We start from the raw sequence: 57,671 nt of genomic DNA on the forward strand, positions 1-57,671 counted from the left end.
AGACACTTTCAGCAGCAAAAATACGATGAAACTGTCTTCATCCCAATGATGAAGACAATCTCAAGCGGAAAATCCCATCCAAACTGTCTTCATTGCAACGATGAAGACAATCTCACCATAAAATCTCACTCGAAACTGTCTTCATCCCACCCAATCCACCCCAGACCTCCTCACCCGCGCCTCCGCCTCCAAGAACCCCCTCCTCCTTTCGACAAAATACTCAAAAAAATGACACACATCCATTGTTAAATTTCACCTTTATTTAGTAAAATGTGATAGAATATACAATTAGGACTAAAGATAGTGTTCAAAATTAGCAATAGCAACCAAACAAACAAAGAACATTCAGATAAAAGTCGCCAGCAACAGCAAAATAGCCAAAAAAGCATAAACGCAAGGAGGAAAACAGTAAGATGTTTGCAAGAGATATCGGAATTGACCTGGGTACAGCGAACGTACTCATCCACGTAAAAGGAAAAGGGATCGTCCTGAACGAACCGTCCGTAGTAGCACTTGATACCAACACAGGAAAAGTATTGGCAGTAGGGGAAGAGGCCCGCAAGATGGTCGGCCGTACACCTGGAAACATCGTCGCAATGCGTCCGCTAAAAGACGGCGTTATCGCAGACTTTGAAGTAACAGAAGCAATGCTTAAACACTTCATCAAAAAACTGAACGTAAAAGGATTCCTATCCAAACCACGTATCCTCATCTGCTGCCCGACAAACATCACGTCCGTTGAGCAAAAAGCAATCAGAGAAGCGGCAGAAAAGAGCGGCGGCAAAAAAGTTTACCTAGAAGAAGAGCCAAAAGTAGCAGCAATCGGTGCTGGCATGGATATCTTCCAACCGAGCGGGAACATGGTAGTCGATATCGGCGGCGGAACAACAGACGTTGCAGTCCTTTCCATGGGTGACATCGTAACCGCTTCCTCCATTAAAATGGCCGGAGACAAATTCGATGCTGAAATTCTTCAATACATCAAAAAGAAGTACAAGCTTCTAATCGGTGAGCGCACAGCCGAAAACATCAAGATCGAAATCGCAACCGTATTCCCTGGTGGCCGCAGCGAATCCATCGACATCCGCGGACGCGACATGGTAAGCGGACTGCCACAAACCATCACCGTAAAATCTGAAGAGATCGAAGAAGCACTACGCGAATCCGTTCAAGTGATCGTGCAAGCAGCAAAAAGCGTCCTAGAACGCACACCACCTGAACTATCCGCCGACATCATCGACCGCGGCGTCATCCTTACAGGCGGAGGAGCACTCCTTCACGGAATGGACCAACTACTGGCAGAAGAACTAAAAGTCCCAGTCCTAGTAGCAGAACAACCAATGGACTGCGTAGCAATCGGCACAGGCATCATGCTCGACCACATCGACAGCCTACCAAGAAAAAGTTTCGCCTAACCAAACCAAAGGAGCACCCGCCAAGGCTGCTCCTTTTCTTTATTAAAAAACCAAAATAAAGAGCAACATCTAAAGGGGGTCTGTCCCCCTTAAAAAATACCAAAAGATAATTAAATCCCCCTCGCGGGGGTCTGACTCCCTCCTTAGCCCCAAAAACCTAGTCCTATAACCTCAAATGCACCTCCATACCCCTAAAAAGTTATAAATGCTCTACGAAGGGTATAAATATTACACAACCACACCCAAAAACGGAGGTGTCCCAAATTGATCCAAAACCTTATCATAAAGTGGCACACAATCAGAGCAAACTACCACGAGATCCTCATTCAAGACTGTTTAGACGAAACGGTCAAACAATCACTAATCAAAAAACTAAATTACCATAACCAACAACTCCATAAATACCACCAAATAAGCGCCTAATCGCAGGCGCTTATTAACATTCTCCAAAACATTCACAAAATTACATATATCGACAATTTGAAATTTATACTATAATAGAAAGTAGACAATTATGTACGTTAACAAAACTAAGAGGTGAACCTTATCATGTTACGTGGATTCCACACAGCAACAGCAGGTATGATCTCCCAGCAGCGGAGAATGGAAATGCTATCAAATAACCTTTCCAACGCCAATACACCAGGCTACAAAGCGGACCAATCGTCCCTAAGAGCCTTTCCAGAACTACTCCTAAAAAAAATGGAGCGAGCCAATATCCCAACAACCAAACCCATTTCCTTCTCCCAGAACCAGCCAATCGGAGGACTACATACAGGCGTCTATCTACAAGAAACAGCACCAAAACACATCCAAGGCGACATGCGTCCAACAGGCAACCAAACAGACCTTGCTATCTTAAATCAAACTCTCCCTGAAGGAGCATCTATCTTCTTCACGGTAGAAAACCAAGACGGCACACCAAGATACACGAGAAACGGAAACTTCGCCATTGACCAACAAGGCTTTCTGACCTCTAACAATGGTTTGTACGTCTTAGATGAAAACAACAATAGAATTCAACTACAATCCGACAATTTCGAGCTACAACAAGATGGCACCATTCTAGAAAATGGAACTTTCAACACACGAATTGGCATAGCCCTTGCACCAGATGCTAATGCTCTCACACGAGATAATATCGGCATGTACCGCCTAAATAATGGCGAAGCACTGCCAACTGCCATCAATACACCTGGAACAGCCTTCCAGGTCCTACAAGGCCATATAGAACGCTCTAATGTTGACGCAGGTCAAACAATGGCAGATATGACAGCAGCTTACAGAGCTTTCGAAGCCAACCAAAAAGTCATTCAAGCATATGACATGAGCATGCAAAAAGCAGCCAATGAGATTGGACGCATCAACTAAAACTAGTACTAAAGAAAGGGGGCACCAACTAAAATGAGCAGAATCATGCTAAACGCAACCAACACAATGAATCAACTGCAAAAGCAACTTGACACCATCGGCCATAATATCGCCAATGTAGATACCGTCGGCTATAAAAATCGCCAATCGTCATTCCAAGAACTCTTAGTCCAGCAAAGCAATAACCAAACCCTCAATCAGTACGAAAACATAAGAAATACACCTTTAGGAATCCGCATGTCATCTGGTGCAGGTCTTGCCCAGACAAAGCTCAACCTAACACAAGGTACTTTAAAAAACACCGATCGTATGCTAGACTTTGCACTAGCGAAAGAAGAACAGTTCTTCACAGTTCAAGTGACCGAAAACGGGGAGACAAGTACACAATTCACGCGAAATGGTGTATTCTATTTATCACCGATTAACAACACAGAAGTGATGCTTGTAACAGGAGAAGGGCATCCGGTACTTGATAGCAACGAGCAACCAATTGTCCTACCCGAAAATGTAAAAGGAATTAAGCTACAACCTGAAGGAATCATCCTAGCAGAACTAACGAACGGACAAGCAGTAGCCAGAGAACTTGGAATGGCTCAAGTCATCCGCCCGCAAATGTTGCAAGCAAGACCAGGCTCTTTGTTTGCTCTACCGCCAGTTGATGTTGCCAACCCACAAGACGTGGTGCAGTATATCCAAGGAGCAGCACGGAACGACATAAATATTAAACAAGGAATGCTCGAGCAGTCCAATGTAGACCTGGCATCAGAAATGACCGAAATGACGCTTATGCAGCGTTCGTATCAATTTAATGCTCGATCCATTTCGTTTGCCGATCAAATGATGGGGCTTGTGAACGGATTGAAATCGTAATGAATATAGTCATAGAGGAGGTTGCGCAATGGAACAAAAAGAACCAAAAAAGAGCTTAACAAGGGAAGAATTGCGCAAAGCTCAGAAAAATAAAGTAAAGCAAAACGAAGAAATAGCAGCATCAGAAGAACAGGAGCGTCCAGAAAAATTAAAATGGCGCATTCGCCTTATACCAATTTGGTTGCGTATCCTAATACTCTTAGCGGCGATGGCTATAGCTGTCGTGGCAGGGGCAATGGTTGGCTACGGAGTCCTTGGAGGAGGAAATCCAATGGAAGTCCTCGAAAAAGAAACATGGCAACATATAATAGATCTTGTTAACAAAGACTAAGGAAGCCTTACAAAGGACTTCCTATTTTTTATGCCTTCCTTTATAATTGTAAGTAACTATTAGTAGGAGGTCACAAATTCATGCTTGATATTAACGAAATTAAAGCAATCATTCCACATAGATATCCATTCCTTCTCATCGACAGAATTGTCGAATTGGAAGAAGGCCAGCGCGCAATCGGCATCAAGAATGTTACAGCCAACGAAGAATTCTTTAACGGTCACTTCCCGGAATTCCCAGTCATGCCAGGAGTGCTTATTGTAGAAGCATTAGCACAAGTTGGAGCGGTAGCTATGCTAAAAAAAGAAGAAAACAAAGGGCGCCTTGCGTTCTTTACCGGAATTGATAACTGCCGATTCAAGAAGCAAGTAGTGCCTGGGGACCAGCTTCGTCTGGAAGTGGAAATGACAAGAGTACGCGGCAGCATTGGTAAAGGCAAGGGCGTTGCAACAGTTGATGGACAACTTGTCTGTGAGCTGGAAATGATGTTTGCGCTAGGACCAAAGCAGTAATTTGAAGAAATTTGCAATAATCATGCAAGCTTTCTCAAAAAATGGGGAATATAAAAAGGGACCAAGCAACGTGAGCTAACAAGGTCTTGAAATTCCATTTACGAAAGGAGAAGGTTTATATGAACAGCAAATGGTTATTAAAATTAACTGGTACTGCTTTAGCAGCGATGCTAATTACAGGATGTGCAGCAAACAATCAGGATGTTCCTCCGCCAGAAGAAGAGCCACCAATGGAAGAACCTGCAGATCCTGAAATGGAAGATGAGAACAACATGGAAGAAGATATGGAGCAAGACGAAGAGAACATGGAAGAAGATATGGAAATGGAAGAGGAAGAAGACCAGCAGTAATCTCTTTCATAAAACGGGGGACAGTGCTGCATGCTGTCCCTTTTCAGTATTCAATTAGCCTCTCTACTTCTTATAGTCCCACAATATCCTCCACTCCCCGTCTTCCTGAACAACATACACAAATTGCACAAAGATAAAGTGCCCATACTTTCCGTGATACTCTTGTTTCACTTCAAGTTTATAAACAGTTTCAAACGCTTCTCCGTCCTTCTCCATCTTCCATTTCTGTATCTTCTTTGTATCCCCTATATCAAAAGAAAATGTGTCGGCTCCAAAGTGTCCATTAAATACATGGGCACGATCCTGCACGTAACTCCCTCTATCAAATCGTGCTCTCATCTTTGTATGTAGCAACTCCCAGGAATGGCTGTACTGTGAGGCACTTTCATATTCATAAAACTCATAAACCACTCTTTTAACCTTTCTCTCAGCACTCATTAAAAAAGTAGAAAGAATATAAACTAATAAAATACTCATACCTGCAGCAATAAGTAAAACGACAACTGGATTTCTCCTTCTCCGCATAAAAATCTCCCCTAAGTTCGTCCATTTAGATACAACTATTTATATGCGGAACTCCTCAATATATTATAGGTTCGACAAACTTCATCAATCATTCGACAAAAAGCGAGTTAATTGTAAAAAATTACTCGAAACCAAATAACGCTTTCAAGGAATTTCCTCTTTTATTACATAGAAATTACAATTATTATGTAGATATGTAAGGTAATCTAACTTATAATAGTTTCTGTGTAGAATTATTTGAAAATATATGTAGAAAAGTAAATTAACCATAAAATTATCGGAGGCTCTCATGGAAGAAACTATTAGTCTAAAAGAACTATTTCAAACCATAAAAAAACGACTATGGCTCATCGTACTCTTAACCGTCTTAGCAACAACAGCCAGTGGAGTAGTGAGCTATTTCTTATTAACGCCAATCTATCAATCTTCTACGCAACTTCTAGTAAATCAATCTAATCAACAGGGTATGGTAGATGCAAACCAGATTCGAACCAATGTAGAAATAATTGAAACATACAAATTCATTATAAAGAGCGACGTAATACTAAAAGAAGTAAGTCAAGAATTAGATGGAAAAGAAACAGTCACTTCACTGGGTTCTAAAATTTCTGTCGGTCCTGAAGGAAACTCTCAAGTATTAAAGATTACAGTAGAACACGAAGATCCTGTAATGGCAGCCAACATTTCCAATACAACAGCAGAAGTATTCAAAAATGTAGCAACAGGCCTGATGGATATGAACATCAATAGTGTACAGGTTATTACACCTGCTGAAATAAATTCCTCCCCAATTAAACCACAACCTGTGCTTAACATGGCAATTGCCTTCGTGGTAGGCCTAATGGCAGGCGTTGGACTAGCATTTCTATTAGAGTTCTTAGACAACACAGTAAGAAACGAACAAGACGTGGAAAAGCTACTTGGCTTACCTGTACTCGGATCGATCACAATTATTGAAGATAAAGATGTTCAAGAAGCAATAAGACAACAGCGACAAGCGAAAACGAGAACAAGGGGTGAGACAGTTGGCTCTTAAAAAGAACAAACTGATGACAAAGGCAAAAGCAACGACAAGTCGCCACCTGATTTCCGATAAACTACCGAAGTCTCCTATTTCAGAGCAATACAGAACCATCCGAACTAATATTCAATTTTCATCTGTAGATGAGCAGTTGCGTTCGATTATGGTGACATCTTCAGGACCGTCTGAAGGAAAATCCACCACGGCTAGTAACCTAGCAGTGGTAAATGCACAGCAAGGGAAAAAGGTGTTGTTTGTGGATGCAGATTTAAGAAAGCCAACTGCACATTACACATTCCAGCAAGACAACTTCAGGGGCTTGACGACTGTACTCACTAGGCAAACTACTCTAAGTGAGACCATCCAGCCAACGCGCATTCAAAACCTAGATATCATGACAAGTGGACCAATCCCTCCGAACCCGGCAGAGTTATTGAGTTCCAGAGCGATGGAAGACCTTCTTGCTGCTGCATACCATAGTTACGATATGGTGATTTTTGATACCCCTCCTGTCCTTGCTGTTACAGACGCACAGATCCTGGCAAATCAATGTGACGGGACAGTTTTGGTTATCGCAAGCGGCTCTACAGACAAGGATAGTGCCATGAAAGCGAAAGAATTACTGAATTCCGCAAAAGCTAAGCTGCTTGGTGTTGTATTAAACATGAAAAAACAAAAAGATAGTTCGTATTACTACTACTACGGTGGAAAATAAGAGGATGTTTCATCCTCCTCTTTTTCGGCCTGAAAACATGACTATAATACTATAATATTTACATAAAATTCAAAAGAAAAGGAGGGTACCACCGTGACCTATAAAAAACGACTTTCGTTACTGATTTTTGTCGACTCGCTAATTGTTTTGACAAGCATCTATTTTAGCTTTTGGCTCATCATGCCCAATGAGAGTCCGCTTAACTCTGAAACTTTATTCTACAGTTCGTTAACGTTAATTATTTGGCACCATTTATTTGCCTATTCCTACAAGCTCTACAATAAAGCATGGGAATATGCCAGTATCGGTGAATTGATGGGGATCTCCAAGGCAGTAACCTACTCCGTCACTGTGGCAGGTTTTGTCCAGCTTATAGTTGACGGTGACATATACTTACGCGTTTTAATTATCACTTGGATGTTACATATGATTTTTATAGGTGGTTCCCGCTTTTCTTGGCGAGTTTACCGCGATTTCTATTACAAGAAAGCTATGAACAAAAAACGCACCCTCATTGTGGGAGCTGGTGCAGCAGGAACAATGGTAGCGCGACAACTGCTTCAAAATAGGGAAGCAGACTTAATCCCTGTAGCTTTCGTGGATGACGACCCGAAAAAACAAAAGCTTCAAATTCTAGGTGTACCCGTAAACGGTGGAGTTCGTGACATTGAAACTATTGTAGAAAAGATGGAAATTGACAACATCATTATTTCAATCCCCTCACTTGGTAAAAAAGAAATCAACACCATCTACCAAGAATGCGTTAAGACAGATGCAAAAACGAAGATTATCCCCATGCTTGAAGATCTCATGTCAGGAAAAGTTTCCGTTAACGAGTTCCGTGATGTAGAGGTAGAAGACTTACTAGGTAGGGATCCTGTAAAACTAGATATGGCCAGTATCTCGGAATCTATCACAGGAAAAACAGTTCTCGTAACAGGAGCGGGCGGTTCCATCGGCTCGGAAATCTGTCGTCAGATATCAAACTTTACTCCTGAAAACCTGATATTGCTCGGTCACGGAGAGAATAGCATTTACTCCATCGAGTTGGAGCTTCGTGCCAAATACGATACTACCATCAACATCCATACTGAAATTGCAGACATACAAGATAGAAGCAAAATCTTCACCATCATGGAAAAGTACAAGCCAGACGTAGTCTACCATGCAGCTGCACATAAGCATGTACCTTTGATGGAGCGTAACCCGGAAGAAGCGGTGAAGAACAATATCTTTGGATCCAAAAATGTCGCAGAAGCGGCGGATACATTCGGAGTTGATACGTTTGTACTCGTTTCCTCTGACAAAGCAGTAAACCCGACCAACATCATGGGTTCCACTAAGCGTTTTGCAGAAATGGTCGTTCAGCAATTGGCACAGGAAAGCGAGACGAAGTTTGTTGCTGTTCGTTTTGGGAATGTGCTTGGGAGTAGGGGGAGTGTTATTCCTCTATTTAAAAAGCAAATTCAAGCTGGCGGTCCAGTAACGGTAACACATCCAGATATGACTCGTTATTTCATGACCATTCCGGAAGCTTCAAGACTAGTAATTCAGGCAGGTACGCTAGCACGCGGTGGAGAGGTTTTCGTCTTAGACATGGGGGAACCGGTTAAAATTGTCGATCTAGCGAAAAACCTAATCACCCTTTCCGGTTACTCCATTGATGAGATTGGTATCCGCTATTCTGGTATCAGACCTGGTGAAAAAATGTACGAAGAACTTTTAAACGAAAATGAAATCCATAAAGCGGATATCTTCCCGAAAATTCATATTGGGAAAGCGCCTTTAAAGGATGAAATGATTTTAAGTTACTTTTTAAATAATTTCGAACAGATGAGCGAAGCAGAATTGAGAAGCTATCTTCTATCGGTCGCGAATAACAAAGAAGATGAGCTAAAGCATGTATATGCACAAAAAGTTTCTGTTTAAAAGGAGGAATACAACATGCAAAAAGTTAGAAAAGCCATCATTCCAGCAGCAGGCTTAGGAACACGGTTCCTTCCTGCAACAAAAGCTCAACCAAAGGAAATGTTACCTATCGTGGATAAACCAACTATCCAATTTATTATTGAAGAGGCAGTTGCTTCTGGAATTGAAGACATCATTATTGTCAGTGGCCGTGGGAAACGTGCGATTGAGGATCATTTTGATAAGTCTTATGAGTTAGAAGAGACGTTGGCGAAGAAAGGAAAGTTTGATCAGTTAGAAGAGATTCAAGAAATCTCCAAACTAGCAAACATCCATTACATCCGTCAAAAAGAACCTCTTGGTCTTGGACATGCAATCGGATGTGCGAAGCGCTTTATTGGCGATGAGCCGTTTGCTGTACTACTGGGGGATGATATTGTTTACTCTCCTGAGAAGCCGTGCTTGAAACAACTCATCGAAGTATATGATCGATTTAACTCTTCCGTTCTGGGTGTCCAGCAAGTACCGATGGAGGACGTATCCAAGTATGGTGTCATCTCCAAGAAAAACGGAGAAATCGATGAGCATTGCTTCCATATTGATAGCTTAGTAGAAAAACCAAAAATGGAAGAAGCGCCATCTAACCATGCCATTATGGGAAGGTATATCCTTCGTCCTGAGATTTTCGACATCCTAGAAACACAAGCGCCTGGTGCAGGTGGGGAAATACAATTGACGGACGCTATTAAAGAATTAAATGAAAAACAGATGGTTGTTGCTTATGAGTTCAGTGGAGTACGACATGATGTTGGGGATAAGTTTGGATTTATTAAGGCGCAGTTGGATTTTGCATTAGAACGAGACGACTTGCGGGAGCAGATTGTAGATTATATGGAACAGTTGGTAGAAAAATCGAAGACTACCATTTAAATAAATGAAGCAATAAAAGGTGATGTCTCCTTACCTTTATCAAAGGGGGCACTCGGTTGCACTGTGGGTGGGGAGCGATCTCCACCTTAAATACGGAGGAGTTATCAGAGGTGTGGTGTGAGGTGGGGTTAAATGCCCCTTTATTTTTTTGTGTATAAATACATCGGAAGGCTGGTGTAGATATATGTTAAGGAGCTTTGTAAAAAAAATGAGGGTCTAACTTTAGTTGAGATATTAGCTGTTGTGGTGGTTTTAGGGATATTGGCTGTTGTTGCGGTACCTTCAGTACTTGGTCATATTAAGAAGACTGAGGTTAAGGTTTGTGACATTAATGCTTCTGAGTTAGGAAAGAAATATCATCATGAATTAGTGTTGGAAGATAAGGATCATAGTCATGTTGTATTCAGTCCGTTTTTACTTGATCATGAGGATTACGTTTGTCCAGTTGATGGAACGTATCATTATGTTGAGGGAGAAGTGGAATGCACTGTGCATGATGAGGAAAGAGAAGATGGTGGAGACGTTCCGTTTTTGTAGAAGAGTTGGAGAGAGTATAGAAAAGGCTTCATTGAGAATTGGGAGATGTGCTCTTTTGATAGGATGGTAATGAGGAAGTCAGAATGGTTAAGAGATAACCACAACATATTGTGTTGAAATCAGCGAAAAATCATAAAATTGTACAATATATAGGATTTATCTATATAACATAGTACCATTTTGTTAGTATATAAAGATAAAATGGCTAAAATCGAGTGTTTTGAGTTTGGAAAACGTTGATTTGACGGGCTTTTTGGTAACCATAGAATATGGAAAAATATTGAATGGAATTAAGGAACTGACTATCGTAATCAGATAAGATGCTGGAAACCTTGCGGAATAAGGGTTTGAGGCGTTTTTAGTGAGAATTATAGATTGATTGAATGGTATATATAATAGGAAGAAACTCGGTTTGAAGTGCTAAAATCGTAAATATCTATTTCGTATTTGCTTGGTAGATTGAATAGATAATACGAGGTGGCTATTAGTAGTAGATAATGATTTTAGTGGTTTAGTAGTTGGTTAGACGTAGATCTTCTAATTAAGTCCTAATCTACTAAAGAACAAATTAAAGGAGTGCAGCTAGATGTATATGAAGGTTAAAAGATTGATAGATATCATCCTTTCTTTAATTGGACTTATAGTTTTATCACCGATTTATTTAATTTTAATTATTTCTATTAAGATTGACTCAAGAGGTCCAGTTCTGTTTAAGCAAAAGCGTGTAGGAATTAATAAGACAAATTTCAACATACTGAAATTCCGTACCATGAGAATAGATACGCCGAAGGACACTCCAACTCACTTATTAGATAACCCAGAACAGTATATCACAAAGATGGGTAAATTACTGAGAAAAACATCGCTTGATGAGCTTCCACAGATTTGGAACATTTTTGTAGGACAGATGAGTATAATTGGGCCTAGACCAGCACTATGGAATCAGTATGATCTGATCGCGGAAAGAGATAAGTATGGTGCTAATGATGTACCGCCTGGATTGACAGGTTGGGCACAGATTAATGGGAGGGATGAGCTTCCTATCGAAATTAAGGCTAAGTTAGATGGAGAGTATGTTGAGAAGATAAGTCTTTGGATGGATGTTAAGTGCTTCTTTGGAACCATTGTTAGTGTTGTTAAGCGTGACGGGGTTGTTGAAGGTGGAACTGGATCTAAAAAGGAAGTTGCAAGTACTAAGATGACAGGCTCTTCGGGAAAGTAAAAAGGTAGAGGTGGAGAAACCAATGTTATTAGTTACAGGGATTACAGGACATAGTGGCAGGTATTTCTTGCAAGAGCTTATTAGAAATAAATATGAAGGTCCAATTCGTTGCATTGTCAGAGAAAATTCTGATACAACTTTGATAGATAATTCTGGATTAAATATAGAAAAGGTAGTTGGAGATTTAGAAAATCAAGAGTTTTTGAATGAAGTAATGAGCGGTGTTACCACAGTTATGCATATAGCTTCTATCTTTTATTCTGTTACTTTAATGAGGGCAGCTATTAAGAATGATGTCAAGAGAGCTATACTTGTTCATACCACCGGCATTTATTCAAAGTATAAGAGTGCTTCGGAAGAATATCAGACTATTGAAGAAAATGTTGGTAGGCTTATTAAAGAGAATAATTCAAAGGTAGGTCTAATTTATTTAAGACCTACTATGATTTATGGATACATCAATGATAGAAATATGGTTGTTTTTATAAAAATGGTAGATAAATTAAGGTTATTTCCTATTATTAATCAAGGTAGGAATATGCTACAGCCTGTTAATGGAAGAGATTTAGGGAAAGCATATTATCAAGTTTTAATGAATTCTAATATTATGAGCGGTGATTATATTTTATCTGGTGAAAAACCTATCTCAATGAAAGATTTGTTTAGGATGATTAGTCAGATTCTAGATAAAAAGACAACCTTTATTAGTGTACCTTTATCATTAGGAGTAATTATAGCTAAATTCCTCAGTGTCTTTACGCTTGGGAAAGTTGACTATATTGAGAAGGTTCAGAGGATGGGGGAAGATAGAAGTTTTTCACATGAAAGTGCTGTGAAAGACTTTGGTTATCAACCTATGTCGCTATCTGAGGGATTAGAAATTGAAATTAAAGAGTATTTAAAAAAGGTTCAATAGATTTGGAGGCTTATGGTTAATGAAAATCTTAGTTGTCTGCCAATATTACTATCCGGAACCTTTTCGTATTTCAGATATATGTGAATCATTAGTGGAAATGGGACACAGTGTAACAGTACTTACAGGCCTCCCAAATTACCCAGAGGGACAAGTACTCGATGGATTCCGGAATGGTAAGAAGAGGAATGAAGTGTTAAACGGTGTAAAAGTTATACGAAGTTTTGAAATAGGTCGAGGAAATAATAAGTTAAGACTTTTCTTGAACTATCTCAGCTTTGCCTTATCAGGATCGTTGAAGGCATTTTTTATGAAGGAAAAGTTTGATGTAGTTTATGTAAATCAACTATCGCCGGTAATGATGGGTATACCAGCTATTGTTTATAAGAGAAGGCATAAGAAAAAGCTTTTGCTTTACTGTCTCGACCTATGGCCTGATAGTTTAGCAGCTGGTGGAATCAAAGAAAGTTCAACAATTTATAAATTTTTCATGAAGATATCTCAATGGATTTATAACTCCGCAGATTGCATAGCGGTTACTTCTAGTATGTTTGAGGAATATTTCATCTCTACTCTTGGAGTGTACAATAAAAAGATACATCATATACCGCAATATGCTGAAGATTTGTTTACTGAAAGCATAGAAGTTGCTAAAGGTGATAAATATAATTTTGTTTTTGCTGGAAATATTGGTGATATGCAAAGTGTAGAAACAATAGTTAAGGCAGCTAATGTATTGCGTGAGCATTCTAATATCATATTTCATATAGTCGGAGATGGATCTAAATTAGAAGAATGTAAGTTATTAAGCAAAAAAATGGGGTTAGAAAACGTCATATATTACGGAAGAAGACCAGTAAGTGAAATGCCACATTATTATGGATCAGCTGATGCAATGTTAATTACCTTAAAAAATAATAAGGCTATTTCATACACGCTTCCAGGTAAAGTGCAATCATATATGGCAGCAGGCAAACCTATAATTGGAGCAATCAATGGTGAGACAAATCGAGTGATTAAAGATGCTGAGTGTGGGTTGTGTTGCACTGCTGAAAATTATAGCGAATTGGCGAATTTAATAATACAGTTTTGTAATAGTAATGAAAAAGAAAAAATGGCTCAAAACTCATATGAGTATTACATTAATAATTACAGCAAAGAAAGATTTATGTTGGTGTTAGAAGACACCTTAACTAATTTGGAGGGATAAATGATGTTTAAAGATAAAACTTTATTAATTACTGGTGGCACAGGTTCTTTTGGAAATGCAGTTATGAAGAGGTTTTTAAATACAGATATAAAAGAAGTGAGGATTTTCTCTCGTGATGAAAAGAAACAAGATGATATGCGTAAACTTTACAAAAATGAAAAGCTCAAATTTTACCTTGGAGATGTAAGAGATTTAGCGAGCGTTAAAAATGCTATGCATGGCGTGGATTATATTTTTCATGCAGCGGCTCTAAAACAAGTACCATCTTGTGAGTTTTTTCCTTTAGAAGCTGTGAAAACGAATATATTGGGTACAGATAATGTATTAACGGCTGCTATTGAATATGGAGTAAGGAAGGCAATTTGCCTTTCAACCGATAAAGCTGCATATCCAATTAATGCTATGGGTATCTCAAAGGCGATGATGGAAAAAGTATTTGTTGCTAAGTCCAAAACTGTTAATCCAGATAGGACATTAATTTGTGGAACTAGATACGGTAATGTAATGGCCTCACGTGGGTCGGTTATACCATTGTTTATCGAACAAATTAAAAGCGGTCAGCCTTTAACTGTAACAGATCCTAATATGACAAGATTTCTTATGAGTTTAGAAGAAGCGGTAGAGTTAGTAGTATTTGCATTCCAAAATGCCGAGGCAGGAGATATTATGGTACAAAAATCGCCGGCTAGTACTATTGGAGACCTTGCTCAAGCTCTAAAAGAATTATTTAATGTGGATAATGAAATAAAAATTATTGGAACCCGTCATGGGGAGAAACGTTACGAAACACTTCTTACGAAAGAGGAATATGTAAAGTCTGAAGATTTACCTGGTTTCTATAGAGTTCGTGCTGATCAAAGAGATCTTAACTATGATAAGTATTTTGCTGAAGGGGATCAAAAGCTAACCACTGTAGATGAATATAATTCTGATAATACGCAACTTCTTAACGTTGAAGAAATTAAAGGGAAATTGCTTGAATTAGACTATGTGCAAAGAGAGCTTAAGGCGTGGAATAAAAAGGCTTATGTAATGAACTAAAGGTGGTGTTTATTTATGAAAATTCTTGTAACAGGTGCAAAGGGTTTTGTAGGGAAAAATCTTATCGCTGAGCTTAAAAATAAAGGATATAATGATATATTTGAGTTTACTAGGGATAGCAATCCTTCACTACTTGAAGAATATACAAGACAATGTGATTTTGTCTTTCATTTAGCTGGGGTAAACAGACCTAAAAATGAGAATGAATTTATGGAAGGAAATTTTGGTTTTACTTCTCAATTGTTAGAACTATTAAAAAAACATGACAATAAAGCTCCTGTTCTTATTACTTCTTCGATTCAAGCAGAAAAGGAAAATCCTTATGGAAGAAGTAAGAAAGCCGGAGAGGATTTATTATTCAATTATTATTATGATACTGATGCAAAAGTTTATATATATCGACTTCCAAACTTATTTGGTAAGTGGAGTAAACCTAACTACAATACTGTGGTAGCCACATATTGTCATAATATAGCTAGAAATTTAGATATTCAAATAAACAATCCGGATGCAGATCTTATTCTTTGCTATATAGATGATGTGTTAGAAGAATTCATGAGGGCTCTCGAGGGGAATCCTACTATACAAGAGAATGATTTCTGTGTTGTACCTGTAACACATAATATAAAACTCGGAGAATTGGCAGACCTTATAAAGAGTTTCAAAGAAAGTAGATCAAATTTATCAATTCCTAATATGGAGGATGAACTAACTAAGAAGCTATATAGCACATACTTAAGTTTTTTACCAGAAGATCAGTTTTCCTACGACCTTAAAATGAATTGTGATCATAGAGGCTATTTTACAGAATTTTTAAAAACTACGGAGAGAGGACAAGTTTCTGTAAATGTATCAAAGCCTGGAATCACCAAAGGAAATCATTGGCATCATACCAAAAACGAGAAGTTTTTAGTTGTTAGTGGTGAAGGTTTGATTCGCTTTAGAAATATAGGTTCTGAAGAAATTATTGAATATAGAGTAAGTGGTGAAAAGTTACAGGTTATAGATATTCCTACTGGATATACACACTCAATTGTTAATGTAGGAGAGAGTGATTTAGTAACTGTAATGTGGGCAAATGAGTGCTTTGATCCAGAAAAGCCGGACACTTATTTCGTGGAGGTATAATTAATGAAGAAGTTAAAAGTTATGACAGTTGTTGGAACTAGACCTGAGATTATAAGGTTGTCGGCTGTCATTAATAAATTAGTAGACTCTAATGCAATCGAACACACACTTGTTCATACGGGTCAAAATTATGATTATGAATTGAACGAAGTGTTTTTTAATGACTTTAATCTTAAAAAACCAGATTACTTTCTTAATGCTGCTACTGGAACAGCAGTAGAAACAATTGGAAATATACTGGTTAAAATAGATCCTATTATGGAAGAAGTAAAACCAGATGCGTTTTTAGTGCTAGGAGATACGAATAGCTGTTTGTGTGCTATTGCAGCCAAAAGACGTCAAATCCCTATCTTCCATATGGAAGCAGGAAATAGATGTTTTGACCAAAGAGTCCCAGAAGAGACTAATAGAAAGATTGTTGATCATACTGCAGATATCAATTTAACATATAGTGATATTGCGAGAGAATATCTTCTTAGAGAAGGATTCCCTTCAGATAGAATTATAAAAACAGGCAGTCCTATGTTTGAAGTTCTAAACTCTAGAAAATGTGATATAGATAGTTCAGATGTATTAGATAGATTGAACTTAGAAGAGGAAAATTACTTTGTAGTATCAGCTCATAGAGAAGAGAATATAAATTCAGAAACTAATTTCTTGGATTTAGTGGATAGCTTAAATGCCATTGCTGAGAAATACAATCTGCCTGTAATTGTAAGTACTCATCCAAGAACTAGAAAGATGATAGAAGCTAAAGGAATTGAGTTCAATTCCTTAGTTAAAACGATGAAACCATTAGGTTTTAACGATTATATAAAACTTCAAATGAAATCTAGAGCAGTTCTTAGTGATAGTGGGACGATAAGTGAGGAGTCTTCAATCCTTGGTTTAAGAGCACTTAATATTAGGCAAGCTCATGAAAGACCAGAAGCCATGGAAGAAGCATCAGTAATGATGGTAGGTTTAAAGAAAGAAAGAATATTACAAGGGTTAGAAATCCTTGTAATGCAAGAAAAAGGTACATTAAGGCTTGTTGGTGATTACAGTATGCCGAATGTTTCAGATAAAGTTTTAAGGATTATACTGTCATATACAGATTATGTGAATAGAGTTGTGTGGTCGAAATAGTGACATATAAATCCTTATAATTTTTTTTTGGATATTTTAGGAGCGGGATAAATGGCAGATCTAACAACATTAATATTAACTTATAATGAAGAGTTAAACATTGAAGAATGTATTAAATCAATTAAAAGTATATCAAAACGTATTGTTGTAGTTGATAGTTTTAGTAATGATAGGACTGTGGAAATTGCTAGGAAATTGGGAGCGGAAGTGCTTCAAAATAAGTTTGTTAATCATGCTAATCAATTTAAATACGGTTTAGAGGCCGCTAATATAAAAACACAATGGGTTTTTAGAATAGATGCAGATGAGAGACTTACTAAAAAGTCCGCTGATGAAATTGAAAGGATATGTTCTGAAAATAAAGAAACTGATATAAATGGTATTATTGTAAGGTTCGAAGTAAACTTTTTAGGGAGAAAATTACGACATGGGGGAATATACCCATTTAAAAAATTACTTGTATTTAAATATGGTTACGGTGATATAGAAGATAGAAATATGGACGAACATATTTTTCTAACAGAAGGAAAATCAGTAGAATTAAAGAATGATTCTTTGCATTATGACTATAAGGATCTTACTTATTGGATTGATAAACATAATAAATATTCATCTAAGGAAGTTCAAGACTATTTTAATAATCTTTCAATGATAGACGATGGTGAAAAATTAGATCGGAGTGCAAAAATAAAAAGAATAGTTAAATATAAAATATATTACAAGCTACCTATGGGGATACGGGCATCATTTTATTTTATGTATAGATATATTATAAAACTTGGGTTTTTGGATGGCAAAGAGGGTCTAATTTTTGCTGTTTTACAGGCATATTGGTACAGGTTCTTAGTGGACGCAAAAATATATGAAGCAATGAAGAACAATAGTAGGTGAAGAAATGGAAAGAAGAAGAGTTCTTATTCTGATGGGTAGGTATCTTCCGGGTTATAAAGATGGTGGCCCTGTTAGAACCATTGCTAACCTAGTTGATACTTTCCATGAGAAAATAGACTTTAAAATAGTTACGAGTGATAGAGATCATAATGAGTCTGAACCGTATGCTAACATTTTGCATCACGAATGGAATAAAGTGGGGAATGCAATGGTTTATTATGTTCCTCCAAATGGTTTGCGTTTTTCGTTACTGAGGAAATTAGCCGAAGATACTCACGTAATCTATTGTTGTGGACCATATAACAACTATAGTATTAAGATGATGATATTAAAAAAAGTAAAATTGATCAATAAGCAAGTGATATTAGCATCAATGGGTTCTTTTTCACAAGGAGCTTATAATATAAAAGGATTTAAAAAAAGATTATTCGTTAATCTTTTTAAATATCTTGGACTTTTTTCATCATTAATTTGGTCAGTTACATCAACAATTGAAAAGAAACAAGTTCAGGAGATAATTGGAAAAGATGCAAAGTGCTATATTGCAGAAGACTTGCCTAGACAGTTCCCTAATGAAATAAAAGTTAAATGCAAAGAACCCGGAACATTGAAAATAGTCTTTATCTCAAGAATTTCTAAGAGTAAAAATTTAGATTATGCAATAGAAATTATCTCAGGACTTAAAGGAAATATTGATTTTGTAATTTATGGTACTCAAGAAGATAAGGGTTATTGGAATAAGTGTATACGATTATTACATTCATTACCTAATAATATATCGTGGAGATATGAAGGTGAAGCTGATTCAGAAAAGATTATCGATATCTTTTCTCAGTATGATATATTCTTATTTCCTACCTTAGGTGAAAATTATGGACATGTTATTTATGAAGCACTTGCTGCAGGTTGTATTCCTGTAATAAGTAATACTACGCCTTGGCTTGATTTTAATGAAATGAAGTGTGGAAATGTAATTCCACTAAATGATGTTAATAGATTTATAGAAGTCCTTGAAGCATATGTAGCTATGGATGAAGCAGATATTAATAAGATATCAGAAAATGCTTATGAATATGCAAAACAAAAATATTCAGAAGCAGTTCAAACTAGTGGTTATCTTCATTTATTTACAGATTTATGATAATTAGTCTGCTACAACTTATTCGTTTGATTTTAATCTAATTAACGAAAAGATTAGAGGTGCAAAACAATGAAAGAAATTAAGAGAGATGAATTGATTTTCTGGCGGGATGTACCTGTAGATGTAGAGAGAGGGGCATTTGAATATTTAAATGAAAAATGGGGCAATAGTGTTATCTTTATTTGTCATAGTGATTATTCAAATGAGCGAAAACAATGTGATTGGGATGCAGGAGGATTGCAACAGATAATACTTGAGAATCAAAGTGATCCAGAGAGCACTATAAAGGAAGTTTTTAGGAAACACCCCAATGCGATACACTTTTTTAATGGTTTTAGAGGGAAATTTAAGAATGTTTTAAAAAGATATGCAAAGGATAATAGCAAAAAGCTTTGTATTTTAGCAGAAAGACCTAATTACTACAGTACAAATAGATTTAACAATTCTCTAGTCAATAATTTATATAGATATTACAGCTTTATTTACTCAAGAAAGATAGATTTATTCTTAACTATGGGACAGAAAGGGAAAATTACGTACAGTCAACTAGGTTTTAACAACGATAGATTATTTCCATTTATGTATAACCCTTCTATAAAAAGAGATGATAAGCTTGATTCAAACTTTGACCCAAAGGAAATTAAGTTATTATATATAGGTAGATTGAATTCTGGTTTTAAGGGTGTAGATATTTTGATGAATTCCCTTAAAATGATTAATGCTCAAAATTGGAGATTAGATTTTGTTGGTGGGTATGGAGATCTAAAAGATGAAATACTTAATTTAGCTAAAAATAATCAAAGGATTAATTACAAAGGTACATGGAAATCCGAAGATGTAGTTTCGAAAATTAAAGAGTATGACCTATGTATTGTTCCTAGTAGATATGATGGCTGGAATCTTATTGCTAATGAGGCTATCAATGCGGGTGTAGGCGTAGTTATTTCAGATCAAGCAACGAGTGATGAACTTATTAGAGCTAGTGGAGCAGGAATTGTATTTCAAGCAGGTAATGAAATGAATCTTGCAGAAGCAATAACGTCAGTACTAGAAAATCCACATGTCATTACGGAATTTAAGAAAAATGCAAGAAGTTATGCAAGTAAAATATCTTCGGAAATTGTAGGACAATATTTTATAGATATAGTTGATTATACGTTCTATAAAAAGTCAAATGAGAGGCCTAAATGTCCGTGGACTTAACTCTGTTGGAGGTGATCATTTGAACATTGCTATAGTTGGTTCTGTAGTAGAAGAAAAAGATGTAATGAATTATTTAGGTTCATCAGTTGCAGGAAATAAAATGCAATTAGGCTTTATAAGGAGCTTTTCTAGGCATTTAGGTAATGTACAGGTAATTTCAGTAGAACCACATCAACAATGGAGGGGAAATGGGAAAATTGTTGTAGGTGGGAAGAATGAAACAATTGATAATAAGATACCTATAAAAAAGGTTTTTTTTATAAATCTCATTGTTATCAAACAAATAACAATTTGGCTCTCTATATTTATTAACTTAATGGTATGGGGCTTAAAAAATTATAATGATAAAGAAAAAGTAATCATTGTTTATAATACAGTTTCATATTTTGCAATCCCGGTTTTATTGATTTCTACAATCTTTAACTGCAAGTCATTAGCTATTGTAGCAGATTTACCAATTAAGAAATCTAATAAAAGTCTAATAAGTAGATTAGAAGATTATTTAGAAGTTAAATTAATAAAAAAGTTTAATTTATTAATTTCTTTAACAAAAAATATTGTGCGAGATTTTGGAAATAAACAACCTTATCTTGTTATTGAAGCTGGAATTGAAGAGAAAATCTTTCAAAGCAAAGCAGTAGTAAAAAGAAAAAGCGAAAAATTTGATATTGTATTTTCTGGTTCATTAAATGAACTTTCAGGTATTGAGTTGGCTATTAAAGCCATAAAGAAAATCGAAGACAAAACTATACGACTTAATATTTATGGTAAAGGAATTATGGAGAAGTTTGTTAGAGAATCTGCGGAAAATAATCCTAATATTAAATTCCATGGGACTGTTTCTAATGCAGAAATTATGTTGATACAAAGAAAGGCAGACTTATTAATTGCACCTAGAGAACCAGATGATTACACCACAAAATATACCTTTCCATCCAAATTAGTAGAATATATGGCAACTGGAGTTCCAGTAATATGTAATAAATTACAGGGGATTCCTAATGAGTACTATAATCATATTATAGCCTTAGATAGTGCGGATGAACATTCCTGGGCAAAGGAAATAGAGTTAGTTCGTAATGATAAAAAAGGTTACTATAAAAATAAAGCAAACCAAGCAAAGGCTTTTATTTTTGAAAATAAGACCTGGGAAAAGATTGACATAGAATTAGTGAATTTTTTAAAGGAAAATATCCATGCATAGCATTGAAAAAAAATCTGATGGAGTTAGTCTGATGGGTGAAGAATCGAAGGGGATTACCTTTAATATACTTAATTATTTTTTTATTATATTTATGATTTATCAGTCAGGAAATATATTTTTTCTAGGTGATTTATATAATGTTGCTGTTCCTATTCTATTTATTAGTAGTTTGATTGTAATACTTAGTTTTATTTATGCAGGTAAGATAAAACTTGTTTTTGATAAGTCTAGAATAAAACAAATTAGTTTTATTCTATTGTTTACTTTATCTATGCTTCTTACAATTTTAATTAATATGGATTATCACTTCAACCCTTATATCGCCATTTTCTTACAAATTATGGTTGCTTTCTTTTTAACTTATGTTATAAGTTTTAATAGCTTTGTTGATAAATACACCAAAGTAATGTTTACTTTGGCACTAGTATCTTTGGTGTTTTTTTTAATACAACAAATCTATCCTGCAATTGTATATAATTTCAAATTTATTGAGGGACCGAATACAGCTGATTACTATAATGCCTATATCCATGTTTTCCTAAGTGCTAAAGACTATAGTGACTTATATTTACTGTCTAGAAATTCAGGTATTTTTTGGGAGCCAGGTGCGTATCAAGCATTTTTAAATCTAGCTCTGTTCTTATATCTGATAAAAGCATCAAAAGTTAATATTTACGTATTATTAACTTTCATAATTACTATTATCACAACTTTTTCAACTAATGGATATATTATTTTAATTTTAATTTTACTCAGCTTTTCTAGAAAAATTTTTATTAGTAATAAAATAACAGGTTTTTTGTTACTAATAACTATTACTTTATCTAGCTTATATATTTTAAATAATTCCGCATCATTGATAGACTCTTTTTTCTTTGCCTTTAATAAGCTATTTATGGAAGGTCGAATCTACGAAAGGATTTCATTAGGTGATTTAAACTACTTATTTGTGGATAATAGAATTAACCTTTTTGGTATATCTTTTAGTACATTTGAGTCTTTTGGTGTTCCGCTTTGGAATTCGATAATTCATACTACAATAGTTTTAGGGTTACCTTTCACATTTATGTTAATATATGGTTATTTTAATTTCACTAGAAAAGTAACTTCTAAATGGGTTGTCTTTTTTCTAATATTGTTAATGTTTTTCTCAACAGAAACTTTATTTTGGAGGCCTTTATTCCTATATTTAATATTCATCGGAATGTTAGAAATAAATAAAAAGGTGTAATTAGATAAGAAAAGTAAAAGATGTTTATAATTTTATATTTAATTTAACTACTCAACTAAGTCATAACTTTTAATGATTAGGGGAAAATTTATGAAAAAAAAGATTTTACTAGTTCACCATAGCGGCTATATTGGAGGTGCCGGAGTTAGTCTTTTTCATATTGCTCATTCATTAAAGTCACTGAATGAAAAGTATGACTTTAAAGTTTACTGTCCAACTAATCCACCTCATATCTATAATTGGTTAGAAAAAAATGAAATTGAAACAATTAGAGCTAATAAAACACCTGTATTCTTTACACACTATTCTGGCTGTGACAGGTTCATTTTAGGCAGAAATAGCTTAAAAAATATAATTGACATTTTTCTTTTTAAAAGAAGCTGGAAAGAATTAAAAAAAGTTATATTAGAAAGCAAGCCTGATGTAGTAATCGTTAATTCTATGACTTTGTTTTGGATGGGATCGCTGATTAAGAAAATGGGGATAAAAACTATATGTTTTCATAGAGAAACTTATGCAAAAGGCTTATTTGGAGTTAGAACAAATATTATTAAAGAATCTCTGAAAAAGTTTTTTGATGGGGTTGCTTTTATATCTGACAATGATTTACAAGAAACAGGAAAGACATTGGGATGTTCGAGAGTAATAACTGATAAAGTAGATTATTCCAACTATAAATTAAGTGATCAAACTAATATCAAAATGAATTCAATATTAACTAAAGATACACTTAAAATTATCTATTTAGGTGGAGTTTCGAAATTAAAAGGGGCACATGTGATAATAAAAGCACTAAACAGAATTAAAAATAAAAATGTGAAGCTTATTTTTCTTCAGTTTGAAAGTGAAAAAAGGTGCAAAAAGCTTGGTGACTGCAAAACTGCTTTCCACAAAATAAAGCTATTACTAGGATTAGATTATGAGGCTTACATTTTAAAATTAATACACAAATATAAATTGTGGGACAGAATTGTTTTCATACCTGCTGTTTTAGAACCAGAAAAATATATACTAGCAGCTGATCTTGTTGTATTTCCCTCTACTGAACCACACCAGGCACGTCCATTATATGAGGCTGGAATGGCAAAGAAACCAATAATTTTAACAAACTTTAAACAAACATCAGAATTTGTAATAGATGGATTTAACAGCTTAACCTTTAAGAATGGTAAGTACAAAGAGCTAGCAAATAGAATTTTACAGTTGGAAAATGATCAAGATTTATATAATGATTTAATTAAAAATAATTATCATCAGTCTATTTCTTATCATAATCTGAAAACATTGCCTTCAGAATTAGATGCCTTTTTATCTGACGTTTTACATTATTCTTAAATAATTTGAAATTAAGTTTTATGTAAAATGTAATAAGTATTTAAGCATAAAAAACTAATTTGTTACTAGTTCATTCACTTATCACACTTTAATTTGAATACCACTGTTAATGGAAGGAAAGTATAAATGACTAGAATTAAATACTTATTATCTAATACATTAATTTTTGCAATTGGTAACTTAGGTTCAAAACTTATTAATTTTTTAATGGTGCCTCTATATACATTTGTACTAACACAAAGTGAATATGGAACTGTTGATATTATTATGACTACTGGAGTTTTAATAACTCCTTTATTAATGCTTAACATGCAAGAGGCAGTAATAAGGTATGCTTTAGATAAAAATTCTGATCACCGTATGATTTTTTCTATTGCATTTAAATTATGCTTAGTTGGTAATGCTATAGGAATATTGACATATCCAATAATTTTAAACATCCCTTCCTTAAAGAACTATGCACTTCCAATTTTACTTTTTTGGTCACTAAGTTCTATTTATCCAGTTCTTCTACAATTTATGCGAGGAATAGGAAAAGTATATTTTTATTCGTTTTGTAATATATTTTTCACACTATCATCTGCATTATTGAATATCTTATTTTTGGTTTATTTGGATATGGGGATAAACGGATATTTGTATGGATTCATATTATCATACATTATTAATATCATTTTGATTTTAATATTTGGGAGAATATATAAGTATTTTAGAATTTATTCATGGGATAAGCCAACAGCAATTGAAATGGTAAAATATAGTATTATATTAATTCCTAACTCTCTAATGTGGTGGGTCATTAACCTTTCAGATAGGTATTTAGTTACTGCTATTATGGGACTTGCTGCAAATGGGTTGTATGCTGTTGCTTATAAATTACCTTCTATATTAAGTGTATTTTCAGGAATATTTCTTCAGGCGTGGCAACTCTCTGCTGTGAAGGAAAAGGCAGCTGAAAGTAATACAAATCAGTTTTATAGCAATATATTTTGGTATCTACAGCAATTTATTTTTATTATAGGTTCTTTGTTATTATTGTTTTTAAAACCTATGATGGACATACTTGTTTCCGACAACTTTTATACCGCATGGAGATATGTGCCTTTTTTAATTCTTGCATTCATTGCATCAACACTTGCTTCTTTTTTAGGAGTTAATTATATGGTAGCAAAGAAAAACATGGGTAATATGATATCTGCCTTAATTGGTGCCGTTATTAACTTAGTTTTAAACTTGCTACTTATTCCATTTATTGGAATTAACGGTGCGGCAATTGCCACTTTTTGTAGCTACCTATTTATTCTTATATATAGAATAATTGATACACAAAAATATGTAAAATTAAAAATACGGCTTCATATATTAATTCTATCCTTTATTTTATACATCTTTCAGATTTACTTCGTCTACCTAGATGGTTATATAGCTATGCTGCTTAATATAGTAATTTTTATATCAATAATAACTATTAACTTAGAAGTGATAAAGGCTATACCTAAGGTGACTAAAAAAGTTATCAATTCATTATAAATCGGCTCTCTAACTTAATCTTAATACAATAAAAGTTATGGTCAAATAAATTTACCTTTTGATGAAGTAAATAATGGAAAGGAGAAAATAAATGAAGAAATTACTTAAATCCAATAAGTTATTGTTTAACAGTTACTTAAAACTTATGAAAAAAAAATATATTTTATCTGTTTGGTTATGTAAGTTTAATAAACATTATCGAAGAAGTAAAAAAGAGATAGAAAAATTAAAGGAACAACATATGGGTGAGCGGTGTTTTATAATTGGTAATGGTCCCAGTTTGCAAATTAAAGATTTAGAGAAACTTTCAGGGGAAGTTACATTTGCTACAAATATGATATTCTCAATTTATGATGAGACCATATGGAGGCCGACATATTATGTTACACAAGATTTAATAGCTGTTCAGGAAATATATGATAGGTGTAGTGATATACATGGTCTAAGTACAAATAATAGTTTCCTACCACTTGATGTGAAACATATTAATGTAAGTTACTCAGATGATATGACATATTGTTATATAGATAGAAAAAATGCATACCCTAATTTACCAAGATTTAGTTCTAACATATCAAATGTAATTCATGAAGGCTTTACTGTAACTTATACTGCAATTCAAATTGCAGCATATATGGGTTTTAAGGAAATTTATCTGATAGGAGTTGACCATAACTATTCAAATGCTGTATTACCTGATGGTACAGTAGTAAATAATGGAGATGATAATACTAATAATCATTTTACTAAAAAGTATAAAGGAAAAAAGCCTGGGAATTTACCAAATCTCGTACTGTCTGAGAATGCATATATTTCAGCAGAAATTTATTGTAGAAAGAATGATATTAAAATATTTAATGCAACCCGTGGTGGTAAATTAGAAGTGTTTACCCGGATCAATTTTGACGATCTAAAATTTAATGGAAATATATAACGGTTACTGGTTTAAATTAAAACATAACTTAAATTCTATAATTATTAGGAGTGACAAATCAAATGCAAAAAACAAATGTTGTTAAAGTAAAAGACATAAAAATAGGTGGAAATAATGAGTTTGTTCTAATAGCTGGACCTTGTGCTATAGAATCAGAGTCATTAGTTATGGAAACGGCGGATAGATTAGTAGAAATTACAAATAGATTAAATATTCCTTTTATTTTTAAATCGTCTTTTGATAAAGCAAATAGAACATCCATAAACTCGTTTAGGGGTTCTGGACTAGAAAAAGGACTTGAAATTTTAGATAAAGTAAAAACTGAATATAAAATTCCAGTAATAACTGATATACATTTACCTGAACAAGCTCAAACTGTTTCAGAAGTTGCAGATGTATTACAGATACCAGCTTTCCTTTGTAGACAAACTGACCTAATTGAAGCAGCGGCTAAAACTAATAAACCTGTAAATATTAAGAAAGCACAATTTTTAGCAGCATGGGATATGGTTAATGTTAAAAATAAAATGTTTGAATCTGGAAATAATCAATTGTTGTTATGTGAAAGAGGAACTTCGTTTGGGTATAACAATCTGGTTGTTGATATGACGAGTTTAATAGAGTTGCGAAAAATTGGACAGCCTGTTGTATACGATGGTACTCATAGTGTTCAAAAACCTGGAGGAAAAGGTACATCAACGGGTGGAAATAGAGAATATGTGGAATCTTTATCAAAGGCAGCAGTAGCAATAGGTATTGATTCTTTATTTATTGAAACACATCCAGATCCAGATAACGCCCTTTCCGATGGTCCTAATATGGTTAAGTTAGATAACATGGAAGAAATGCTAAAAAAATTAAAAGAAATTGACTCGATAACAAAACAATATTAATTGGAGGGAAAAAAGTGAAGTTGCTTACTGAAGAAGGAGTAGACACTGCTATAGATATAGTGGCGGAAGGGAAAAAAGTATTTGAGGTTGAAATTGAAACTTTGAATTTGATTAAAAATACTTTAAATGGTGATTTCGAAACTTTGGTTAGAATGATAAACCAGATTAATGGTAGGGTTATTATTACTGGAATGGGGAAATCAGGTCACATAGGTAATAAAATTTCTGCAACAATGTCTAGCCTAGGAACCCCAACATACTTTTTACACCCAGCCGAAGGTGTGCATGGTGATTTAGGTAGAATTACGAAGGATGACATAGTAATTGCTATTAGTAATAGTGGTGAAACAGATGAAGTGTTAAATTTAATTCCATCGATAAAGCTCATTGGTGCTAAACTAGTTAGTATAACAGGCAAGGTGAATTCTTCATTAGAAAAAAATTCTGACTTAAGTATTGTGTTGCCAATTATAAAAGAGGCATCTTCTTATAATTTAGCACCCACTACAAGTACTACTGCACAGTTAGTTTTTGGAGATGCTATTGCAGTAGTTCTATCAAAATTACTGGGGTTCAAACCAGAGAACTTTGCTGTATTTCATCCAAATGGTGCTTTAGGGAAAAGATTACTTATAAAGATTAATGATATTATGTTAAAAAATGAAGCTAATGCAGTGATTTCTCAAGATTCCAACTTAAAAGAAGCTATTATAGAAATGAGTTCGAAAGGTTTAAGCGGAATTAACATAGTAAATGCTGAACAAAAACTGTTAGGAATTATAACAGATGGTGATCTTAGAAGATTAATTGAGAAGAGTAATCATAGTTATGATATTTTTGAAGTTAAGGTGAAAGAAATTATGACAACAAATCCAATAACAATTAATAAGGATGATTTGGCAATAAAAGCATTAGAATTAATGGAAAATAGACCAAAACAAATTGCAATTTTACCTGTAATTGATGATCAACAAACTGTTGTAGGAATGGTAAGGGTGCATGATATATTGAAAGCGGGAATAGTTCTATGATAAGTGGTTCAAGATTAAAAAAAATCAAAATGCTAATAATGGATGTGGATGGTACATTAACAGATGGAAAAATTTATATCGGTTTAAATGGAGAAATATTAAAAGCATTTAATGTAAAAGATGGTTATGGAATAAAATTATTAAAAGATTTTGGGATAAAAACAGTTATTATTACTGGGAGGACATCTGAAATCGTTTGTTTACGTGCTAAAGAATTAGGTATAGACAAAGTTTATCAGGGAATTGATAATAAAATTGAGAAATATTATGAGCTTAAACAAGAATATAATTTAAATGATGAAGAAATCGCTTATATCGGTGATGATATAAATGACATAGGTATATTGAGAAAAGTCGGGTGTAAATTTGCAGTAAAGAATTGCACAAAGGAATTAGATGAAATAGTCGACTATAAATCTGAATTCAATGGTGGGGATGGAGCAGTTAGGGAAATTGCTACCTTGATTTTAGAGCAACATAGATAAGTTTTTATATGTAAAAGTGATGTTGCCTTTTTGTATAGAAGGGAGAAGATTATGAAAAATGTTGTTGCAATAATACCAGCAAGATATAATTCAACACGGCTTCCGGGAAAGCCGCTTGTTGATATTTGTGGTAAACCAATGGTACAACGAGTATATGAGGCTGCTAAATCATCCCAAAAAATAGCTAGAGTAATAATTGCTACTGATGATCAACGTATCTATGATGAAGCTGAAAATTTTGGAGCAGAAGTATTTCTAACAAGTGAAGACCATCAGAATGGTACTTCTAGAGCAGCAGAAGTAGTTACACAGGTAGATACTGATTATGTAATAATTGTCCAAGGTGATGAACCTATGATTTATCGAAAAGCTATTGACTTGCTTGTAGATTCAATTAACGACCAAGACGTGGCCTATAGCCTTATGCATCCTATTTCTGATGGTATAGATGCATCTGAAAGGGCAAAGGTAGTTACTGATATGAATGGTTATGCACTATTATTCTCACGAAGTCGTATACCATATAACTTCAGTGACAAAAACCCTAAATATTATAAGGGCGTTGGAGTGTACGGCTTTGAGAAAGAATTTTTGTTAAAATATTTAACATTACCCATGGGACCAATTGAAAAGGCTGAATCTATTGAATTTCTTAGAGTTCTTGAGAACGGATATAAAATTAAAATGGTTGAGATGGAAAATTCAGTTCAATGTGTTGATACAGAAGATGACTTATCGAAAGTACGAAACTATTTCAAGGAAAAGGAAGTTTAGACTTACTTGTTTTACTAAAGTGGAGTAATAGCATGGGTGATAGTTGAAAAAGTGGGTGATGCATATCTGTAGTTTATATTAAGCTACAGATATACATCACCCTTAATGCTGTTACACTTAATAAATGAAAGATATATTATTGAAAATCACCTTATCATAGTATAAGAAAGGAGTGATATATCTTTGGTGAAGAATTTAAATACAGACAAAAATCATACTTTAGATCTATTAAAAGGTATTTTAATTATCTTAGTTGTACTTGGACATGCGCTTGAGTATGGTATAGGAAAATACCTAATTTATTATGTTCATATGCCCTTGTTTCTTTGTTTGTTTGGAATATTGATAAATAAGGAGAAGATGAACCTTCTTTATTTAATCAGACGATTGAAACGTTTGATTATTCCATTTTTTACAGCATCGATTATTTATTTTATTTTCTGGAGTAATTTTGACTTTTCAATTAGAAATTTTATTTTCATTTTTATTACTCCATCTTATCATCTATGGTTTCTTTATTCTGTTTCATTTCATTTTATTTTAATATATATATTATCTCATTTTAAAACTAAAGTAATATTTACTCTTTTGCCATTTATTCTAATAATTAGCATCGCTATACAACATTATATTCCCTATTATTACTATTTTGAGGCAAAGCGTTCTTTAGGTTGGTTTATTTTTACTTTAATTGGATTTATTTTAACAAATTTTTATAAAGAAGTAATAAAAAGAAAAATTGCATTGATTAGTCTGTTTGCATTTTTCTTATTATCTTTATTAAAAATCTACTTAGACTTCAAGACTCAAGATTTTCATTTTTCATCTTTTAGTGTATTCGATGAGAATGTTTTTTCGTCTGCCCTTTTTATAATTAATAATATCTTTTTAATAATAGGTTTTACTTGGTTCTGCTTTGAAAAAACTACATTAAATTTAAAATTTATTAATTATTTAGGCAAAAATTCTTTACTTATTTATTTATATCACATTTTGTTTATGCAACTGTTTCAGGAAATTGGTATAAGTAATGCATTATTATTGACGATACTTTCTATAAAAGGAAGCATTATAATAATTATGTTGACAAAACGATTCAAAACATTTTCACTTCTTATTAAAGGAAGTTAAATTTTTTTATACGAGCGTCAAATCCCACCTATTAATTATTTTAAATATTATTTTTAAAAATAATAGTTTCAGAAAGTTACTTAATGTCTGGAACATGAGATCAGGAATTAAAACTGAAATTGGAATCCCAATTTCGGATTAATGAAAAAGTGGTTTACCCTAATAGCAATTGTGTGAAGAAAATCATGTGAATACTGAATAAGTAAAGTTGAACAATGATATCCCATGAGAGACTTATTCCAAAGGGTTACCATCGCTTCATCCTATGCTAATGTTTCAAAAGCGAAAAGAAAACTTTTATAGAACAGCTAAACGTGAGATTATTGCATTCACCCAATTCTGGGCGTTTTTAAGAAAAAATTACAGAGCCCTTGTTGAATGTTATTATCTTGCCCGTTGATCGGCTAAGGATTTGGCGTTCATATCTTCTCATGCAATTCAATTTAATGCATTAACCTATTAAAACGCTTTACACAAAGACTCACTTCTTATTAACATGCCCTCTGAGCTATAAAAGTTCAGAGGGTTTATTTTTTTTGCTCTATACAGAACATATGTTCTGATGTAAAACATTAATATTGAAATACTAATTAATATAAAAGAGCTTCAACACAGTTGGGAGGAATACAAATGATAAAAGAAGCTAATGTTATGCGAGTTGAATGTCCTGTTTGTGGTTACAGGCTGCTGGATAAAGGGGATAAAGCTGCTGGTCCCGTTCAGACGAAGTGCGGAAGATGTAAGAGGATTTGGGAAGTTGAACTTGCAACAGGTGAGTTTAAACAAGTTAGTGGAAAACCAATAACGAGACGAAAAGGAGATAACGATTCGCCATGAGTTGCAAATCAATTCTACCTTAAGGTCCGGGAAATCAGTAGAACTGATATACCTGGGCCTTTTTAATTTTTACCAAAAGTTCATACCACGATAATACCGAGCGAGGAATCGTATGCATTACCCATGCCGGATGATCAGATATTTTGAAAAGAAATGATCATCTAGCAAGTGAATGCACATTGAATCAAAAATAATCGGTACCGAGCAATGGAGTCGTGGTGTTAACTACCTATAAGCCGGACATAGTACGCCCTGCAAATTAATGCAGTTGGGTGTTCTGTGTCCGGCTTATTTTTTTGTCTCTTTTTTCCCTTACGGCTCCTTGTCGGGCCATAGGAGGAAAAGAGAATGAGTGAGTTTTTTATTAAAATCGGCAAGGAGCAGGTCTGTGTTAGCGAAGAGATTTACAAAGAGTATTACAAAATGAAAAGAAGAGAGCGGTACCTGGAACAGGATATCAAGGTTGGACGGATAGCTGTTGATCCTGAAGCAGAAACGGTTGAATATATCCCAAGCAAGGAAGATTCAATCAATGGCTTGATGGATCTAGGTGGTGATTTTGAAGATGGCCAAATGATAAAAGATATTCTTTGTGACAAGGCAATATTGCTGATCCTTCAGGAAGCGATGGCTGAACTGAATGAAAAGGAACAAGAGTTGATTCAGGCTCTTTATTATAAAGATTTAACAGTAAGAGAAGTTGTATACGTCAAAAGTGGCACCGTACTTGACGCAGCTTCAGGCAAGTATCTCTGCTGGCCGTTCGATGCCTGCCATGTCAATGATCTTTGTTTGATACTGGGGATGAAGGTGGGGCTGAATGGCGATTGTCCGTTGATTGATTAGGTATTCGTTTACTATTTCCATAAACATCTCCTTTATAGAGGGCTTGTCACCATCTAAATATAATCTATATCCAAATCTGTTCATGATGAAAGCAAGTATGATAGATAAAGGGTTTATTACTGCTGGGGAACAGTGAGGTTTAAATGTATTTTTTCGGAGTAATAAATACACGATTAATTTCGTTACATCAGTGCTCCTTACGCACTCTACTAATCTCTTCCTCCACGCTCCGATTTTCCATTCATCGTCTCTGAAAGATTTGTGTACTCTTCCATCTATTCCTGTTTCCATCCATATTCCTTACGTATTTTTCTAATAACAATACCCAATGCTCTTTTATGTAATTCTCGCTCGTCCAATGAGGTATCCCCTTTTTTAACCTCATTATCTTGTTGTCTAGATTGCCCGAACACAAACAGGTAGTCTTTTATTGGATGTTTTTGTATATTTCATTTAATATTCTCGCACTTGATAACAGCTGCACAGGAGATCCTATTTAATAGAATCCTAATAAAATATGCAGTGGTCCAAAAAAAAAGCAGGATTTTCGACACAAATCAAGAATAAGTTTGGCTAAAGGAACTACTTCTTAACTATTAAAAATCCACATGAATTTCTTCATCAATTAGGAGGTACTATGCCAACTATACGCTTAGAAGATAAAAGCAGATTTGATTTAAACTATCGAGATGGAACTAAAACCGAAATAGCCTTCCACTCTCATGTTGAATATGAAATTTATTATTTCCATGAAGGTAGCTGCAGGTACTTGATCGGAGATAAAATATATTCTATATCTCCCGGAGATCTAATTATCATGCATGGCTTAACATTACATCGCCCTATAATACTTGAAAAAGAAGCCTACGTTCGGTCTACTATCCATTTTGATTCGGAATACTTTAAAGAACTACTTAAGGGAATGAGGATGGAAGTATTATTGCAACCATTCATCTCTCTCCAATCGCATCGCATCAATCTGAAACCCAACGAACGAGAAGAATTTGAGGAATCACTGAAAAGAATGAACATACACAACAAAAAAGAGGATGACATTTCTACATACCGTTTTCAGCTTGCTTTTATGGAAGTATTAACGTTACTATATTCCTATTTTAAAACAGCATTGAAAAACAAAGCGGAAAATGAGGTTCCTTTTGACAAAGCATTTCATGTACAAAGAGTTATTTCTTTTATTGAACACCATTATATGAAAGATTTAAGTTTAGAAACGATTGAAAAAGAGCTACATCTAAGTAAGTTTTATTTATCAAAAGTGTTTAAAAATGTAACAGGTTTTACAGTTTTTAATTATTTGTACCACAGAAGAATCAATCAAGCGAAAATTAACTTTCTCGTGTCTCCAGATCATAGTATAACGGACATTAGTTATAGAGTAGGCTTTAAATACCCTGCTCACTTTACAAGAGTATTTAAGAAATTAACAGGAGTCACGCCTGAACAATATAAAAAGAGTCTCCTCCTGTGATAGAAAAATGGGCAATAGGAGTTAAATAAAATGGTGTATTGGCTAATGAGAGAAAAGCCAATACACCTTTTTTTATTTAAGATAGGGTTAATAAACAAATATTGGTACTTTCTTATTTAATAAGGAGATGGGAAGAAAATGAAGTTCATAAATGAAGATTTTCTTTTGAATACCACAAGTGCAAAAATCTTATATCATTCTTATGCAAAAGACATGCCTATTTACGATTTTCACTGTCATTTAAGCCCGAAAGAAATTGCAGAAAATAAGAGGTTTAAGAATATTACAGAAATGTGGCTAGCTGGAGATCATTATAAATGGCGGGCGATGCGAAGTATAGGCATAGACGAAAAGTATATTACCGGTGATGCTAGCGACAAAGAAAAGTTCCAAGCCTGGATTAAAACTGTACCATATACCGTAGGCAATCCACTATATCATTGGACGCATTTAGAATTAAAACGCTACTTTAATTATAGTAAGGTCGTAAAGGAAGAAGACTGGGAAGCAATATGGGAAACATGTAATGAACAACTACAACTAGATACGTTCACTGCTCAACAGTTAATTAAAGAAAGCAATGTAAAAGTAATCTGTACAACAGACGACCCAATAGATAATTTACAACACCATCACACAATCAAAGCAAGTAGTCTGACAGCAAAAGTGCTTCCCACATTTAGACCTGATAAAGCACTAGAAATAAAGAAAAGAGGATTCATAGCATATATCGATGAGCTTTCCAATGTAGTAGGAAACGCCATAAATACCTATGATGATTTTTTGGAGGCTATGGAGAGCAGAGTGCACTATTTTCATGAAGTTGGTTGCCGCATTTCCGATCATGGTTTTGAGAAAATAGTGTTTGAAGAGACTTCAATGGAAGAAGCAAGAGAAATTTTTAATAGAGCAATAAAAGGTGAAGCTATTTCCCAACTGGAAGAAGCGAAATATAAAACGTATACAATGGAGTATCTGGGGTCCTTATACCATAAATTGGGCTGGGCTATGCAACTACATATCGGAGCCCTTCGTAATAATAATACAAGTCAATTTGATCTACTTGGACCAGATAGTGGGTATGACTCAATGAATGATTACTCCCTTGCTCAACCTTTAAATAAACTATTAAACATGTTAGAGAAAAATAACAAGTTGCCAAGGACTATTATTTATCCTTTAAATCCTGTTCATAGTGAATTGGTTGCAAGTACGATCGGAAACTTCCAATCTAATGAAATAAAAGGAAAAGTCCAACTTGGATCCGCATGGTGGTTTAATGACCACAAAGTTGGAATGCTTAAACAGATGACAGACATAGCAAATATAGGATTGTTAAGCACCTTTGTTGGAATGCTGACTGATTCACGAAGCTTCTTATCTTACCCGAGGCATGAATACTTCCGTAGAATTCTATGCCAAATGTTTGGTGATTGGATGGAAAAAGGAGAAGTACCGATGGATTATGAATTTATTGGATCCATTATCCAAGATATTTGCTATAACAATGCGAATAACTATTTTACGATAAATTAATTTCTATTAAACAGATGGAAAAGAGGGGTGTTTTATGCAAATGACGTTTAGATGGTTCGGAGAAAACGATCCGGTTCCACTTGAGTATATAAAACAAATACCAGGCATGAAGGGTATTGTTACAGCAGTTTACGACGTACCTGTAGGAGAAGTATGGGCTGTTGAGAAAATTAAAGAGTTAAAAGAAACAGTAGGTAAATCAGGCCTAGAATTATCGGTTATAGAAAGTGTACCTGTACATGAAGACATTAAGTTAGGATTACCATCCAGAGATACATATATTGAGAACTACAAGCAAACCATTCGGAATATAGCAGCATGCGATATTCGTACAGTCTGTTACAATTTTATGCCTGTTTTTGATTGGACCCGTTCTTCCTTAGACCATAGACTCCCAGATGGATCTACCTGTTTAACTTATGATGAAGTGGTTATCAACAGAATGAACCCACTCTCAGGAGAGTTAAGTCTTCCAGGATGGGATACAAGCTATGAGAAAAGTGAAATGGAAGCGCTGTTTAAGCAATATGAAGGGGTCACAGAAGATGAATTATGGGGAAATTTGAAATACTTCCTTGAAGCGATAATTCCCGTTGCAGAGGAAGAAGATGTCAAGATGGCAATTCACCCTGATGATCCTCCATGGGGAATTTTCGGCTTACCACGCATTATGACAAATCGAGAGAGCTTAAATAGATTAATCAACCTTTATGATAGCCCATATAATGGCCTTTGTTTCTGTACAGGTTCATTAGGTCCCCTCATTGAAAATGACTTAGCAAGCTTAATTCGCGAATTTGGTAGCCAAAATCGAATCAACTTTATTCATGCAAGAAACATAAAGATGACAGGGGAAAGGTCATTCGAGGAATCAGCACACTTATCTGAGTGTGGTTCTGTGGACATGTATGATGTGATAAACGCTGTAAGCGAGGTAGGATATAAAGGCCCAATCCGCCCTGATCACGGAAGAATGATATGGGGAGAAGAAGGAAAGCCGGGCTATGGGCTATATGATCGGGCTTTAGGAGCTATGTATTTATCTGGTATTTGGGAAGCAGTAGAAAAGACAAGGCACTCTCGTTAAAAGTTTTTCAATTTTCGGTAAAAGGATGGAGGATAAAAATTGACACAAATTCCATTTGAAGTTGATTTGACCGGTAAAGTAGCGGTAGTTACAGGTGGTGGCGGTGTTCTTGGTTCAGAATTTTCTAAAGCTTTGGCTACTTGTGGAGCGAAAGTGGCTGTTCTGGGCTTAAGTGAAGAAAAGCTAAAGAAAGTAGTTCAGGATATTTCCAATTCAGGTGGGGAAGCAATAGGGCTGTCAGTAAATGTTCTTGAAAGAGAAAGTTTAGAAAGAGCCCATGAGACAATCTTAAACACCTTTGGTAGAACGGATATTTTAATCAATGGAGCAGGTGGGAATCACCCAAAGAGTACCACCTCAAAAGAGTTTCTCGAAAAAGAGGATCTTAGAAATGTGGACGAATTAACTACTTTTTTTGACTTGGATCCAGAAGGTATGAGGTCAGTAATGGACCTTAACTTTTTGGGGACGTTAATTCCATCTCAAGTTTTCTCAAAAGATATGATTGGCCATGAAGGTTGTACCATTATAAATATTTCCTCCATGAATGCCTATACTCCATTAACTAAGATTCCTGTATATAGTGGAGCAAAAGCTGCGGTAAGCAATTTTACACAATGGTTAGCGGTACACATGTCAAAGGTGGGGATTCGTGTAAACGGAATTGCACCAGGTTTTTTTATCACCAGCCAAAATGAGAAATTATTAAAAACCGAGAACGGAGAATTTACCCCAAGAGCCGAAAAAATTCTAAATCAAACACCTATGAACCGTTTTGGAGAAAAGCAAGAGCTTGTAGGTACGTTATTGTACTTAATTGATCCTAAATCCTCTGGCTTTGTTAATGGAGTGGTCATTCCAGTAGATGGAGGGTTCTCAGCTTATTCCGGAGTATAGTGATAACGAGAGAAATGTTTTGCAATTTCATAGTCTAGTAAAAGGAGGTCCATGTGACTTGGATGTAGTGACAATAGGTGAAACAATGGTCGTATTTACCCCAGAGTCATCTCGATTAATGAGATATGCCCATAGTTATTCGAGGAGAATTGGTGGTGCGGAAACGAACGTAGCACTTGGACTAATCAGACTCAATCATCAAGTCGGCTGGATAAGCAAGGTTGGAGATGATGAGTTTGGCAAAGCGGTAGTCTCTTTTGTTCGCGGAGAAGGGGTCGATGTCAGTCAAGTCAAGGTAGATTCTTCTGCTCCAACTGGTGTTTACTTTAAAGAGATTAGAAGCGGGAATCAAGTTAGAGTCAGTTATTATCGAAAAGGGTCAGCTGCAAGTAAACTCACCCCTTCCGATATAGATGAAAACTATATATCTAGATCAAAATATTTACATATAACAGGAATTACTCCAGCGTTAAGTGATACTTGCTATCAAACTATATTAAGGGCAATTGCAATTGCGAAAGAAAATGATGTTAAGGTAGTGTTCGATCCTAATCTAAGAAAGAAACTATGGTCAGAGGAAAAGGCAAGAAAGACTTTGTTAGAACTAGTAGCGTTGTCCGATATCATCCTTCCAGGAGTGGAGGAGGGTGAATTTCTATTAGGCGAGACGGACCCTATTAAAATGGGAAAACGATTCTTAGATTATGGACCATCCCTTGTCATTGTGAAAGTTGGTGCAAAAGGGGCTTACTACTTTAATGAAAGTGACTATGGGCTTGTACCTGGATTCCCGGTTAAAACGGTAGTGGACCCTGTTGGGGCTGGAGATGCATTTGCAGCAGGAATTCTATCAGGGCTCTTGGATGGGTTGCCAATCGAAAGCATAGTTCAACGAGGTAATGGTATGGGAGCGCTTGCTACTCAAACAGAAGGAGATTTTGAAGGCTTAGCTGACAGAGACCAACTGGAACAATTGATGAGTAATGCAAAATACGAAGACATTGTGCGATAAGTTACTTTTAGATAGATAATCCAAGAAAAAGATTGGAGACAAACTATGAGGTTACTAGAGAAAATAAGAGAAACCGGAATTGTTGCCGTAATCCGTGGAGCAAATAAAGATAATATCATTCCCATCGCAAAAGCATTGAGTGCTGGCGGGGTGACAGCCATTGAACTAACCGTTGAAACTCCTAAAATCCTTTCCTTAGTGGAACTAGTAGCAGATGAACTGCAAGAAGAGGTAATCGTTGGTGTCGGGAGTGTTTTAGATCCTGAAACGGCAAGGGCTTCCATTATGTCGGGTGCAAAATTCGTTTTCTCACCAGTAGTTAATGTGGATACAATCAAGATGACAAAAAGATACGGGGCACTAAGTGTTCCCGGAGCCTTAACGCCAACTGAGATCTTAAATGCTTATGAAAACGGTGCTGACATAATCAAGGTTTTTCCTGCAAGTGTCATGGGTCCAAACTACTTTAAAGATGTTCATGGACCATTGCCACATATTCCACTAATGCCCACCGGAGGAATTAATATATCCAACGTAGGTGCTTATATACATGCAGGTGCCATTGCAGTTGGAGTCGGAAGTACTCTAGTAAATGCTAAACAAAACATGAACGAAGCCTACTGCACTAAACTGACTCAACTCGCTAGCGAATTTGTCAAAGAAGTCAAGAGCGCAAGACAGTAAGATAATTTTTGGGTTGAGGGGACAGGCACGCCGACCCGTCTATACGTTAATGCGTTAAGAGATCAAACGAAGCTAGTGACCGTCCCACCGCTTTTTAATAGTTTCCTCGCATAGTTAATTTTAAACAATCGTTTGTTTAATCAAATTTTTAAAGTTGTTATGAAAGGCTTTGGAGCTCTACGAGAAATATCGACTATTTTTGCAAAGTATATTGATATATTAGTAGGTTTCACACAGATAGAATAAGTACTAATTCCTTTGTGTATCCATGTATTTCTTCTGAATTCCTCCCATATATACTAAAGGACATCATTTTCTTTGAGGAGGAGTTTTCTTGGAAGAAAACACAATAAAACCTGCATCAAATGCCACCAATAACAGCCCTGTGTATGACTGGAAAGTACTCACAAACTTTGGTGTTTCATTTTTCTTTTTAATCATTGGTATGCACAAGTTATATGTATACAAAAACGAAGAGTACGGGGAAGAAAACCTCAATGCATACGTAGGTGGAGATGCATACAATTTCATCATTAATACAGGATACGCCACAGCATACTTTGTGCTAGCACTTATCTTTGTCGTCATCGCTTGTACATTTCTTATATGCAATCACCTTAAGACCTCAAAATGAAAAAGGGGCGGTTGAAATCGCCCTTTTGAAAGTAATCCACATACGTAAAACCCCCGATGGTACCCTCCAGAGAAGATATAGTCGTTAACATCTGCCACATTCTCCCCAACTATCCTAAACTCCAACCTACTGCCCGAAAGTTTATTAGGACAGGCGACTGTCACATTGCTTATGGTCCCTTACCTACCCCCAATGTTATGCTAGATAAAGAGAATACAGGAAATAGGAGGAATTAAAACACTGTGAAACAAAGCTTTCTATTAATCATCACCATTATACTCTTGGTAGCTTGTTCTCCGAAAGTCGATCAAGAAGTTGTGTCTCAGCCGAAGGAGGAAAAAGAAGAAAAAACGAAAGAGAATCTCAGTGACAAATCCACTCCAGAAAAGGAGTACACATTCAACGAATTCATGGAAGAGCACACTATAGAGATGGTGGGCGAAGACATTCCTTATCATGCGGAAGAAGACTTTGTCGGCATGCGATTTGCGTTGCAGGGCAAGGCTCGGATTACCCGTTACTATAACTATGGTTACAAGGAGCTAGAAGCAACACATTATGTTATGGAAGTAGTGAACGAGGGTCCGTCTTGGCATGTATATGTCCCTAGAAGCGATTTCCCGGAACTTTTCCAAGAATTAAAGAAAGGTGTAGTGGATGTTTATGTTGCAGCAACTATCCCTTCAGAGTATTTTGAAATAGGTCAAAACGGTATGGCAATAGCCGCAGAAGTCCATTTTACAGAAAATGAAGCCGAGGAACAACCTCTGGATGAGCGGCTTACAAGCTATATGAAAAAACACGGCGTGGAACGGACAGCAAAGGATGTCATATTCGATAAAAAAGGTATGTCAGACAAGCCCTTCGCCTTAAATGGATACGCTCAGCTTGTGACGTACGCTCAAATAAGTCCAGAGTATAGAGATTTAGAGCCTACTCATTTTGTCTTAGAAATAAGAGATGAAAGCGTCTTGTATGAGCAACTTTGGAGAGTCGCTCTAGACAGGCAAGAATATCGCGAACTATATGAACAAGCCCTAAAAAGTATGGTTCATGTAACACTTACAGCTAATATGCCTGTGGAACGGTTCCGCTCATCAACAGACCTAGCAGCAATTGGCTCAGCTGCTGAATATGAACTGCTGCCAGAAAAGTACGAGCAACCGTCAAAGATGGGCTTGGCATACATGAAAGCAAAGGGCCTATTACTAACCGACCGAGAAGTAATGTACGACAAGTATAATCATTCTGAAAAGGCTTTTCTTATAGAGGGTGCTGGGGAGCTAACTACACATCTCCCAATCGGATACGAAGACATAGAAAGTCACTATTTCGGAATCAGAATCACAGAAGATCCATTTGGAGACCAATATGTACCGTACGGAAGGGCTATCGAAGGATGGACCCTCATCCTTCAACGCCAAAAGTACCCTGAAATCTACGAACAACTAATCCAAGAGGAAGCTCTAGAATTCCTCGTTACCGCGCGAGTCTTTGCCCAAGAATACGTACCAGGCCAAGGGAATGTAGCATTTGTGGAAGATATCGTTGTTAAGGAAGAATGATAGAAGGACTTGGTGCTAATCCAGTCTTTTTGTTAGTACGTTAAAAGGAAAGTGTAGATTTTGTGTTTTTTAAAATTATCTAATGTTGATAGGCTCCAAGGGCCTTAATTCTGAAATTCCTCATATATTTTAGTAACACAAAGGAGGAATGCATAAGGCAGCAAGACTTTTGGCGTATCCAAGGACTTAGTGCATAGGGCAGGTGGAGTATAAGGAAGGCTCTCGTTTAACTGCAAAGTGAAAACTACCTTAACATTTGGACCATGAACGGTTCTATGCCCCCCCATCCTCTCTGAGACATCACCTTCCCTGTGTCTCAACAATAATATAGACACGGCAATGGTTTAGGTTTTGTGCCTGAAACCATTGTTTTTTAAGTTTAAATGTTTGGAAAGCAAAAAATAAACCTTTTACACTTTAAAATTTCTCGACAAATTACTACTCATTTCTAGTTACCTTCTCCATTAAGATTTGCTTATACAGACAAAGTATTCAAAATTTCAACATGAATCTTTATATATATGCCAAAACTTATATCTTCGAACACGACAAAATATATCAAATATTTTAAAAGTACTGAAAATTAAGACTAGTACACACGCTAGTACTTTAGTATAGTGATAATAGACTGGATTATATTATATTTCAGATTCTATTATGTGAAAGGAGGACTATATTCTACTTATCTTTTTTTCTAAAAATCATTTGGGGAGGAAAAACATGTTTAAAAGGATTTCAACTATTCTACTAGTAGTTTTATTCGTTTTTGCAAACAGCAGCTTTGCATTTACAGGTGGATTCACTCCACTGCAATTAAATGCACAAAAACCAGACCTTCAAAAAACTAACATACTAGCAACCGACCTACAAGATGTTGACCCGAATAAAGAAGTACGTGTAATCATTGAATTAGATGGTGATGCACCTGTTGAAGTAGCGACTAAAAAAGGTGTAAAGTATGATAACCTTTCTAAAGGAGAGCGTAAGCAATTAGAAAAGGCTGCAAAGGACAAACAAAAAGCAGCAAAAGGTAAGATCAAAGGTAAAAAAGTAGATATAGAATACCTCCAAGAATTTAATGCAATTGTTAACGGTTTTAGTGCTAAAGTTAAATACGGAGAAATTGAAAAAATCAAAGAGGTAGTAGAAGTAAAGCAAGTATATCTTGCTACTGAGTATGAACTGCCGACTGAAGAAGTAGAAATGAAGTACAGTAAAGAACTAGTACAAGCTCAACAAGCTTGGAGAGACTTCGGATACAATGGGGAAGGAATGGTCGTTGGTATCATCGATTCTGGTCTAGATCCAGCTCATAAAGATTTCCTTTTAACAGATGGTTCAAAAGCGGAATTATCCGAAGAATTTGTCAATAGTGTAATTGCTGAACATGAGTTACCAGGAAAATACATTAATGAAAAAGTTCCATATGCTTGGAACTATATGGATGAAAATGATACTATTCTTGACAGCAATGCTGACACGAATATGCATGGAATGCACGTAGGTGGAACAGTTGCTGCTAACGGTGACGAAGAAAATGGCGGAATTAAAGGTGTTGCACCAGAAGCACAATTATTAGCGTTACGTGTATTTGGTAATGATGTAGCAACGACATATGGTGATATTTATATTAAAGCCATTGATGATTCACTTAAATTAGGTGCTGATGTACTTAACATGAGTCTTGGTTCTACTGCTGGATTCGTAGACGCTGAGTCTCCAGAGCAACAAGCGATTAAACGTGCTGTTGATAACGGAGTGGTAATGTCTATCTCAGCAGGTAACTCCGCTTACTATGGTAATAGTTATTTCTATCCATATGCATCCAACCCTGACTATGGAGTAGTGGGGGCGCCAGGTGTGTCTTATGATTCTATTTCTGTAGCGTCATTTGAAAACACTTATATGGATGTAGACGCTGCAGGTGTTTCAATTGATGGTGGTGAGCCAGAACAAGTAATGTACTTATCTGCTGGTCAAACTGCTCCTTCCGGAGAAAATATTGAATTGGTTTATGCAGGATTAGGATATCCTGCTGATTTTGAAGGTAAAGAGTTAGAAGGTAAATATGTATTGATTCAACGTGGTGAATTAGCATTTACTGTAAAAACTCTAAATGCTCAGAATGCTGGAGCAGCAGGGGTTATTATTTATAACAATGCAGGTGGAACTGTTAGTATGGCAACCGATGCTGCCATTACGGTTCCGCAATTGTTCATGCTAAAAAAGGATGGAGACCGCTTTGCGGCTGCACTTAAAGCAGGCCAAACGGTTACAGTAAGTTTCGACGGCGAAAAGATGACAATTCCAAACAGTGAATCAGGCAAAATGAGCGGATTCACTTCATGGGGTATTACACCAAACCTTGATTTCAAACCAGAACTTACTGCTCCTGGAGGTCAAATATACTCTACACAAGATAATAATGAATATGGAGTGAAGAGTGGTACATCAATGGCGGCTCCACATGTTTCTGGTGGTTCAGCACTAGTGTTACAACGTGTTGATGAAGAATTCGGATTTGATGGTGCTGCAAGATCTAAGCTTGCTAAGAAATTCTTATTAAATACTGCTAACCCAGTTAATTTTGGTGGTGCACCAGTTTCCCCGCGTCGTCAAGGTGCAGGTTTAATGCAGCTCCATGCAGCATTATCCACTCCTGTTACAGTGACTGACTCTACTACAGGGGAAGCGAAAGTTGCACTGAAAGAAGTTAATGACAATGTTGTCACGTTCTCTTTAACAGCTGAAAATCACTCTGATGAAGCTTTAAGTTATGTTGTGAGTGCTAACGCTCAAACAGATATTCCTGCTAATGTAGACGGTGTATTTGTAACAGCACCTAATCAACTGGGCGGTATGGATTTAGGAACAATTGCAACAGTTAACGGTTCCCCAAATAGCTCAATCGAAGTACCTGCAAATGGCACAGAAACATTTGAAGTTACTGTTGATGTTAGTGGTTGGGATGAAGAATTAAAAACGTATTTTACAAACGGTTACTGGTTAGAAGGTTTTGTTAAGTTAACAGATCCAACTGATACGAATCCAGATTTAGTAGTACCTTACGTTGGATTTAAAGGCGATTGGGACGCTGCGCCAATTATTGATGCACCTATTTGGGATCCTGCGTCATTCTACGGAATGACAGGTGTTGTGACTCATGCGGGTGGTGGCAGCTACAATTTCTTAGGTACAGACCAAGCAACAGGAGAGCTGAATCAAGACCTAATTGCTATTTCACCAAATGGGGATGGAACAAATGATAGTGCAACTTACATTTTATCTCTCCTTCGTAATGCCAAGGAATTTAAGTTAAATGTATTGAATGTAGACGGAAAAGTAGTGAAAGAAATTGCATCTGAAGAATTTGTACGTAAGAACTATTATGATGGCGGCAGAGGAGCTATGTACTACCTATATTCTGACTGGACATGGGATGGTACAATGCATAACGGTAAGATCGCTCCAGAAGGTCAATATTTCTTACAAGTAGAAGCAACTCTTGACTTCGAAGGCGCGGTAGCCCAAAGCTTTACTTTTCCAGTTAAGCTAGATGTAACAGTACCTCAAGTAAAAACAAAACTAGGTAAAGATGCTAAAACAGTATCAGTCAATGCTACAGATAAAACGAGTGGTGTGGCTTACTGGTATGTGATGGTTGATGGGGAACTTGTTACAGAAGAACCATATGTAAACGGTGAAACAGAGCACGTTCTTGCTGAACCAGTTGCAAAGGGTCAAAAAGTTACTATTGTTGCAGTAGATCATGCAGGTAATGCATCATCAGAAACTGTAAAAATAGGGAACAACGGTAAAGGAAATTAAGGAAACACAGGGACAGTTCTCGCGTTTTATTCGCGAGTCGAAATAGTTACATTTTGTTAGTTAGAGTGAATCTTTCTTCTGTTATGGGGAATGAAATCTTTCTTAAATAGGACTTTCCCGTGGTAATCTGGATTTATTTAGGATTCATTAAAATCGAGGTTGGAATTTTGCGTTTGAGGAAAGGACACAAAAATAAAAAGGCAGGATGAGCCGAGCACTATAACCTGGCAGATGGACATTATTCCATCTGCCTTTGTGTACGAGAAAATATTTACATTTAATCAACATTATCCTAACATTTGCTTGATATCCTTAGAGTATAAAACTCTAAGACAAGGTAGGCGGTTTGTATGAAGATAGCTGTAGCTGGTACAGGTTATGTAGGACTCTCCAATGCGTTACTATTAGCCCAACATCATGATGTCATTGCCCTTGATATCGTTCATGAAAGGGTAGAACTCCTAAATAAACGTCAATCACCAATCGCTGACTCAGAAATCGAGGACTTCCTAAATAGAAACGACATAAATTTTACTGCTACGACAGACCCTTCTACCGCATTTAGCGAAGCAGACTTCATCATCATCGCAACCCCGACAGACTATGATGCAGAGAAAAAATATTTTGATACAAGCTCTGTAGAAAATGTTATAGAGACTGTACTAAAAGTGAATCCACATGCAATTATGGTCATAAAATCCACTATCCCCGTAGGGTATACTGCTCAAATCAAACAAAGGTATGGGTCAGATAACATCCTGTACTCACCTGAATTTCTGAGGGAGGGGAAAGCTCTTTATGACAATATGTTTCCTTCAAGGATTATAGTCGGAGAAATATCAGAACGAGCCAAGACGTTTGCAACTCTTTTAAAAGAAGCAGCCTGGAAAAAAGAAATCCCTGTATTGCTTACAGATTCCACAGAAGCAGAAGCCATAAAACTTTTCTCCAACACTTACTTAGCTTTGCGCGTCGCTTACTTTAATGAACTTGATACATATGCAGAAGCCAAAGGACTCAAAACCAAACAAATAATCGAAGGTGTCAGTCTCGACCCTAGAATTGGAGATTTCTACAACAACCCTTCTTTCGGTTACGGCGGTTACTGCTTACCAAAGGACACCAAACAGCTCCGAGCAAATTATAAAGACGTCCCCAATAATATTATTGAAGCCATTGTGTCAGCCAACAAAACACGGAAAAACTTTATTGCTGGACAAATTTTGGAGAGGAATCCCAAGACTGTCGGCATCTATAGGCTTACGATGAAAGCGGGTTCTGACAACTTTAGAGCATCTTCGGTACTGGGTGTAATGAAGCGATTATCCTCTAAAGGAATAGAAATTATCATCTATGAACCAGCTCTTTCTCAAAACACCTTTGGTGAATATGAAGTTGTAAAAGACATGCAAACCTTTAAGGAAAGAGCGGATATTATCATTACGAACAGGATGGAACCGGCTTTAGAGGACGTAAGCGACAGAGTGTATACGCGGGATCTTTTTCAGAGGGATTAAAGAAAATGGTTTAATGTCCCTACACACTAAAGTGATAAAGTTTGAGGAGGCAGAGAACCGTCAACCTGCTACACTTTAATTAAAAAAGCCAGTTTTCTATAACGAAAACTGGCTTTTCATCATATTTATGCGGCTTTATATCCTGAGTAAATTCCTCTATCAATAAAATACAATAGATGATCGGTGTTTACATATGTAATTTGTTCAAAATCTTTTCTGCTACTACCTAGCAAACCGTATGTAATTCCTTCATATGCTTTACAGTTGGGAATGATTGTAGGCTTTGAATTACTAAATTGTTCCTTGAAGTTTTGGCCGATAACTGCTCCAGAAACAACACTTCTCGCAAAAAGATAATCGAATTTCTGTAATTCTTCACTTGATAGAACGTTTAATGCAGGGTACTCATTCAACAACTCTTCCTTTGCTGATGAACACATAGCTTCCAATACTTTATCCATTTTAGAAGAAAGATGTTCAAATGTCGATTCATCCAATACTTCTGCTTTGATAGTCGATAGTAGTTCCTTAGCTTGTTGTTCTATTTTTTCAGATTGGACTATTTTTTTCTCATGATCCATTATCTCTTTTTTTAATGGTCCCTTATTAAATGCATAAGCAATTTTTTTGAAAATAGATCTTCTAGAAGCTATATTGCAATACAACACATATTCCTTATTGTTAGAAATGAAGGTGAAATGAGGATATCCTTCTTCTACACTTGTAGAGGTAAGGTGATCGCCAAATTTGTGGAATGTCGTAGTAATAACTCCATTATTTTCAAATCCTGATTCTAATCCATTAATATCTAAAAGTTGTATCGCCTGTAATTCTCCCTTTTTGTAAATACACAGATGACGTTCCGTAATCGCAACAAAAACTTTACTTGAACCAGATTTAGTAGTGTATGCGTCTTGAACCACGTATATTTTCTCTTTCGTATGTTCGGTTACAGCTTCTTTAACTTTCTTCTTCTGAAGAGATACTCTAATAAAAACGTAATAGATTGCTAATACAATAATAGAAAAATTAATTAAAGTAAATCCCTCCGTCATAGCTACTAACACACTGATAATGGCTGTAAAAAATAAGATAATACTAAGTAAAGTTTCCATTGCCCAAGGATAATGCATAAGTAATACTTCCCCACTTTCATTCTTCTTATATAATTTTCCTTTTTGGTAAACATCTTCCCTCCTTTTAAAAAACAATAGTTACAATTATACAGGAAAAAAGTAGTGTATTTCTACTATTTTTTGTACATTTACAAGTATTGACTAGGGACTAGCCGGATACTTGTCCCCACAACCAACTAAAAAGGAACAGGAGGCCATCCTCCTGTTCCTTTTATGTTCCTTTTATTTCCCTTGTGGCACTCACATTTCCTTTCAAATCTTTCGCAGTAACCTTAATGACAGTACCTTTCTTTTGTTTCGGAATCGTTATTTTGAAATTCCCGGTTGAATCCACTTTATCCAAGTAGGATTTCGTCCCAATCTTAACTGTAATGGTCGAATTCTTCTCCGCTTTACCTGTGACACTTGTTGAAGTAGATTTGACTGCATTAACGACCCGCATATTCGGCGCGACTCGTTTCACCGTAACCATGTTATTGGCACTTACATTACCATCTTTATCTGTTGCTGTTATATAAAGCTTCTTATCAAAAGGTTGAATTGGTATGGTAATTTTAAAGTCACCATAACTATCTACTTTACCAGTAAAGCTATTTGTATCTATCTTCACTGTAACCGTTGCATTTTTTTCTGCTTTCCCACTTACTATATTAGCCTTATTGCTCACACTATAAACGGTAGGCGTGTTAGGCGCGACTCTTGAAAATGTAATAGACTTCCCGTTACTCACATTCCCCGCGCTATCTGTTGCTGTCACAGACGTATTGGCATTTTGTATTTTTGATCTCTCATGTAGATGCGGGATCAAACAAAGCCGAATTAGTCAAAAAACGCTTTGAAGTATACAATAAGAGCGCTCAATTAATCAAAAAAACCGTTCAAATTATTGAGAATCCATATATTCACAGGGTTGAGCAAGCCGATAATCATAGAATGTACCCCTTAACCAGAATATCCACCATCTTTTATTCCAAACTTAGAAAAAATAGTTATAATTTTTTTCAAACCAACAAGGAAGCGAACTAATCTCATCCCCTTAATAGTCCATTCCTCCCGTTTTTCACCCTCATGCAGGAATTTCCCCACCAATGTCGAACCGTCATACTTATATACATACAGTTTCTGTAAAATAAAATAGAAAGGAGGCGAACCATGAAAGTTCTAGACGTATCCTCCCTGGACAATGGCATCAATTCCACGAAGGCATCCAACAAACCAAACAATCAGCAAACCAAACCGTGGACAAGCTCCATGAATTCGACCATCAACAAACTCAGTCGTTCACAACCTTAATCGAGGATCTATCTCTGATACAGAGTTACATAGAGGAAATGAGTCAACAATTTGCGACGGGCAAGGTAAAGGTGTCTACCTTTTCGCCGATTATGCTTGAGGATCTCGAGGCTTATGGAAAGCTGCAGACGAAACTGTACAACCAAACCGTCATGCAGCGGTGGAATAGTGAACATTTTCCAGAGCTTGGCGTGTTTTTTTCAATAGGGCATGTGGCAACGTTTGATCAGTGGGTAAATCCGAGTTGTGCGAAGCCGGAGCCCAAGAAGAAAACGGCCGGGGAAGCATTCTGGGACTTCACTAATGGCTTTGGAGCAGGAATCATCAGTGCTGCTTCCGACACCTGGGATGGCATTAAACGTCTAGCAACAGAACCGGACCAAGTGCTACAAGAAACCATAGAATTTCTAGACGCAGTAGTCTCTAATCCAGCTATACTGCTAGAAATAGGCCACGAACTCTACAACTCTTTCAACGAATCCGTCATTCACGGAGATGCTAATAGTCGAGGTGAATGGCTAGGCTACGCAACCGCTATTATCGGAACTTCCGTCATAGGAGACAAAGGGCTTTCCAAAGTTGGTGGAATTGCAGGGAAACTTGGTACCAAGGTGGAAACAGACCTTAATATTAAGCTGAAGGAACAACATGAGATAGTGATGAGTTCGGTGAAGGGTTCATCTGCAGTTGGTTTGGAGCGGGTGCGGCAACTAATAGACGGAATGGTTCCGAAGAGAGGACTAGCTTTTACTGGTGGGCCGGTAAATGTTATAGATAGTTATAAAGTAAATTCTGTTCTCAAGGAAATGAACAATGATATTCTTAATAAGATTGAGGTAGTTACAGGTAAAAGTGTAATTGAAAGTAAAAGAAATGGCTTAGAAATACGAGGTAACAGGCCAGGACCTGGGGAAAGAGCAGTGACAAAAGAAGAGTGGAAGGTGTTAAATCGAGAAAAAAGAATAGAAACAAATTATCCTAAACCTATTATTAATACAAAGAGTTATGAAGATGTGAAATCTAATAGTAAGTACTATACTTTAGAAGGAGAAATTAATTGGCCACCCAATCGAGGTGTATTAGGTGAAGTTGAAAGTATTACATTAAAACCTGGGTTAATAATTGATAGATTTGGCTACGAAGGTGGTACATTTGTTTCACCATATGGTGTTCCGTATGAAATGCGTGCATTAGCGCCCGAAACATACAATAAACCCTATAAAGTATATGTAGTAAAAAAACCATTAGAAGTAGAGGTTGGAAAAATAGCTCCTTGGTTTGATGAGCCTGGTATGGGTATACAGTATGAACTAAATGAATCGGTCAAAAAATTGATTGAACAAAATATTATTGGAAGGGTAGGTAAGTAATATGAAAAAACAAGAATTGGAGAAAACTTTAATTAATGCAAATGTTCCTAATGATTTATATAATTTAAATGGGGGATTACCTAATGAGGCTTTCTGTTTAAACAGAAATCAAAATTTGTGGGAAGTGTATTATAGTGAAAGAGGTGTTAAATCACAATTAAAGAAATTTAATACCGAAGAAGAAGCCTGCGATTATTTTTATCAAACAGTATTAGAACATTTGTAATATTTTAATAGGGTATAAAACTTCCTAGAAAATGCAGGTGTAACGTACTTTTTCTTTAATCAGTAACAACCAAAGGTCAAAAAGGAACAGGAGGTATCATCCTGTTCCTTTTACGTTACTTTTATTTCCCTTGTTGCACTAACATTTCCTTTCGAGTCTTTCGCTGTCACCTTGATGACAGTGCCTTTCTTTTGTTTTGGAATAGTTATCTTAAAGTTCCCATAAGCATCGACTTTAGCTGAATAAGATTTCGACCCGATCTTCGCTGTAACGGTTGATTTTTTCTCCGCTTTACCTGTGACAGTTGTGGAAGTAGTTTTAACTGCATTCACGACCGGGATATTCGGGGCCACTCTCTCTACCTTCACTGTCCGAGCAGCACTTACTGCACCTGTGCCATCTTTTGCCGTGACATTCAGACTTGTTCCAGCGTTTTGTAACGGTATCGTTAATTTATAATTTCCACCCACATCCGCTTTTTGGGAATATGTTTTCGTTCCGATCTTTACCGAAACCGTTGCATACTTTTCCGTTTTACCAGAAACAACAGTGGCCTTATTCGTCACCTTATTTACTGCAGGCATATTCGGCGCTACTCGTTTAACCGTGACAGTGTTACTGGCACTTACATTACCATTTTTATCCGTAGCTGTTATATGAAGCTTTTTATCTGCAGTTTGAATTGGAATTGTAATTTTGAAATCACCATAACCATCCGCTCTACCTATAAAGCTCTTCGTGTCTATCTTCACCGTAACCGTGGAACCTTTTTCAGCCTTACCACTTACTAAAGAAGCCTTATTGCTTACACCATTAACAGTCGGCATATTAGGTGCAATTTTAGACACTGTAATCGCCTTACCACCACTCACATTGCCCGCACTATCTTTTGCTGTCACAGAAATGGCCGTACTAGCATTTTGAACCGGTATGCTAACACTAAAGGTACCGTCTGCATTCGCTTTAGAAGAATAGGTTTTCGTCCCGATTTTCACGGTTACAGTAGAAGCCTTTTCAGCCTTGCCAGTTACAACAAGATCTTTATTTGTTACTTTATTAACTTGAGGCACTGAAGGAGGGGTAACATCCTTTACAGTCACACTCGTTAACTGACTCACGTTACCTGCAGCATCCTTTGCACGAATTGTCAACACAGTGCCCGCGCTCTGTCCTGCGATGGAAATCGAGAACAAACCGTTTTCCGCTGCCTTACCCGTACCGATCAAAGAAGAACCTTTAATAACTTCAACGGTTGATGCTTGCTCCGCTTTCCCTGTAACCACAGTGCTTTTATCCGTAACCGAATCTACCAGCGGTTTTCCGGGTGTGGTAAAATCGACCACCACTACTTCGACACTTGTCACATTGCCAGCAGGATCTTTAGAAGATACCGTTAATTTCGTTCCTGCCATTTGCCTCGGAATATTCATTTGAAATTCATAGCTATCCCTTATCAATTTCTCTCCCAATGTAACACCGTTCTTCACCACTGTCACTGTCGCGCCAACTTCGGTCATTCCGAATAATGAATTCATATTGTCCCCATATGGATACACATAAAGATTGGGAGGGGTAACGTCCTTCACTTCCATGATAAGTGGCTGACTTGCATTTTGCGCTTTATCTATTGCAAGGATCTCAATCATTGTCCCTGCTTTTTGTGTAGCGATATACCTTTGGAATGTTCCACTGCTTTCTACAGAGACACGGGCAAGCTCTTCCGTGGCTGTTCGTACAATGACTGTTGAACCTGGCTCCGCCTTACCAATGATGTAAGTTGTCGCATCTGTCATTTCTTCCGAGAGTTGTGGGATTTCTGGTGGTGTTACGTCTTTTACGACGACGATGGCTCGATCACTTTTATTTTCTGCTGCATCTTCCGCTTGGATCTCCATAGTTGTACCGGCTTGTTGCTTCCCAATATATAAGCTGAAATGCCCCGTTTCGTCCGCAAACCCTTCTGCTAATACACTTTCTCCACGAAATACCTGTACCTTAGCTTTTCCATCCGTTGTACCAGTAACTATGTCCATCGCATCTGTCACATCATTTACGATGGGAGCTTCTGGGGGAATTGTATCTGTCACAATAATAGTAGTTTCTTGACTGGTTCTGTTAAAACTATCAAGCGCAACAATCGTTAATTCAGTTTCCTCAGATTGCCTCGGGATAGGTACTGAAAAGGTTCCATCTGCCTGTGATAGACCTGCTCCAATTTTCTCGCTACCATTCCATACTTCAACTAAGCTATCAGCATCTGTCAATCCGATTACTGCTTCATCACTATTCCCAACAGGTGGAACGATGGGAGCCATCAGCTCCCCGAGAGGGTGACCGAGGCTGTTCGGTTTATAGGAAATCGGTTCAATCGCTAATGTCCCACGAAAATTGCTATTATCATTTGCATCAATAATATACCTCGATGCTAACGCTTCATCTGTCGTTCCCCAATAATTGTTAGAACCATCAATCGTCATGATTCTATCACTAGAAATATCAAAAAACGCTCTTTCGTTAGAACCAAAGAAATTATTCTGAGAGAATAATAAGTTAGACGTGCAATCTACGCCACAATAAACTCTAACGTTTGTACTATTCGTCTCTTCTGTATTTAAAAAAGTATTTCTATTAATGATAGTATCCACCGTACCTAAATTTACACTTATGGAAGCATTTCCGTGAAAAATGTTATTTGTAATGGTAGGCTCCAACCTTTTCGAGGTGCTGATAGAAATAGACCCATTTGAAAATTGGTTGTTATTCAGATAAAGTTGCGATCCTGATACTAAGTAACCGCCATTAAGTGCCCGAGTAACGTTTGTATGTTCAAGGTAAACGAGCGTTTCTGGAAAAGAAACACTTTGGATATACGCCGTATCAAGCATAATCTTTTCTTCTGCATTACCAAGAGCCAATAACTTTCCATATACATGGAACCATACACCGATTTGACCAACAACCGTCACACCCGGCTCAATGGTCAACGTAACGTCCCTTGGAACCGTCACGGTCCCAACCATCCGATACGGCGAACCCGCCTTCGTCCAAGTTGTATCCTCCGTCAACGTTCCACTAACTCTTGTACCCTCTTCCGCAGCACGGCCGAAAGAAGGAAAACTTCCCAAAACCAATACCCATACCAACAGCAACTTAAGCCAAACGCTCCACCTAATCTTGCCCATCCCAATTCCTCACTTTATTCAATTTTTCTTACAAATCCTCTTTAAATATATCACGTTCCAATATGTAATAAATAGTTAAAAATATTAAAATATTGGAAGGGGTTAGGGGACAGGCACACGGACTCAGTTTATCCTCTGTCCATCAAAAAAAGCACCTGTTTTCCCAACAGATGCTTTCCTTTTTTCAACTCGCTTTATTCATATAAACAATTTTTTTCGTTCTGGCATGTTCGTTGATGATGTTTTTCAACTTTCCTCTTTCTTCATGGTCGAGGTATTTTTGAGGTAGGATGATTGCTCTATTTTTTGAAATGAAAAAGAGGAATGCCGTCTTCGTTTCGTGAATAGACAAAATGTTACCCCACGTATAGTCAGCTTGCGAGTTTGAAAGGGTTTGAATAATTCCATCCGGGCTTACCTCTAATTGAATGTCATGATGCATGCGTCGGTCACTTCTGTATTCTGTTGCAGCCTTCCAATTAATAACGGTTGATAACAAGAATCTGGTGGCGATGCTGATAACTACTGCAAATGCTGCGATGAGAACAGTTATTTCCTTGAACAAGAGCAGTGCTAAAAGAATATAAAGCATACCCACCCAAATCGGAAACAATATCTTTGCCTTTATTGAGAGAAAGTGAATATGGGCAATGTACATTTTTTCACTAATGAAGATGGTAAAGCTTATACCATCAGGGTTTTCTGATTTTTCTCTTGCAACCTGTTCGGGGTATTCAAAGGTCGGCCCCTTAGAATTCTCCTTTTCCTTGATCAGCTGACGCAAGCGCTGCATCTCACTTTTCAAAAGGAATTTTTGTGGAATAACGATTGCTTTGTTTTTTGATATGTAAAATAAAAACAGGTTTTTGGTTTCATGGATGGAGAAAATGTCTTCCCATCTTGTCAGCATTTCTGACCTTCTCACTTTTTGATGAATTCCCTCTGCATTGATTGTGTAGAAAACCTCTTGCTGCATGAGCTGATCACTTCTATATTCTTTAATCCCTTTCTTTGAATACATTTTCGGTACCATAAACCAAACAATGATGCCCATAAACAAGCTGGCAACTAGGATAAAAACGATGGATACATCAGGCAATGCTATCTGTAACAAGACAGAATAGAGTAAAATCGCTAAAATCACATACCAGATTCTCGTTCTGTTCGAGTGAAACACTATATATTCCTTCATTGCTTCTTCACTTATTAAGCCACTTACTTTTATTTCGTTATTTTCCAATAAAACCACCCCTTTCGAATTAATTATAGAATGGCGAGGGGAGAGGAGAAGGAGACACTTACCTGAACCGAGCAAGGTCGGTTTTCACAGTTATCATTCTACATCAGATAGTTTCTCGCCAGTCAGTAAATCATATAGTTCCGCAGATTTATTTTTTTCCATTTTAATATATTTACTTTCAGCGTTTATTACGAGTTCTACTGAATCCTTATTAGGACCTATCCAAAGTTCATATAAGATTGCTTTGGCCTCTGGATTTGGGAAAGAAAACCGGAAATCAGCTGGACGTACCATCGATACCTTTGCATCCTCCCAATCCAAATCATCTAATAATTCCTTTCCCTTTTTTACTTGCTCTTCGTCCGTGATTACCTTGAAGATCTCGTAATTATCCTCATCCCCAATACGTTCTTGGACTTCAATAGTATGCCCTCCAGCTGTTACACCTTTTACTCCGCTCGAACAACCTGCTGTTCCTATTGAAATTAATATCATAAAAACTAATAAATACTTATTTATTTTCAAAAGGTCATCCCCTTTCTAATATGGTTAGACGTCTTGTATTTGGATAAGTTTCACAGGACGGCGACCTCTTTGTTGCGTTCTGGTGCGTTTTTGATAGAAAAACACGTATTTTTAATAGAAAATGTCTCTATTTTTGTGGGTGAAATTTGCTTCGGACACTTATCCTCTTGTTTCGGACAAAAAAGTGAAAAATAGACTAGGGTTCGGTCAAATCAGTTGTAGCGTTCGGCCAACTTTCAACCACCTTCGGACACCACAAAATTTCGTTCGGCCATTTGCCGCCAAACTTCGGTCAATTTCCTCAAAACTTCGGCCAACTTTCCTAAAACTTCGGTCAAAAACGAAAAATCTTCGGACATTTGACATATAAGGACATCAAACGGACAGGCACTTAAACCCGCTGCAGGAAAGAAAAGGAAGCGCTAACATGAAGAATTTGTATTTACAGATAATTCTCCCCAAACTATAATGATAGTGGGGTTTTTTTGTAGGAATAGTCTGAAATAAGTCGAAAGTCTTATAATCTAATTATTTTTTTCTGAATATTAGCACTTTTGGACCTTGTGTGTTTATTCTACTAATCTTCACAATAACTTAACACTACATTCATAATTGGTCTATACAATAATGACTAGGAAACATTTGTTACAAAAATCCCCTAATATCTACGGAACAAACGTAATAACAACACGATTCAACAAACGGGGTTTATATTTTCATAATATGGGAGGAAGAAAATGAAAAGACAACACAAAAGAAGCATTAGTATTGTCACTCTAGTATTCTTGCTTACAAGTTTACTATCACCAATGGCCAATACGAATGTAAAAGCTGAAACAGTTGTTGCTACCGATCTCATTATTTCAGAATATGTGGAGGGATCCAGTAATAACAAAGCTATAGAACTATTTAATGGAACAGGTAGCGAAGTCGACTTAAGCGGCTATACGCTTGAACATTATAACAACGGTAGTTCGGCAACTACAGGGACTACAACGACTGACAAAATTCTACCATTAGAAGGAAAGCTTGCAAATGGTGCTACATATGTCATTTCTCGTTCCGATGCGCATGCTGATATCGTAGCTGTCACAGACAAAACTGACACCAGCAAGCAAGTCATCAACTTCAATGGAAACGACCAACTTGTTCTGAAAAAAAATGGACAAGTCGTTGATTCCATCGGACAAGTCGGCTCCGTGGCAAATGTCCTAGCTGACGTTTCTCTTGTTAGGAACAGCGATGTTACAGTAGGAGATACCGTCATCAACGATGCTTTTGATAGAAACATAGAATGGACTAACTTAGGAAAAGATGATTTTTCTGACCTAGGAAAACATACTTTCGGCGCTGCTGACCCTGGCGAACCTACCGATCCAGAACCAGTTCCAACAGTTACTGTCGCAGAAGCACGCGAACTAGGTGCTGGCGAAATGGTAACAATTGAAGGAATTGCGACAACAAACACAGGACTTTGGGGCTATGATACCTTCTACATGCAAGACGAAACAGCAGGTATGCTTGTTTTTAATAGTCTTCAAAATGTAAAACCCGGGGATAAAGTAAAAATCACCGGTGAATTATTGACTTACAACAATGAGTTGGAAATTAAACCAACGAAACAAGAAATCATCTCATCCGGAAACGAACTTCCTGCCGCACAAGTTGTGACAGAAGTAGGTGAGAGCACGCAAGGGGAATTTTTAAAGCTTGAAAACGTTACGATCACGGACATGACGAAAGATTCCTATGGAACAGCTACGTTTAAAGCTGTTTTCGAAAATGGAGAAAGCGTAACAGTTATTCATGACAACCGCACAGGTTCCAACTATGATGACTTAATCAAGCAATACAAAG

General features: G+C 36.3%; 52 protein-coding genes (1 of these 52 only partly in view). 46 read left to right on the forward strand and 6 right to left on the reverse strand.

What is annotated here, in order from left to right:
• Positions 1-413 precede the first annotated feature (413 nt).
• From mreB to LC091_RS10355, 6 genes are all read left to right on the forward strand, one after another.
• Positions 414-1,415 carry a rod shape-determining protein gene (mreB, locus tag LC091_RS10330; RefSeq protein WP_226681921.1) on the forward strand — a complete coding sequence of 334 codons (1,002 nt, stop codon included), beginning with the start codon at positions 414-416 and terminating at the stop codon, positions 1,413-1,415.
• Positions 1,416-1,964: 549 nt separating this feature from the next.
• Positions 1,965-2,786 (forward strand): flagellar hook-basal body protein, encoded by an 822-nt coding sequence (locus tag LC091_RS10335; protein ID WP_226681922.1) that lies wholly within the window; start codon positions 1,965-1,967, stop codon positions 2,784-2,786.
• Between the two features lie 33 nt (positions 2,787-2,819).
• The gene (locus LC091_RS10340; RefSeq protein ID WP_226681923.1) at positions 2,820-3,656 is read left to right on the forward strand and encodes a flagellar hook-basal body protein; all 837 of its coding nucleotides are present in this window, start codon (positions 2,820-2,822) and stop codon (positions 3,654-3,656) included.
• 28 nt (positions 3,657-3,684) lie between these two features.
• A complete protein-coding gene (locus LC091_RS10345) occupies positions 3,685-3,987 on the forward strand; it encodes a DNA-directed RNA polymerase subunit beta (protein WP_226681924.1) in 303 nt (100 codons plus the stop codon).
• A gap of 80 nt (positions 3,988-4,067) precedes the next feature.
• The gene (fabZ, locus tag LC091_RS10350) at positions 4,068-4,499 is read left to right on the forward strand and encodes a 3-hydroxyacyl-ACP dehydratase FabZ (protein ID WP_148979923.1); all 432 of its coding nucleotides are present in this window, start codon (positions 4,068-4,070) and stop codon (positions 4,497-4,499) included.
• Between the two features lie 119 nt (positions 4,500-4,618).
• Complete coding sequence (locus tag LC091_RS10355) at positions 4,619-4,849, forward strand: hypothetical protein (RefSeq protein ID WP_148965337.1); 231 nt, start codon at positions 4,619-4,621, stop codon at positions 4,847-4,849.
• 63 nt (positions 4,850-4,912) lie between these two features.
• Here LC091_RS10355 and LC091_RS10360 read toward each other — a convergent pair whose 3' ends face one another.
• On the reverse strand, positions 4,913-5,374 hold the full coding sequence (locus LC091_RS10360; protein WP_226681925.1) for a hypothetical protein: 462 nt from the start codon (positions 5,372-5,374) through the stop codon (positions 4,913-4,915).
• Positions 5,375-5,663: 289 nt separating this feature from the next.
• On the opposite strand from LC091_RS10360, the gene LC091_RS10365 reads away from it, so the two are divergent.
• From LC091_RS10365 to LC091_RS10540, 36 genes are all read left to right on the forward strand, one after another.
• A complete protein-coding gene (locus LC091_RS10365) occupies positions 5,664-6,410 on the forward strand; it encodes a YveK family protein (RefSeq protein WP_226681926.1) in 747 nt (248 codons plus the stop codon).
• Between the two features lie 13 nt (positions 6,411-6,423).
• Complete coding sequence (locus tag LC091_RS10370; protein WP_226681927.1) at positions 6,424-7,110, forward strand: CpsD/CapB family tyrosine-protein kinase; 687 nt, start codon at positions 6,424-6,426, stop codon at positions 7,108-7,110.
• 93 nt (positions 7,111-7,203) lie between these two features.
• On the forward strand, positions 7,204-9,039 hold the full coding sequence (locus LC091_RS10375; RefSeq protein ID WP_226681928.1) for a polysaccharide biosynthesis protein: 1,836 nt from the start codon (positions 7,204-7,206) through the stop codon (positions 9,037-9,039).
• A gap of 15 nt (positions 9,040-9,054) precedes the next feature.
• A complete protein-coding gene (gene galU, locus LC091_RS10380) occupies positions 9,055-9,948 on the forward strand; it encodes a UTP--glucose-1-phosphate uridylyltransferase GalU (protein ID WP_226681929.1) in 894 nt (297 codons plus the stop codon).
• A 180-nt stretch (positions 9,949-10,128) separates the two neighbouring features.
• Positions 10,129-10,485, forward strand: coding sequence for a type II secretion system protein (locus tag LC091_RS10385; RefSeq protein ID WP_226682393.1), 357 nt, complete (start codon positions 10,129-10,131; stop codon positions 10,483-10,485).
• 586 nt (positions 10,486-11,071) lie between these two features.
• Positions 11,072-11,707 carry a sugar transferase gene (locus tag LC091_RS10390; protein WP_226681930.1) on the forward strand — a complete coding sequence of 212 codons (636 nt, stop codon included), beginning with the start codon at positions 11,072-11,074 and terminating at the stop codon, positions 11,705-11,707.
• A 22-nt stretch (positions 11,708-11,729) separates the two neighbouring features.
• Entirely contained in the window at positions 11,730-12,623 is an 894-nt protein-coding gene (locus LC091_RS10395; RefSeq protein ID WP_226681931.1) for an NAD-dependent epimerase/dehydratase family protein, read from the forward strand.
• Between the two features lie 19 nt (positions 12,624-12,642).
• Positions 12,643-13,830 (forward strand): glycosyltransferase family 4 protein, encoded by a 1,188-nt coding sequence (locus LC091_RS10400; RefSeq protein WP_226681932.1) that lies wholly within the window; start codon positions 12,643-12,645, stop codon positions 13,828-13,830.
• Between the two features lie 3 nt (positions 13,831-13,833).
• A complete protein-coding gene (locus LC091_RS10405) occupies positions 13,834-14,871 on the forward strand; it encodes a nucleoside-diphosphate sugar epimerase/dehydratase (RefSeq protein WP_226682394.1) in 1,038 nt (345 codons plus the stop codon).
• A 15-nt stretch (positions 14,872-14,886) separates the two neighbouring features.
• Entirely contained in the window at positions 14,887-15,999 is a 1,113-nt protein-coding gene (locus LC091_RS10410) for a capsular polysaccharide biosynthesis protein CapF (protein WP_226681933.1), read from the forward strand.
• A 3-nt stretch (positions 16,000-16,002) separates the two neighbouring features.
• Entirely contained in the window at positions 16,003-17,127 is a 1,125-nt protein-coding gene (gene wecB / locus LC091_RS10415) for a non-hydrolyzing UDP-N-acetylglucosamine 2-epimerase (protein ID WP_226681934.1), read from the forward strand.
• 51 nt (positions 17,128-17,178) lie between these two features.
• Positions 17,179-18,018 (forward strand): glycosyltransferase family 2 protein, encoded by an 840-nt coding sequence (locus LC091_RS10420; protein WP_226681935.1) that lies wholly within the window; start codon positions 17,179-17,181, stop codon positions 18,016-18,018.
• A gap of 4 nt (positions 18,019-18,022) precedes the next feature.
• The gene (locus LC091_RS10425; protein ID WP_226681936.1) at positions 18,023-19,159 is read left to right on the forward strand and encodes a glycosyltransferase family 4 protein; all 1,137 of its coding nucleotides are present in this window, start codon (positions 18,023-18,025) and stop codon (positions 19,157-19,159) included.
• A gap of 69 nt (positions 19,160-19,228) precedes the next feature.
• On the forward strand, positions 19,229-20,362 hold the full coding sequence (locus LC091_RS10430; RefSeq protein WP_226681937.1) for a glycosyltransferase family 4 protein: 1,134 nt from the start codon (positions 19,229-19,231) through the stop codon (positions 20,360-20,362).
• A 19-nt stretch (positions 20,363-20,381) separates the two neighbouring features.
• On the forward strand, positions 20,382-21,566 hold the full coding sequence (locus tag LC091_RS10435) for a glycosyltransferase (RefSeq protein ID WP_226681938.1): 1,185 nt from the start codon (positions 20,382-20,384) through the stop codon (positions 21,564-21,566).
• A gap of 31 nt (positions 21,567-21,597) precedes the next feature.
• A complete protein-coding gene (locus LC091_RS10440) occupies positions 21,598-22,797 on the forward strand; it encodes a hypothetical protein (protein WP_226681939.1) in 1,200 nt (399 codons plus the stop codon).
• A gap of 90 nt (positions 22,798-22,887) precedes the next feature.
• Positions 22,888-24,132, forward strand: coding sequence for a glycosyltransferase family 4 protein (locus tag LC091_RS10445; protein WP_226681940.1), 1,245 nt, complete (start codon positions 22,888-22,890; stop codon positions 24,130-24,132).
• A gap of 126 nt (positions 24,133-24,258) precedes the next feature.
• Positions 24,259-25,662, forward strand: a complete 1,404-nt coding sequence (locus LC091_RS10450; RefSeq protein ID WP_226681941.1) for a lipopolysaccharide biosynthesis protein — start codon at positions 24,259-24,261, stop codon at positions 25,660-25,662.
• Positions 25,663-25,753: 91 nt separating this feature from the next.
• Complete coding sequence (locus LC091_RS10455) at positions 25,754-26,596, forward strand: 6-hydroxymethylpterin diphosphokinase MptE-like protein (protein ID WP_226681942.1); 843 nt, start codon at positions 25,754-25,756, stop codon at positions 26,594-26,596.
• Between the two features lie 62 nt (positions 26,597-26,658).
• Positions 26,659-27,489, forward strand: coding sequence for a 3-deoxy-8-phosphooctulonate synthase (gene kdsA / locus LC091_RS10460; RefSeq protein WP_226681943.1), 831 nt, complete (start codon positions 26,659-26,661; stop codon positions 27,487-27,489).
• A 14-nt stretch (positions 27,490-27,503) separates the two neighbouring features.
• Entirely contained in the window at positions 27,504-28,520 is a 1,017-nt protein-coding gene (locus LC091_RS10465; RefSeq protein ID WP_226681944.1) for a KpsF/GutQ family sugar-phosphate isomerase, read from the forward strand.
• A complete protein-coding gene (locus tag LC091_RS10470) occupies positions 28,517-29,005 on the forward strand; it encodes a KdsC family phosphatase (protein WP_226681945.1) in 489 nt (162 codons plus the stop codon). The genes LC091_RS10465 and LC091_RS10470 overlap by 4 nt, the downstream gene beginning before the upstream one ends.
• Positions 29,006-29,056: 51 nt before the next feature.
• The gene (gene kdsB / locus LC091_RS10475; RefSeq protein WP_226681946.1) at positions 29,057-29,779 is read left to right on the forward strand and encodes a 3-deoxy-manno-octulosonate cytidylyltransferase; all 723 of its coding nucleotides are present in this window, start codon (positions 29,057-29,059) and stop codon (positions 29,777-29,779) included.
• Between the two features lie 186 nt (positions 29,780-29,965).
• Complete coding sequence (locus tag LC091_RS10480) at positions 29,966-30,910, forward strand: acyltransferase family protein (RefSeq protein ID WP_226682395.1); 945 nt, start codon at positions 29,966-29,968, stop codon at positions 30,908-30,910.
• A gap of 630 nt (positions 30,911-31,540) precedes the next feature.
• Positions 31,541-31,747 (forward strand): hypothetical protein, encoded by a 207-nt coding sequence (locus tag LC091_RS10485; protein ID WP_226681947.1) that lies wholly within the window; start codon positions 31,541-31,543, stop codon positions 31,745-31,747.
• A gap of 348 nt (positions 31,748-32,095) precedes the next feature.
• Positions 32,096-32,593, forward strand: a complete 498-nt coding sequence (locus LC091_RS10490; protein ID WP_226681948.1) for a sigma-70 family RNA polymerase sigma factor — start codon at positions 32,096-32,098, stop codon at positions 32,591-32,593.
• 637 nt (positions 32,594-33,230) lie between these two features.
• Entirely contained in the window at positions 33,231-34,082 is an 852-nt protein-coding gene (locus LC091_RS10495; protein WP_226681949.1) for an AraC family transcriptional regulator, read from the forward strand.
• A 138-nt stretch (positions 34,083-34,220) separates the two neighbouring features.
• Positions 34,221-35,618, forward strand: coding sequence for a glucuronate isomerase (uxaC, locus tag LC091_RS10500; RefSeq protein WP_226681950.1), 1,398 nt, complete (start codon positions 34,221-34,223; stop codon positions 35,616-35,618).
• Positions 35,619-35,652: 34 nt separating this feature from the next.
• Positions 35,653-36,705 (forward strand): mannonate dehydratase, encoded by a 1,053-nt coding sequence (gene uxuA / locus LC091_RS10505; RefSeq protein ID WP_226681951.1) that lies wholly within the window; start codon positions 35,653-35,655, stop codon positions 36,703-36,705.
• Positions 36,706-36,744: 39 nt separating this feature from the next.
• Positions 36,745-37,602 (forward strand): SDR family oxidoreductase, encoded by an 858-nt coding sequence (locus tag LC091_RS10510; protein ID WP_226681952.1) that lies wholly within the window; start codon positions 36,745-36,747, stop codon positions 37,600-37,602.
• Between the two features lie 58 nt (positions 37,603-37,660).
• Entirely contained in the window at positions 37,661-38,614 is a 954-nt protein-coding gene (locus LC091_RS10515) for a sugar kinase (RefSeq protein ID WP_226681953.1), read from the forward strand.
• 45 nt (positions 38,615-38,659) lie between these two features.
• Positions 38,660-39,298 carry a bifunctional 4-hydroxy-2-oxoglutarate aldolase/2-dehydro-3-deoxy-phosphogluconate aldolase gene (locus LC091_RS10520; protein ID WP_226681954.1) on the forward strand — a complete coding sequence of 213 codons (639 nt, stop codon included), beginning with the start codon at positions 38,660-38,662 and terminating at the stop codon, positions 39,296-39,298.
• Positions 39,299-39,632: 334 nt separating this feature from the next.
• Positions 39,633-39,932 (forward strand): hypothetical protein, encoded by a 300-nt coding sequence (locus LC091_RS10525; protein WP_226681955.1) that lies wholly within the window; start codon positions 39,633-39,635, stop codon positions 39,930-39,932.
• A gap of 242 nt (positions 39,933-40,174) precedes the next feature.
• On the forward strand, positions 40,175-41,497 hold the full coding sequence (locus tag LC091_RS10530; RefSeq protein WP_226681956.1) for a hypothetical protein: 1,323 nt from the start codon (positions 40,175-40,177) through the stop codon (positions 41,495-41,497).
• A gap of 720 nt (positions 41,498-42,217) precedes the next feature.
• Positions 42,218-45,325 (forward strand): S8 family serine peptidase, encoded by a 3,108-nt coding sequence (locus LC091_RS10535; protein WP_226681957.1) that lies wholly within the window; start codon positions 42,218-42,220, stop codon positions 45,323-45,325.
• A gap of 350 nt (positions 45,326-45,675) precedes the next feature.
• A complete protein-coding gene (locus tag LC091_RS10540) occupies positions 45,676-46,842 on the forward strand; it encodes a nucleotide sugar dehydrogenase (protein WP_226681958.1) in 1,167 nt (388 codons plus the stop codon).
• A 125-nt stretch (positions 46,843-46,967) separates the two neighbouring features.
• Here LC091_RS10540 and LC091_RS10545 read toward each other — a convergent pair whose 3' ends face one another.
• Both LC091_RS10545 and LC091_RS10550 read right to left on the reverse strand, forming a co-directional pair.
• Positions 46,968-47,975, reverse strand: coding sequence for a hypothetical protein (locus tag LC091_RS10545; RefSeq protein ID WP_226681959.1), 1,008 nt, complete (start codon positions 47,973-47,975; stop codon positions 46,968-46,970).
• Positions 47,976-48,189: 214 nt separating this feature from the next.
• Entirely contained in the window at positions 48,190-48,735 is a 546-nt protein-coding gene (locus LC091_RS10550; RefSeq protein ID WP_226681960.1) for an Ig-like domain-containing protein, read from the reverse strand.
• Positions 48,736-49,130: 395 nt separating this feature from the next.
• Here LC091_RS10550 and LC091_RS10555 point away from each other — a divergent pair, with 395 nt between their 5' ends.
• From LC091_RS10555 to LC091_RS10565, 3 genes are read left to right on the forward strand one after another with little or no spacing between them, the layout of a single operon-like run.
• Positions 49,131-49,271: a hypothetical protein gene (locus LC091_RS10555; RefSeq protein ID WP_226681961.1), complete on the forward strand. Its 141-nt coding sequence runs from the start codon at positions 49,131-49,133 to the stop codon at positions 49,269-49,271.
• Positions 49,217-50,641 (forward strand): TNT domain-containing protein, encoded by a 1,425-nt coding sequence (locus LC091_RS10560; protein WP_226681962.1) that lies wholly within the window; start codon positions 49,217-49,219, stop codon positions 50,639-50,641. Before LC091_RS10555 ends, LC091_RS10560 begins: the two co-directional genes overlap by 55 nt.
• A gap of 1 nt (position 50,642) precedes the next feature.
• Positions 50,643-50,867, forward strand: coding sequence for a hypothetical protein (locus tag LC091_RS10565; protein ID WP_226681963.1), 225 nt, complete (start codon positions 50,643-50,645; stop codon positions 50,865-50,867).
• Positions 50,868-50,977: 110 nt separating this feature from the next.
• Here the strand turns inward: LC091_RS10565 and LC091_RS10570 are convergent, their stop codons facing one another.
• From LC091_RS10570 to LC091_RS10580, 3 genes are all read right to left on the reverse strand, one after another.
• Entirely contained in the window at positions 50,978-54,016 is a 3,039-nt protein-coding gene (locus LC091_RS10570) for an Ig-like domain-containing protein (protein ID WP_226681964.1), read from the reverse strand.
• 217 nt (positions 54,017-54,233) lie between these two features.
• Complete coding sequence (locus tag LC091_RS10575) at positions 54,234-55,289, reverse strand: YcxB family protein (protein WP_226681965.1); 1,056 nt, start codon at positions 55,287-55,289, stop codon at positions 54,234-54,236.
• A gap of 93 nt (positions 55,290-55,382) precedes the next feature.
• Positions 55,383-55,814: a hypothetical protein gene (locus tag LC091_RS10580; RefSeq protein ID WP_226681966.1), complete on the reverse strand. Its 432-nt coding sequence runs from the start codon at positions 55,812-55,814 to the stop codon at positions 55,383-55,385.
• Between the two features lie 737 nt (positions 55,815-56,551).
• Between LC091_RS10580 and LC091_RS10585 the strand changes: the two genes are divergently transcribed.
• Positions 56,552-57,671 carry the start of a 5'-nucleotidase C-terminal domain-containing protein gene (locus tag LC091_RS10585; RefSeq protein ID WP_226681967.1) on the forward strand. The gene runs 5,264 nt beyond the window's last position, so 1,120 of the gene's 6,384 nt are visible here — the first part of the coding sequence; the start codon lies at positions 56,552-56,554; its stop codon lies off the right edge, out of view.

The organism is Sutcliffiella horikoshii (assembly GCF_020524325.1).
GTDB classification, from domain to species: domain Bacteria; phylum Bacillota; class Bacilli; order Bacillales; family Bacillaceae_I; genus Sutcliffiella_A; species Sutcliffiella_A horikoshii_D.

Excerpts from the sequence above, each read along its gene's own strand:
- LC091_RS10365 (WP_226681926.1), top strand. The coding sequence starts at position 5,664 with ATGGAAGAAACTATTAGTCTAAAAGAACTATTTCAAACCATAAAAAAA.
- uxuA (WP_226681951.1), top strand. The coding sequence starts at position 35,653 with ATGCAAATGACGTTTAGATGGTTCGGAGAAAACGATCCGGTTCCACTT.
- LC091_RS10370 (WP_226681927.1), top strand. The coding sequence starts at position 6,424 with ATGACAAAGGCAAAAGCAACGACAAGTCGCCACCTGATTTCCGATAAA.
- galU (WP_226681929.1), top strand. The coding sequence starts at position 9,055 with ATGCAAAAAGTTAGAAAAGCCATCATTCCAGCAGCAGGCTTAGGAACA.
- LC091_RS10390 (WP_226681930.1), top strand. The coding sequence starts at position 11,072 with ATGTATATGAAGGTTAAAAGATTGATAGATATCATCCTTTCTTTAATT.
- LC091_RS10555 (WP_226681961.1), top strand. The coding sequence starts at position 49,131 with ATGAAAGTTCTAGACGTATCCTCCCTGGACAATGGCATCAATTCCACG.
- LC091_RS10565 (WP_226681963.1), top strand. The coding sequence starts at position 50,643 with ATGAAAAAACAAGAATTGGAGAAAACTTTAATTAATGCAAATGTTCCT.
- fabZ (WP_148979923.1), top strand. The coding sequence starts at position 4,068 with ATGCTTGATATTAACGAAATTAAAGCAATCATTCCACATAGATATCCA.
- LC091_RS10335 (WP_226681922.1), top strand. The coding sequence starts at position 1,965 with ATGTTACGTGGATTCCACACAGCAACAGCAGGTATGATCTCCCAGCAG.
- LC091_RS10395 (WP_226681931.1), top strand. The coding sequence starts at position 11,730 with ATGTTATTAGTTACAGGGATTACAGGACATAGTGGCAGGTATTTCTTG.
- kdsB (WP_226681946.1), top strand. The coding sequence starts at position 29,057 with ATGAAAAATGTTGTTGCAATAATACCAGCAAGATATAATTCAACACGG.
- kdsA (WP_226681943.1), top strand. The coding sequence starts at position 26,659 with ATGCAAAAAACAAATGTTGTTAAAGTAAAAGACATAAAAATAGGTGGA.
- LC091_RS10495 (WP_226681949.1), top strand. The coding sequence starts at position 33,231 with ATGCCAACTATACGCTTAGAAGATAAAAGCAGATTTGATTTAAACTAT.
- LC091_RS10470 (WP_226681945.1), top strand. The coding sequence starts at position 28,517 with ATGATAAGTGGTTCAAGATTAAAAAAAATCAAAATGCTAATAATGGAT.
- LC091_RS10355 (WP_148965337.1), top strand. The coding sequence starts at position 4,619 with ATGAACAGCAAATGGTTATTAAAATTAACTGGTACTGCTTTAGCAGCG.
- LC091_RS10410 (WP_226681933.1), top strand. The coding sequence starts at position 14,887 with ATGAAAATTCTTGTAACAGGTGCAAAGGGTTTTGTAGGGAAAAATCTT.
- LC091_RS10450 (WP_226681941.1), top strand. The coding sequence starts at position 24,259 with ATGACTAGAATTAAATACTTATTATCTAATACATTAATTTTTGCAATT.
- LC091_RS10455 (WP_226681942.1), top strand. The coding sequence starts at position 25,754 with ATGAAGAAATTACTTAAATCCAATAAGTTATTGTTTAACAGTTACTTA.
- LC091_RS10485 (WP_226681947.1), top strand. The coding sequence starts at position 31,541 with ATGATAAAAGAAGCTAATGTTATGCGAGTTGAATGTCCTGTTTGTGGT.
- LC091_RS10520 (WP_226681954.1), top strand. The coding sequence starts at position 38,660 with ATGAGGTTACTAGAGAAAATAAGAGAAACCGGAATTGTTGCCGTAATC.
- LC091_RS10445 (WP_226681940.1), top strand. The coding sequence starts at position 22,888 with ATGAAAAAAAAGATTTTACTAGTTCACCATAGCGGCTATATTGGAGGT.
- LC091_RS10420 (WP_226681935.1), top strand. The coding sequence starts at position 17,179 with ATGGCAGATCTAACAACATTAATATTAACTTATAATGAAGAGTTAAAC.
- LC091_RS10400 (WP_226681932.1), top strand. The coding sequence starts at position 12,643 with ATGAAAATCTTAGTTGTCTGCCAATATTACTATCCGGAACCTTTTCGT.
- LC091_RS10430 (WP_226681937.1), top strand. The coding sequence starts at position 19,229 with ATGAAAGAAATTAAGAGAGATGAATTGATTTTCTGGCGGGATGTACCT.
- LC091_RS10425 (WP_226681936.1), top strand. The coding sequence starts at position 18,023 with ATGGAAAGAAGAAGAGTTCTTATTCTGATGGGTAGGTATCTTCCGGGT.
- LC091_RS10345 (WP_226681924.1), top strand. The coding sequence starts at position 3,685 with ATGGAACAAAAAGAACCAAAAAAGAGCTTAACAAGGGAAGAATTGCGC.
- LC091_RS10535 (WP_226681957.1), top strand. The coding sequence starts at position 42,218 with ATGTTTAAAAGGATTTCAACTATTCTACTAGTAGTTTTATTCGTTTTT.
- mreB (WP_226681921.1), top strand. The coding sequence starts at position 414 with ATGTTTGCAAGAGATATCGGAATTGACCTGGGTACAGCGAACGTACTC.
- uxaC (WP_226681950.1), top strand. The coding sequence starts at position 34,221 with ATGAAGTTCATAAATGAAGATTTTCTTTTGAATACCACAAGTGCAAAA.
- LC091_RS10540 (WP_226681958.1), top strand. The coding sequence starts at position 45,676 with ATGAAGATAGCTGTAGCTGGTACAGGTTATGTAGGACTCTCCAATGCG.
- wecB (WP_226681934.1), top strand. The coding sequence starts at position 16,003 with ATGAAGAAGTTAAAAGTTATGACAGTTGTTGGAACTAGACCTGAGATT.
- LC091_RS10405 (WP_226682394.1), top strand. The coding sequence starts at position 13,834 with ATGTTTAAAGATAAAACTTTATTAATTACTGGTGGCACAGGTTCTTTT.
- LC091_RS10545 (WP_226681959.1), bottom strand. The coding sequence starts at position 47,975 with ATGCATTATCCTTGGGCAATGGAAACTTTACTTAGTATTATCTTATTT.
- LC091_RS10440 (WP_226681939.1), top strand. The coding sequence starts at position 21,598 with ATGGGTGAAGAATCGAAGGGGATTACCTTTAATATACTTAATTATTTT.
- LC091_RS10340 (WP_226681923.1), top strand. The coding sequence starts at position 2,820 with ATGAGCAGAATCATGCTAAACGCAACCAACACAATGAATCAACTGCAA.
- LC091_RS10490 (WP_226681948.1), top strand. The coding sequence starts at position 32,096 with ATGAGTGAGTTTTTTATTAAAATCGGCAAGGAGCAGGTCTGTGTTAGC.
- LC091_RS10360 (WP_226681925.1), bottom strand. The coding sequence starts at position 5,374 with ATGCGGAGAAGGAGAAATCCAGTTGTCGTTTTACTTATTGCTGCAGGT.